Raw genomic sequence first — 57,495 nt, 5'->3', positions numbered from 1 at the left:
ACAGACCGCGGTCCATGATCGTCCCCTTGTTCGACGGGTCGGCCTTGAACGCCGTCATCTGCGCATCGCCGACCGCCTCGAAGAGCAGTCCCACCACCCAGATCACGACCCCGGCGCCCAGCACGATCCACCACACGCCGGTGGTCGCGCCCACCACGGCCGAGACCTGCAGCGGTAGCGAGACGAACCACTGAGCGGCACCCTGGGTGAGGAAGATCTTGCGGATCACCGTCCACGCGCTGGGGTCCTCGCCGAGCAGTTTCTGGTAGCGCGGGTCCTCGCCCTTGCCCTTCGACTTGCCGTACATGTGCCACGTGAGTCGCAGTCCCCAGATGGTGACCGCGAGCGCCAGGATCAGGCGGCGGGTGAGGTCGCCGCCGCCCACCGCGAACGCGATCCACCCCACTCCGACGAAGCCGAAGCCCCAGATGACGTCGACGACGTTGTAGCGGCCCAGGCGTCGGCCGATGATATAGGTGACGGACTGCAGTACCACCAGGAACAGCAGGGATGCCCCGGTGACCGCGCCGAATCCGGCCCATCCGGTCATGGTCGATCCTCCGTGGGGCGGGAGAAGACGAGTTGGTGGACGTCGAGATATCCGGCGCGGAACCCGGCCTCGGAGTAGGCGAGGTAGAACTGCCACATCCGCATGAAGGTGGGGTCGAATCCGAGTGCGGCCACCTCGGTGCGGTGGGCGGTGAAGCGCTCCCGCCACAGCCGCAGCGTCTCCGCGTAGTGGGCGCCCATCGCGCGGTTGTCGATGAGACGAAGCGAGGTGTGCTTGTCGGTGACCGCGCGCAGCGCATCCAGCGACGTCAGCTGACCGCCGGGGAAGATGTACTTGTGCACCCACGTGTAGGTGTTACGGGAGGCGCGCATCCGGTCGTGCGGCATGGTGATCGCCTGGATCGCCACCCGGCCGCCGGGCGCGAGCACCTTGTCGATCGTCGAAAAGTATGTGGGCCAGTACTTTTCGCCCACCGCCTCGATCATCTCGACGGACACCACGGCGTCGTAGGTGCCCTCGACCTTCCGGTAGTCGAGCAGATCGATCTCTACGCGATCGGCGAAACCGGCGTCGGCGACACGTTGCCGGGCCAGCTCACGCTGCTCGCTGGACAGGGTCACCGACCGGACGGTGGCGCCGCGGGCGGCCGCGCGCAGACACAGCTCACCCCAGCCGGTGCCGATCTCGAGTACCCGCGTTCCCGGGCCGACGCCGGCGGCGTCGAGCAGTCGGTCCACCTTGCGGCGCTGGGCGTCGGCGAATTCGCCCCAGGTGGCGCGGGCCGCGGGGTCGGTGTCGATGCCCGACGCGGAGTCGAAGAGCGCGCTCGAGTAGGTCATCGTCTCGTCGAGGAAGGTGGCGAACAGTTCGTTGGAGAGGTCGTAGTGCCGCGCGATGTTGCGCCGGGTGTTGGCGGTGGTGTTCTCCTCGTCGGCGGGCTGCTTGGGGAGAACGAGCGCACGCAACGTCTGCAGGGGTTTGGGAACCAATCGGGCGGCGCGCTCGGCGAAGGGGGTGAGCACACCGACGAGGTCGTCGGTGGTCCAGTCCCCGGCCATGAACGCCTCGCCGAATCCGATGAGGCCGTGCGACCCCACGCGGCGCGAAAATGCTTGGGGCCGACGCACGATCATGCGTGGGAGCACCTCGTCGGTCTCCCGGCCGCGGCGCGATCCGTCGGGGTATTCGATACGGACCGCGAGACCGGACGTGGCATGCCGGAACAGCCAGCTCGCCGCGCGGCCCCGCACGCGGGCCGATGTGCCGGTGGGGACGGCCGCGACGTCGGGCCAGCGGCGTGCGTCCTCGGGCGAGAGGTCGGTGGCGAACTTGTCGTCCTTGGCGGTGGACGACGGGTCTGCGCCTCGGGTGGGGGTGCTCATCGGTGTCCTTCCGGTACAGGGGATGGGGTCTTCTGGGCACGGTCGACGGGATTCTGGGCACGCTCGACGGTGGTTTCGACAGGCTCAACCAGCGGGGGCGGCTCAACCAGCGAATGGGGCTCTACCGGCGGGTGGGTGGTTTCGACAGGCTCAACCAGCGGGTGGGACTCAACCGGCGGGTGGGGCTCAACCGGCGGGTGGGTGGTTTCGACCGGCGAGGAAGGGGGGGTGGGGCGGGGGACGATGGGAAGTCGCTTGGCCCACAGGCGGATTCCGTGGAAGCGGATGCGTGCCGACACCACCAGCGGCGCTAGCGGTGCGCGCAGTTGGGTGGCCAGCATCGTGGCGGGGGTGGCGGGCCGGGCACGTCCGCTCAGCGACGCGACGAACGGATCCTGGCCCTCGCGTTCCAGGGTGATCGACACCGCCACCCGACCCTGCGGATCGGGTTCGGGCACCCGCAGCCGGTAGCGCCCCGACACGTCGTTGAACGGCGAGACGTAGAACTCCTTGTCGACCTCGGCGCGTCCGTGATCGTCGGGATGCACCACATAGCAGTGACGTCCGCCGTAGGTGTTGTGCACCTCGGCGACCACGCAGGCGAGCGAGCCGTCGGCGTGATGGCACCAGTACACGCTGAGCGGGTTGAACACATAACCCGCCACCCGCGGCGACAGCAGCGCCGTCACCGTGCCCTGCGGTGGGGTGACCCCCGCGCCGAGCAGGTGCGCGTCGAGCCGATCCCGCAGCGTCTGTCCGTCGACGACCGGCTCGGGAAAGTGGTCGGCGGCACGGAACTGCGCGAACGGGCGCAGCGGGGCAGGTGGCTCGGGCAGATCGTCGAGATCGATCAGCCACGACACACTGCGGTAGGTGAAGGCATGTCGGACCGGCGAGGTCCGGGTGTGGGTGATCCGGGTACGCACGATGGATGCGGTCGCGACGGTCATGACGACTCCGTTGCCGGCACGGTCGAGACGTGGTCGGCAGTGTTTGAAGCCGGCGGATTCGCACCGGCCGCCGAGTTCCAGTCGACACCGAGTCGCGCCGCGGCACGGGCACCCGACGCGGCACCGTCCTCATGGAAACCCCACCCGTGATAGGCGCCGGCGAACACCACGGAGTCGGAGTCGATCTGCGGCAGTTGCGCTTGGGCGGCAACCGATTCCGTGGTGTAGACGGGGTGCTCGTAGGTCATCTCCGCGATCACCGACGACTCGTCGACCAGGTCGGTGCGCCCCACCGTCACCAGCATCCGCGGGTGGCCCGGATCGAGCCGCATCAGCCGGGTGAGGTCGTAGGTGACGGCGATCGCCGAATCGTCGTCACCGATCTGGTAATTCCACGACGCCCACGCGCGGCGGGCTTGCGGCATCAGTGAGGTGTCGCTGTGCAGGACAACGGGTTTGGGAAGATAGGAGATCGCCGACAGTACCCGCTGCTGGTCGGCGGTCGGTTCGGCCAGCATGCGCAGCGCCTGATGGGGGTGGGTGGCGATCACCGCGGCGTCGAAGACCTCACTGCCGCCACCGTCGACGCCGACCTCCACCGAGCCGTCGGGCCGGGTGTGCACCCGGGTGACCGGTGCGCCGGTGCGCACCGTGCCGCCCTGGGCCCGCACCCGCTCGTCGACGGCCCGCACATAGGTGCCCGATCCGCCGACCACCGTGCGCCAGGTGGGCGACCCGAACACGGTGAGCATGCCGTGGTGGTCGAGGAAGGTGAACAGGTAGCGGGCGGGATAGCGTGCCGCCGTCTGCGCGTCGCAGGACCACACCGCGGCCACCAGCGGCAGCATGAAGTTCTGCTGGAAGTAGTCGGAGAATCCCTCGCGGACCACGAATTCGGCCAGCGGCTCGTCGGAGTCGGGATCATCGAGCAGTCTCCGCGCCGCGCGGTGGAACCGCACGATCTCACCCAGCATCAGCAGGTACCGGCCGCGGCGCAGGTTGCGCGCGGTGGGGAAGAGTCCGGAGATGCCCAGCGCGCCCGCGTACTCCAGGCCATTGAGCTCGGAATGCACCGACATGGACATGTCGGTGTCACGGGTGGCGACGCCGAGCTCGTCGAACAGTCGCAGCAATGTGGGGTAGGTGCGGGTGTTGTGAACGATGAATCCCGAGTCGACGCCGACGGTGCTGCCGTCGGGCATCGGCACCTGATGGGTGTGCGCGTGCCCGCCGAGCCGGTCGTCGGCCTCGAAAAGGGTGACCCGAGAACTCTTCGACAGGATGTGCGCGGCGGTCAGGCCGGCCACTCCGCTGCCGATGACGGCGGTGGTGGCGGGCGGAACCGCGCGCATAGGCGAACTCATGCCCGTTGTTCGGTGCCGCAATGTCCTCGGATGGGTCGCGCGGGCACGGCCGGGCAGCGAGTGTGCATGCCACCATTGTGGGCTGCGCAGGGCGATAGGGCACGCTCTTGCTCACCCGGCCGTCACGCACCGGGATGGATACCCTGACACCATGAGCGGCAGAACCCAAGACCACGCGCGGTCCGCGGTCTGGGCAGTGCTGACCACATTCGTGCTGATCGTGCGGCTGCTGGCGTCGATCGCGACGGTGATCCTGGTGATCGGATGGGTGATCGCGACGGTGCGCGACTCGATCGACAACCTGTTTCTGTGGCCGGCGGTGATCAGCGGTGCGGCACTGCTGCTGAGCACCTACGCCTACAGCTACCTGCGGGCCCGCTACCCCCGGCGCAACGGGTGGCAGCCCTAGCGGTACCCGGATCGGATCGACCCGCAGCGGGCACTCACCCGAGGGTCACACCCGGACGCCGGGCATGTACTCGTCGCTGTCCACGATCTGCGCACCCAGCGGGAAGAGCGAGATCGGCACCATCTTGAAGCTGGCGATGCCCAGCGGGATGCCGATGATGGTGATGCACATCAGAAGCCCGAAGGAGATGTGGCCGATGGCCAGTTCCCATCCGGCGAGCAGAATCCACAGGATGTTGCCGAGCAGCGACCCCACGCCGGCGGTGGGTTTGCGGACCACGGTGCGGCCGAACGGCCACAGGACATAATTCGCCATCCGGAACGAGGCGACACCGAACGGGATCGTGATGATCAGGATGCAGAAGATGATCCCGAAGAACACGTAGGCGATGGCCATCCAGATGCCACAGAGCAGAAGCCAGATGATGTTCAGAATGACGCGCATGACCTCATTGTCCTCGCTGCGGGCCTTCTGATTGCCTGCGGCGTGAAGATTCGAGGCAAATCGTCCGGGACGGGTGACCTCGGCGGGTTCAGGACGTGGGGGCGGTCCGGTTCATCAGCGCCACCCCGCCGGCGGTGGCGACGCCGACCGCGCCCAGCACCAGCGCGGCGTCGGTGATGCCCGACCATCCGTACGTCGGACGCACGCCGAGATAGACCAACAGTCCGATGGCCGCCGCGGTGCCCACCAACGCGAGCGCGGTGACACCACGCACACCGTGGTACTGGCCGCCGGCCACCAGCGCGGCCAGCGCCGTCCACGCGAGGGCAACCAGGATCGCGGCGATCACGTCGGAGGCCCGATGCCACCCGGCGACCATCGTCGCCGCGGCGATGAGGGTGACCGCGAAGGCACCCACCGGTACCACCACCAGACGCAGTCGTCGTGGGCTGACGAGGAGCAGCGCACCCAGGCCCGCGGCCGCGACGGTGGTGTGTCCGCTCGGGAAGCTGTTGTTGGACGCGGCGACGCCGTCGGCGAGGTCGGACCGCTCGATCAGGAAGTGTTTGAGGATCTGCGTGGTGAGGGCGGCGCCGCCCATCACGATCACCGCCGCCACCCCGAGACGCACCTTGCCGCGCGCCATCGCGATTCCCGCGCACACCAGCACCAGCGCCACCGCGGCACCCGATACGTAGCCGAGCAACTGCAGCACGGATCGTTGACCTTCCGCGGTGCCGTCGACCGCGAGCATCGCGCGTTGGTCGGCGCGCTGTCCGACACCGGTGTGCAGGGCGAACCACGCCAGTGCTGCCAGGGCCGCGCAGCTCGCCACCAGTGTTGCTGCGGCCACCGGCCGGATACTCGGGCGCGCGGCGACCTGCGAGTGGGAGAACTCGGGGTGGTGGTTGTCGAGCGCGGTCATGCTTCCACTGTGCCGGAACGTGTGGCCGTCGTGCCCGTATCCGGCACGCGCCGTTCAGAACTGGACACGTGGTGGCTGCTGCTGTCCTTCGGGGGCGCGGTAGAACTCGCGGGAGCGGACGCCGGCCATGGCGGAGAAGAACATCCATGGAATGGTCGTCACCAGCGCGTTGAGCCGCGACACTGCGTCGTTGTAGTACTGGCGGGCGAACGAGAGTTTGTTCTCGGTGTCGGAGAGTTCCTGTTGCAGCGCGATGAAGTTGGCCGACGCCTTGAGGTCCGGATAGTTCTCGGCGACGGCGAACAACCTGCCGAGGGCTTGGGACATGGTGTTGTCGGCGGCCGCGCGTTGCTCCACCGACCCGCCGTGGGCCGCTTGCTGCAGTCCGGCGCGGGCGGCGGTCACCTGTTCGAACACCCCGCGTTCGTGGGCGGCGTAGCCCTGCACGGTGTTCACCAGGTTGGGGATGAGGTCGGCGCGACGGGTGAGCTGAACGTCGATGCCGCCCAATGACTCCTGCGCGGTGATGTCGGCGCGGCGCAGACGGTTGAATGCGATGGCCGCGAAGGCCACGAGCGCGACGACGAGTACGACGACGATGACGAGAACGATGATGACGGCGGTCATGCCGGGCCTTTCCTACGGGTCCTGTGGTTCTTGCGGGTCGTGTGTGCTCTGCGGAGAGATCTTGGAAGAGTATGTGCGCGGCGTGCTGCGCGGGATGTTTCCGGCGGTCACCATGATGCGCCGGTCACCACGATCCGCCCCCGCCCCCGCCGCCCCCGCCGCCGGAGAAGCCGCCACCGAACCCGCCGCCGCTACCCGACGACGAGGACTGACTGGCCGAGTACGCCGATAGTGACGACGAGATGCTGGCGTCGAAGTTGTCGAGGTTCGCGCTGGACCATCCGGTCCCCGGCGACGAGCCGTACGCGCCGGCCAGCCACACCGGGGTTGGTGGTTCGGTACCCATGGCGGCACGGTATTTGGCCGCCCACGCGGCCGCGCAGCCGAACGCCATCGCGTACGGGATGTAGGAGGTGTAGAGGTCCTTGCGGGCGGAGAAGTCGAGCCGGTCGCGGTTGGACGGGGTGGAGAGCAGTCGCTCGAAACCGCCGGCCTGCGACCACACCCCCCGGCCCAGTGCGGTGCGTCGGGTGCCGACGCCGGAGACCCACAAACCCGCACCGCCGATGGCGAACGCGGCGATCGGCAGCACCGCGAGGGAGAACGGGTACCAGCCGAGGATGAACAGCGCCGCGGCCACCACGAACGCGAGGGCCACCAGCCATCGGCCGATCTTCTCGGCGCGACTGTCGACGACGGTGCCGGAATCGCGTGCCCAGTTGGTGGTCGCCGCTTGCAGTTCGGACTTCGCACTGCTCAGCGTGCGTCCGGCGTCCACCGACCCGTCGGCCTTGAACTTCAGTCCGCTCGCCCGGATGTTGAGGCTGCGGGCCAGCGACCCCGTCACCGGGTCGACGGTGCGCCAGACGTCGGGGGAGACCAGCGAGGTCACCGTCCATTCGTCGCCGTTACGTTTGAGCGCGACCAGGCCTCGTTCGGCCATGAACAGCAGCGTGGAGGTCAGTGCGGTCGACGGAACCGATTCGCGCGCAACGTAATAGGTCTGCACCGGACTGAGGGTCATCGTCGGGTTGGCCGGGTCGGTGGGCGGGCCGTACATGACCGGCAGCAGCGGTTGGCGTTCGATGCTGCGCACGACCAGGAACACACCGATTGCGAAGGTGACCAGCGAGAGCGCGAGCAGCACGAGGACGGTGATCAGCGACCGGCCCAGCACCCGGTCGAGTGGCTGAGGCCACGGGGTGGTGTCACGTGCGGGTGCGGCGATCGGCAGGTCGGCGCGGAAGGCGACGCCGCTCGACGGCGGCAGCGCGCCGGTGGTGACCACCCGCGTGTTCGGGCCGGCGTCGGTGACCGTGCACGGATCGCCGGTCTTGAGTGCGCAGGTGGCGGCGGTCGGCGGTACGGGCAGCGTGATGGTGCTCGTCGACTTCAGGATCGGCATCTGCCAGCCGTCGGCAACCACCCGCCACAGGAACTGGGAGGTGTCGCGTCCCGACCACCCGGCCGAGCCCGGGCTGTCGGAGGCCGAGCGCATGCCGGGTCCGATGACGCCGTCGACGGTGTAGTCGATGGTGTAGGTGTGCGAGCCGACGGCGAGGTAGGAGTCGGGGTCGCCGATCTTGGCGACGCGGAACCGGTCGTGCTTCTCCCAGCTCATCGCGACCGGAACCGATCCACCGTCGAGCCGGACGTGGATGTTCTCCGGGGTGAGGCGGACGCCGCTGTTCGAGGTGTCGACGACGTCCCAGAACCGGAAGATGCCGTGCCGGCCCTCGGGGAAATCGGCGGTGACCGTCTCCGACGCGCGCATCGTGCCGTCGCGCTCGACGTGGTAGGTGGCGCGGTAGTCGGTGATGGTGACGGGGTCGGTGCCCGAATCGGTGGAGGTGTCGAAATCGACGAGGGACCACGTCAGACCGATCAGCGTCAGCAACGCGACCGCACCGGACAGCAGAACCCTCTTCACGCAGGGGAGATTATTCGATGCGCGCGTCGGCGTCACCGGTCCGTCATCCGGTTCGCCTACGGGTGAGATCGGCCTGATGATCGGCGCGTTGTTGCCGTGGTCACAGCAATAGCGGCACAATCGTGGGAACCAGAGGTGGATTCGGAGGGCACATGACCGATGTTGCCGCGCTGTCCGCAACCGTCCGCCGCGCCTACGAGGACTTTCTTGCGGGAGTGAGCCCGTCCGCGGGGGCGGTGCGATCGGTGGTGGCCGAATCGTGGTCGCGCTCGTTGCGCAGGGGCATCGATCCCACCGAGAGCAGCGTCGACACCATCGAGATGACCGACGAGGAGTTCGCCCGGTATCGCGACAGCCATCCCATCACCGCGGTGCGGTCGGTGGTGCAGTCACTGATGCTCGACGACATCGCCGACTCCGGTGTGGTGGTGGCACTGACCGATCAGGTGGGCAGGCTGTTGTGGGTCGAGGGTGAGTCGTCGGCGCGCGACAAGGCCAGCAGCATCAACTTCGTCGAGGGGTCGATGTGGAGTGAGGACGTCGCCGGCACCAACGCCCCGGGCCTCGCGCTGGCACTCGACAAGGGGATTCAGGTGGTGGGTCCCGAACACTTCTCCAGTCAGGTACAGGAATGGAGTTGCGCCGCGGCCCCGGTGCACGATCCGGCGACCGGGCACGTGATCGGTGTGATCGACGTGACCGGTGGCCGTGCGGCCGCGGAACCCTTCGCGCTGGCCGCGGTGCGGTCGGTGGTGGCGGTGGTGGAACGCGAGTTGCAGTCACGGGCCGTCGACCTGGCCAACCCGGCGACATTCGCGGCGCAGGCGGGCGGGGCACGTCTGAGCGTGCTCGCCGACCACGCGTACCGGTGGCAGCGCGCCGGTGATCCCTCCGGGGCGCGCACCCTCTCACGCAGGCATGCCGAGATCCTGCTGCTGCTGCAGCACTTTCCGGAGGGGCTCAACACCGAACAGTTGGCGTTGCTGCTTGCCGACGACGGCATCGACCCGGTGACGGTGCGCGCCGAGATCTCCCGTTTGCGGCGCGATCTGGGCACCGACGTGCTGGGGTCGCGGCCCTACCGGCTGACCACCGAGTTGCACACGGATGTCGCCGACCTGCGTGAACGGGTGGCCGGCCGCGGGGATCTCACCGCGATCATCGACGACCTCGGGCGCGGTGGGCTGCTGGTGGAATCCAGTGCGCCGGGCATCGTCGAGATCTTCGAGGAACTCCGCGAGGACGTGCGGTCGCGGGTGATCGCCGAGGGTGAAGTGGGTGCGCTGCGCGCGTGGACGTCGTCGGCGCATGGGCGCGACGACCTGGTGGCGTGGCGGCGTCTGGAACACCGCCTGCCCGTCGGTCACCCGGACAGGGCCATGGTTGGGGGCCGGATTCGGCTCCTCGACCGGCGCTACGGGGTGTAGCGCAGCCTCGAACGCGCCCGCCGGGGACGGTGCAACCGGCGTCCCGCAACGTTGCAAACGCACCTGCAACGTGTCTGCAACCACATTGCTCCTACTGTGTGCAACACATCACATGCGATCCGGTCCATCGGGTCGCGGTGATACCGCAAACAGGCACTTGAGGAGTTACACATGACTGTCTACGCAAAGCCGGGAACCGATGGTTCGGTGATGTCGTTCGAGTCCCGCTATGACAACTGGATCGGTGGCCAGTGGACGCCGCCGGTGAAGGGGCAGTACTTCGAGAATCCGTCGCCGGTGGACGGCAAGACCTTCTGCGAGGTCGCCCGCTCGACCGCCGAGGACATCGACCTCGCGCTCGACGCCGCGCACAAGGCCGCCCCGCAGTGGGGCAAGATGCCCGTCGCCGAGCGTGCCCTGGCGCTGCTGCGCGTCGCCGACCGCATGGAAGAGAATCTCGAGAAGATCGCCGTCGCCGAGACCTGGGACAACGGCAAGGCCGTCCGGGAAACCCTGGCCGCCGACATCCCGCTGGCCATCGACCACTTCCGCTACTTCGCCGGCGCACTGCGCGCCCAGGAGGGCTCGATCTCCGAGGTCGACGAGGACACCGTCGCCTATCACTTCCACGAGCCGCTCGGCGTGGTCGGACAGATCATCCCGTGGAACTTCCCGATCCTGATGGCGGTGTGGAAGCTGGCTCCCGCGCTGGCCGCGGGCAACGCGGTGGTGCTCAAGCCGGCCGAGCAGACCCCGGCGTCGATCCTGTATCTGATGAGCCTGATCGCCGACCTGCTTCCGGCAGGCGTGGTGAACATCGTCAACGGGTTCGGTGTGGAGGCGGGCAAGCCGCTCGCATCCAGCAACCGCATCCGCAAGATCGCGTTCACCGGTGAGACCACCACCGGCCGGCTGATCATGCAGTACGCGTCGGAGAACCTGATCCCGGTGACCCTGGAACTCGGCGGCAAGAGCCCGAACATCTTCTTCGGCGACGTGATGTCGGCCGACGACGGCTTCCTCGATCGCGCCCTCGAGGGCTTCACCATGTTCGCGCTCAACCAGGGCGAGGTGTGCACCTGCCCGAGCCGCGCGCTCATCCAGGAAGACATCTACGACGACTTCATCGCGAAGGCCGTCGACCGGGTCAGCCGGATCAAGCAGGGCAACCCGCTCGACACCGAGACGATGATGGGCGCTCAGGCATCCAACGACCAGTTCGAGAAGATCAGCTCCTACCTGGCCATCGGCAAGGAGGAGGGCGCCAAGGTCCTCATCGGCGGCGAACCCGCCGACCTGGGCGGCGACCTCTCCGGCGGCTACTACATCAAGCCGACCGTGTTCGACGGCCACAACAAGATGCGCATCTTCCAGGAGGAGATCTTCGGCCCGGTGCTGGCGGTCACGACCTTCAAGGATTATGCCGACGCCATCCACATCGCCAACGACACCCTCTACGGACTCGGTGCCGGTGTGTGGAGCCGCGACGGTGCCACCGCCTACCGCGCGGGCCGCGAGATCCAGGCCGGACGCGTGTGGACCAACACCTACCACGACTACCCGGCACACGCGGCGTTCGGTGGCTACAAGCAGTCGGGCATCGGCCGCGAGACCCACCTGATGATGCTCGAGCACTACCAGCAGACCAAGAACCTGCTGGTGGGCTACGCGCAGAACGCGAAGGGCTTCTTCTGATCGCCTGAGCGCCCACGGAACCAGCGCCGCCGCGCAGCCCAGTCGGGTTGCGCGGCGGCGTCGTGGAATGGGCCTGTGATCAGGCCGCGTGGACTGTCGTGGCCGTCCCCGCTGTCGGTGCCGATGGTTGGGAGGGGGAGACGTTGTTGCCGGGCGTCGTTGGGGCAGCAGGGTTCACGGTCGGTGCCGACGGCTGCGCGGGTGAGACGTTGTTGCCGGGGGTCGACGGTACGGCGGGGTTGACGGTCGGTGCCGACGGCTGGGCCGGTGAGACGTTGTTGCCGGGGGTCGACGGTACGGCGGGGTTGACGGTGGGTGTCGACGGTTGGGCCGGTGAGACGTTGCCCGCGGGTGAGACATTGCCCCCGGTGGACGAACCCGACCCGTCGGTGTTCGATGTCACGCTGTAGGACGGTGTGGCGGCATGGGTGGCCTCGCCGTGGCCGACGAAGAGCAGCCCGACGGTGGCGGCGGCGAGCACCGCGAGACCGGCGATGCCGCCGATCAGCTTGGTGCGGTGCTGCTTGACGGTGCTCGGGGCCTCAGCGGCGGCGAGGTTGCTGCTGGTGTTGGTGTAGGTGGTGCTCATGGCGACTGCCTCGATTCTTCGGTCTGCCGGCCGAGGTTGTTTCTGTTGAACACCAATCACTTTCGTCGGCTCCGGGCCGACGCGGCATACCCCGGCCGGTGGATCGTCCGGTGGACGCTGCCCTCCACCGACTGGTGGACGCGCGGCTGCAACTCCTCTGCAACCAGCCCCGGCTAGTCTGTGTTGTAGATCACAGTGAGAGGTAGGCACATAATGCCCAGCGCACATTCCGACGCCACACATTCCGACACCGCACATTCCGATACGCCAGAGGACACCACGTCGATCCCGGCGCGCGTGATCGCCACCGACGCCTCCGTGGCGCTCCTGACGAAATTGTCGGAGTTGCACGGCGGGCTCATGATCCACCAGAGCGGTGGATGCTGCGACGGTTCGGCTCCGATGTGTTACCCGGTCGGCGAATATCGGGTGGGCCAGCGGGACGTGCTGGTGGGCGAGATCGAACTGCCCGAACCGATTCCGGTCGTACGGGTGTGGATCAACGGGGATCAGTTCGAACTGTGGAAGCACACCCAGCTGATCCTCGACGTGGTCAAGGGGCGCGGCGCCGGGTTCAGTCTGGAATCACCCGAAGGCGTCCGATTCCTTTCCCGCGCAAGAGCTTTCACCGAAGACGAGAATGCCGTGCTGGCGGAGAACCCGCCGCTGACCGGCGCGGCAGCAGGGGTGTGAGAAGGCAGCCGCGCTCAGCGGTCCGTCGGCGGATGGTCGAGCCACCAGGCGCGGATCATGCCGGGTGGACGACCGGGTTCGAGGTAATGCTCGGTGCCGAACGCGACAGGGAACACCTCGACGGGCATCGCCAGCAGTTGCCGCACGTCGCTCTGACTCGCATGACACGCCAACGCTTCACGCTTGGCCGCGACGTCGTCGCCGAGGTCGACGGCCCAATGTAGTTCGGCCTGCGGCGTTCCGATCGGGTTGCCGTCGTCGCCGGCCGTGTCCGGGTCGAATCCGTCCATCCCGGCCGCGGTGGCCAACACGAACAGCTGCCGCATGAGATCGCGATTCATGGTGACCTCGAGGTAACGCGGCCTCGTGGCGGCCACATCGACCGCGGCGCGGGTCGCCTTGTGCAGCATGACGTGGTCGGGGTGGCCGTATCCGCCGTGCCAGTCGTAGCCGACCACGACGTCGGCGTTCTCGTCGTCGAAGATGTCGGCCAGCCGTCGGGCGGCCTCACCGAGATCGGCGCGGGAGAACACCCCGTCGGCCTCGTTGCGGGCCCAACCCGTCATCCCCGAGTCACCGTATCCCAACCAGGCCACCCGACTCGTGCCGGTGATGGCCGCCGACGCCTCGGCCTCGCTGCGTCGGCGGCTTGCCACCGTCTCACCGGGAGCCAGATCGTCGGGCACGTCGCCGGGGTCCCCGTCGGTGCAGTAGACGACCACCACCCGGTGCCCCTCACGGGCCGCGCGGATCATGCTGCCCGCAGTGGCGGTGCCCTCGTCGTCGGGGTGGGCATGAACGAAGACGATGGTGCTCACCGATTGATCATGTCATCGAATCCGGACAATCGGAGCGCCGCCGATCGATTGATCTGTCATCCGGGCGGCCGGGGTGAACAGTAGGGTTTCCCCATGACGCGCTGGTTCGATCAGACCATCGTGGAGACCGGCCGCCTGCCGCTGTTCCTGTTCCTCATCGCCTTCGTGCTCACCTTCCTGTTCATCCGTGTCAGCGTCCGGATGATCCGGGCCGAGGTGAGTTGGTGGCCCGGCAACGTCACCCCCGGCGGTGTGCACATGCATCACGAGTTCTTCGGGGTGATGCTGCTGATCGGCTCGGGGTTCGGCCTGCTGGTGCTCTCCCGGTTCGACACCCCGATCGCCGACTGCGTGCTGGCGGCTCTCTTCGGCATCGGATGCGCACTTGTCCTCGACGAGTTCGCACTCATCCTGCATCTCCGCGACGTGTACTGGGCCGAGGAGGGACGCGCGTCGGTCGATGCGGTGTTCGTGGCGATCGCGATCGGCGTGCTGTTCCTGCTCGGCCTGCGGCCGCTGGGATTTCCCGACGCGATCACCGAATTCGCCGACGACCACGACGTCTGGGCGCGCGTCGCGGTGATCGCCGGAGTCGCACTGAACGTGGCGCTGGCGATCATCACCCTGCTCAAGGGCAAACTGTGGACCGGGCTCGTGGGCATGTTCGTCCCGATCCTGCTGGTCGTCGGAGCGATTCGCGTGGCCCGCCCCGCATCACCGTGGGCGCGCTGGCGATACACCACACGAGAGCAGAAGTACGACAAGGCGGTGCGCCGCGAGATCAGGTTCCGGGAGCCACTGATGCGGTGGAAGGTGGTGGCGCAGGAGGCCATCGCCGGACGCTTCGGAGTCCCGGACGACCCCCCGGATCTGGTGCCCGTCCCGGCAGCCGCACCGCGGGCGGCGGTGGTGCCGAATGCGCTCGCCACCGCCATCCGGTGGCGACGCACCCGTCGTCGGCTCCGCACGACACCCGCGTGGCGTCTGCCCGTTGTCTTGGTGGTGCTGGCCATGGTGGCCGCCCTCGTCTGCAGTGAACTCGACGACCAGTTCGGCACGCGGGTCGATTCGGGCACGCTGGCAACGATTCTGGGTGTGATCGCCGGTGCGATGGCCACGCTCACCGGTCTGGTGTTCACCGCGGTGACACTGGCGATGCAGTTCGGCGGCGCCCAGATCTCGGTGCGGGTGATCCCGATGCTGCAGCGCGAACCGGTGATGCGGTGGTCGATAGGATTCTTCCTGGCCACCTTCGTCTTCAGCGTCACGATCGCGATCGACCTCGTCACCGGAGACGATCAGCCCTCACCGCGACTGTCGACGGCCATCGCGGCGTTTCTCACAGTGGTCTCCGCGTTCTTGTTCATCGCGCTGGTGGCAAGGGTGGGCACGTTGCTCAACGCGTCGAAACTGTTGCAGTGGATCGCATCCGACGGGCGCGGTGCGGTGCTTCGGCAGTATCCGGCCACCGCGACGACCGGGGATAGGGTGGTGGAGGCAACCCTTCCGGCGACTACTGATCCGGCACTCACCGACGACGAGGCAGCTGCGCCCACCGTGATCCGGCTCGGTCGCGCCGCGACACGGGACCGGGTTCTGTTGGCGGTCAACGTCGCCCGGATGCAACGCCTTGCCGTCGCGTGGGATGTCCGGCTGCAGATGCTGGTGTCGGTGGGTGACTTCGTCGCCGAAGGCGTTGCGGTGGTGGCCGTTCACGGCACCCCGCCCGACGCGGCGTCGCGTCAGGTTTTGCGGTGCCTGCTCTTCGGTGACATGCAGCAGCCCTCGGTGAGTCCCACCGCGTCGCTGCAGGCGATCTCCGACATCGCGCTGAAGGCGATCTCGGGTGTCGGCAACGATCCCACCACCGCGGTGCAGTCACTCGACCACATCGAGGAGTTGCTGTTGCTCCTCGCGGCCCGGCTGCGGACCGACGCCGACGCGACACCGCTCGTGGTGGGATACCAGCGCGGCTGGGCCGACTTCGTCGCCATCGGAACCGACGAGATCCGTCGGCACAGCGGCGGTCACGCACCCGTGCAGCGTCGGCTGCGCGCCTTGTTCGACGCGCTGCTCGATCAATGCGCCGACGATCAGCGCCCTCCCGTGGAGGACCGTATCCGGGCGCTCGATCAGCAGGTCGAGGCGCAATGGTCCACTCCACTCGACCGTCGTCTCGCCCGGGCCGCCGACCGGCAGGGATACGGATCGCAGACCGGGCGGCCCATGAGTTGCTGACGCGCGACGCCCTGGTGGGAACCGCTACCTCTCGCCGACTACTTCTTGCCGACTACTTCTTGCCGCCGAGCACCGATCCCAGGATGCTGCCGATACCACCGCCGGACCCGCCGAGCACGTTGCCCAGGATGCTTCCCAACCCACCGCCGGCGCTGCCACCCAGGGCGCCGCCGAGGATGCTGCCCAGGTCACCGGCTCCGCCTGCACCCGAGGTGGCACCGCCGCGCATCCGCGCGACGATGTAGCTCATGACGATCGGGGCGAGGATCGGCAGCAGTTTGGACATCAGGCTCTGGTCCACCGCCGCGGCGGGCACCTGATTGCTCAGCGCCGAGGCCACCTCGCCGGACTTGTCGCCGAACATGTGCGAGACGATCTTGGAGCCGTCCGCGGTGTCCACCTCACTGATGTTGATCTCGCCGTGCGCGAGGTCGTTATCGTGCTGGGCCAGCGCGGCCGCGACCCGCTGCGCACCTTCGTCGGACTCGGTCTGGTGCTCGAGCCCGCCGACGAGCGCGGGCAGCGCCTGCGCGACCGCCGCTCGGGCCGTGGCTTCGTCGACGCCGAGTTGACCGGCGATGTCGCCGATCGGCAGGCGGGACATGAGTTCGTCGATGTCTGACACGACTACGACCTCCTGTGAGGATATGAAACGCCAACTGCCGGGCCTGCCGCCCAGAAACGGAATGACACGCTGACCGCCACGAACGCTGCGGAATCAGGGTGCGTGTGGTAGCCGGATTTCTGTACTGGGTACCGCCCGTGAGAAAATATCCCACAATGCTCAAGAAGCAGTGGTGCGTTTGCCGTCAAACCGGTCCTCGCACGCCGGCCAGCAACGGCGCTGGCAGCAGGTACCGCCGGGCGACGACGGATCAGCCCAGGTCAGCCCCGACGAGGGGGATGATCCGGCTCTCCCGGCGCCAGGTGCCATCACAGACGTATACGGGCGATATCCGTGCGCAGAGTCGCGCACCAAGTGAGGCGAACTTATGAAGCATGCTCCCGGCCCGGTGGGGCTCTACGACCCGATCAACGAGCACGACTCGTGCGGCGTCGCATTCGTCGTGGACATGCATGGTCGACGCAGTCGCGACATCGTCGACAAGGCGATCATGGCGCTGGTCAACCTCGAACACCGTGGCGCGGCGGGCGCCGAACCGAACACCGGCGACGGCGCGGGCATCATGATCCAGGTGCCCGACCGCTTCCTGCGGGAGGTGGTGGACTTCGAGTTGCCCGCCGAGGGGCATTACGCCACCGGCATCGCGTTCCTCCCGCAGGCCGCCCATGATGTGCGCGACGCGTGCGCCGGCGTGGAGAAGATCGTCGAGGCCGAAGGGCTGACCGTGCTGGGGTGGCGCGAGGTGCCCACCCACGAGAACGGACTCGGGGCGCTGGCCCGCGACGCGATGCCGACGTTCCGGCAGATCTTCATCGGCGGTGCGTCGGGCATGGATCTCGAGCGCCGCGCCTTCGTCGTCCGCAAGCGCGTGCAGCACGAACTCGGCACCAAGGGCGCCGGCGCCGACGGACCCGGCCGTGAGACCGTCTACTTCCCGAGCCTGTCGGGTACCACCATGGTCTACAAGGGCATGCTCACCACCCCGCAGCTGCGCGGGTTCTATCTCGACCTGCAGGATTCGCGGGTCGAGAGTGCGCTGGGATTGGTGCACTCGCGCTTTTCCACCAACACCTTCCCGTCGTGGCCGCTGGCGCACCCCTTCCGTCGCATCGCGCACAACGGCGAGATCAACACCGTCACCGGCAACAGCAACTGGATGCGCGCCCGCGAGGCACTCATCGACACCGAAATGTTCGGCAACGACTCGACCGACGCCGGGAGCGAAGCGAGCGGGTCGAGTATTGCCGACGCCGGGAGTGAAGCGAGCGGGTCGAGTATTGCCGACAAGGTCTTCCCGGTGTGTACCCCCGGGGCCTCGGACACCGCACAGTTCGACGAGGTACTCGAACTGCTGCACCTCGGTGGCCGCAGCCTGCCGCACGCGGTGCTGATGATGATCCCCGAGGCGTGGGAACGCCACGAATCGATGAAACCGGAGCATCGGGCGTTCTACGAGTATCACGCGTCGCTGATGGAACCGTGGGACGGCCCGGCGTCGGTGTGCTTCACCGACGGCACCGTGGTGGGTGCGGTGCTCGACCGAAATGGCTTGCGCCCCAGCCGCATCTGGGTCACCAAGGACGGTCTGGTGGTGATGGCGTCGGAGGTCGGCGTGCTCGACATCGACCATTCCGAGGTGGTGCAGAAGCTGCGGTTGCAGCCGGGCCGGATGTTCTTGGTGGACACCGCGGCAGGCCGCATCGTCGACGACGAGGAGATCAAGGACGAGCTTGCCGCCGAGCATCCGTACGCCGAATGGCTCGAGCGCGGTCTCGTCCACATCGACCATGTGCGGGCACTGCCCCACAAGCGCATGTCGCATCACCGGGTCACCTTGCGGCAGTTGGTGTTCGGATACACCACCGAGGAACTCGACCTGCTGGTGAAGCCGATGGCCCGGACCGGTGGCGAGGCGCTCGGTTCGATGGGCACCGACACCCCGATCGCCGTGCTGTCGGCGCGTCCGCGCATGCTCTTCGACTATTTCCAGCAACTCTTCGCGCAGGTGACCAATCCGCCGCTCGACGCCATCCGTGAAGAAGTGGTCACCAGCCTCGGCGGCACCATCGGCGCGGAGGCCGACCTGCTGCATCCCGGTCCCGAATCGTGCCGGCAGATCTTCATCCCGTCGCCGATCCTGGACAACGCGACCCTGGCCAAGCTCGTCCGCATCAACGACGACGAGAACCTGCCGGACTTCCGCAGCGCCCACATCCACGGCCTGTATCCGGTGGCACAGGGCGGTGCCGGGCTGCGCGCCGCGCTCGACGACGTGCGGGCACAGGTGAGCGCCGCCATCAACGACGGTGTGAACCTGATCGTGTTGAGCGACCGCGAATCCGACGAAACCATGGCGCCGATCCCGTCGCTGCTGCTGACCGCGGCGGTACATCACCACCTGGTCCGCGAACGCAAGCGCACCCAGGTGGGGCTGGTGGTGGAATCCGGCGACTGCCGCGAGGTGCACCATGCGGCCACGCTGATCGGTGTCGGTGCGGCAGCGGTCAATCCGTACATGGTCTTCGAGTCCCTCGGCGACATGGTGGAACGCGGTGTGCTCGGCGACATCGACTATCCCACCGCCCGTGCGAATTACATCAAGGCCGCCGGCAAGGGCGTGCTCAAGGTGATGAGCAAGATGGGCATCTCCACCCTCGCCTCTTACACCGGAGCGCAGCTGTTCCAGGTGATCGGGCTCTCGCAGGCGTGCGTCGACGAGTTCTTCAGCGGCATGCGCAGTCAGCTCGGCGGTATCGGGCTCGACGAGATCGCCGCCGACGTCGCGGCGCGACACGCGCTGGCCTTCAGTGAGCGCCCGGCCGAACGCGCGCATCGGGAACTGCCCGTGGGCGGTGAATACCAGTGGCGTCGTGAGGGCGAGTACCACCTGTTCAACCCCGACACCGTGTTCAAGCTGCAGCACTCCACGCGCACCGGCCAGTACAAGGTGTTCAAGGAGTACACCAAGCTCGTCGACGATCAGTCGCGCAACCTGGCCACGCTGCGTGGTCTCTTCGACTTCAACTTCGGTGATCGCGACCCGATCCCGATCGACAAGGTGGAGCCCGCCGCGGAGATCGTCAAACGGTTCTCCACCGGCGCCATGAGTTTCGGCTCCATCTCGGCCGAGGCGCACGAGACGCTCGCCATCGCGATGAACCGGCTCGGTGCCCGCTCGAACTCCGGTGAGGGCGGCGAGGATCCGCGTCGCTTCCACCACGACGAGAACGGCGACTGGCGCCGTAGCGCGATCAAGCAGGTGGCGTCTGGCCGTTTCGGCGTCACGTCGCACTACCTGACCAACTGCACCGACATCCAGATCAAGATGGCCCAGGGAGCGAAACCCGGTGAGGGCGGCCAGCTTCCGCCGCACAAGGTGTATCCGTGGGTGGCCGAGGTGCGCGGCTCCACACCCGGCGTCGGCCTGATCTCGCCGCCGCCGCACCACGACATCTACTCGATCGAGGATCTCGCCCAGCTGATCCACGATCTGAAGAATGCCAACCCGCAGGCCCGCATCCACGTGAAGCTCGTGTCCGAAGTGGGTGTGGGAACCGTGGCCGCCGGTGTGTCGAAGGCGCACGCCGACGTGGTGCTCATCTCCGGTCACGACGGCGGCACCGGCGCCTCCCCGCTGACCTCACTCAAGCACGCGGGCGCACCGTGGGAGATCGGTCTGGCCGAGACGCAGCAGACGTTGCTGCTCAACGGCCTTCGTGACCGGATCGTGGTGCAGGTCGACGGCCAGCTCAAGACCGGCCGCGATGTGCTGATCGCGGCGCTGCTGGGTGCCGAGGAGTTCGGCTTCGCCACCGCACCGCTGGTGGTGTCGGGATGCGTCATGATGCGTGTCTGCCACCTCGACACCTGCCCGGTGGGCGTGGCCACCCAGAACCCCTTGCTGCGTGAGCGGTTCGCGGGCAAACCGGAATTCGTCGAGAACTTCTTCATGTTCATCGCCGAAGAGGTGCGGGAACTGCTGGCGCGCCTGGGCTTCCGCACCCTGCAGGAGGCGGTCGGTCAGGTGGAGGCGCTCGACACCGCGAAGGCGCTGGCGCACTGGGGCTCGGCCAAGGCGGGCAAGCTGGATCTGTCGCCGGTGCTCTCGAGCCCCGAGTCGCCGTTCATGAACCAGGATCTGTACTGCTCGGGCGTGCAGGATCATGCGTTGGACAAGGCACTCGACCAGCAGCTGATCGCACAGAGCCGTGAGGCCATCGACCACGGGACGCCGGTGAGCTTCGGTTCGAAGATCACCAACGTCAACCGCACCGTGGGCACCATGCTCGGCCACGAGGTGACCAAGGCCTATGGCGCGCACGGGTTGCCGGACGACACGATCTGCATCGACTTCACCGGCTCGGCGGGCAACAGCTTCGGTGCGTTCGTGCCCAAGGGCATCACCCTGCGCCTCGACGGCGACGCGAACGACTTCGTCGGCAAGGGATTGTCGGGCGGGCGCATCGTGGTGCGTCCACCGGAGAACTCGCCGGAAGGCTTTGTGGCCGAGGACAACATCATCGCCGGAAACGTGATCGGGTTCGGTGCCACCGACGGCAAGATCTTCCTGCGCGGTGTGGTGGGTGAACGGTTCTGCGTGCGTAACTCCGGTGCCACCGCGGTGGTGGAGGGAGTGGGCGACCACGGATGTGAGTACATGACCGGCGGCCGCGTGGTGGTGCTCGGCGAGACCGGCCGCAACTTCGCGGCGGGTATGTCCGGAGGTATCGCCTACGTGTACGACCCCGACCGCGCGCTGGCCGGCAACCTGAACACCGAACTCGTCGAGATCGAACCGCTCGAGACCGACGACGTCGAGTTCCTGGCCGACACCGTTGCCGAGTACCGCGCGGAAACCGGGTCGCCGGTGGCCGCCGCGCTGCTCGACGGATGGGACACCGCGCAGCAGCAGTTCGCCAAGGTGATGCCTCGCGACTACAAGCGGGTGCTGGAGGCGATCGCGGTGGCCGAACGTGATGGACGAGATGTGAACGAAGCGATCATGGAGGCCGCACGTGGCTGACCCCAGAGGATTTCTCAAGCACACCGAGCGCGAGACGCCGGTGCGGCGTCCGGTGGAATTGCGTCTACTGGACTGGAAAGAGGTCTACACCGACTTCGAGCACGACCACCTGGAGACCCAGGCGTCTCGTTGCATGGACTGCGGTATCCCGTTCTGCCACAACGGTTGTCCCCTGGGGAACCTGATCCCCGAGTGGAACGACCTGGTGTATCACGGGCGTTGGGCCGACGGCATCGAGCGCCTGCACGCGACCAACAACTTTCCCGAGTTCACCGGACGGTTGTGTCCGGCCCCGTGCGAGGCGTCGTGCGTACTCGGCATCAACCAGCCCGCCGTCACCATCAAGCAGGTGGAGGTCGAGCTGATCGACAACGCCTGGGAGCAGGGCTGGATCGAGCCCGTCCTGCCCACCGTGCGCACCGGCAAGTCGGTTGCAGTGGTGGGTTCGGGCCCTGCGGGACTGGCTGCGGCGCAACAGCTCACCCGTGCCGGGCACACCGTCTACGTCTACGAGCGGGCCGACCGCATCGGCGGGCTACTGCGCTACGGCATTCCCGAATTCAAGATGGAGAAGCGGCACATCGACCGCCGCCTCGAACAGATGGAGGCCGAGGGCACGGTGTTCCGCACCGGCGTGAACGTCGGCGTCGACATCACGGTGGCCCAACTGCGCGACGATTTCGACGCCGTGGTGCTCGCGATGGGTTCGACGACCGGTCGCGATCTGCCGATCCCCGGCCGCGAACTCGACGGGATCCACCAGGCGATGGAGTTCCTGCCCGAGGCCAATCGGGTGCAGCTCGGCGACACCGTGCCCGGCCAGATCACCGCCAAGGGCAAGAAGGTGGTGATCATCGGCGGCGGCGACACCGGCGCCGACTGCCTGGGTACCTCGCTGCGCCAGGGCGCCGAGGTGGTGCACCAGTTCGAGATCATGCCCAAGCCGCCCACCGAGCGTGCCGCGTCGACCCCGTGGCCGACCTATCCGCTGATGTACCGCGTCTCCTCGGCCCACGAGGAGGGCGGCGAGCGCGTGTTCTCGGTGAACACCGAGAGGTTCGTCGGCGAGGACGGCAAGGTCACTGCGCTCAAGGCGCACGAGGTGACGATGCGTGACGGCCGCTTCGAGAAGGTCGAGGGTTCCGACTTCGAGCTGGAGTGCGACCTGGTGCTGCTGGCGATGGGCTTCGTCGGACCCGAGCGGGTGGATCTCCTCGACAAGCTCGGCGTCGAGTACGACCAGCGCGGCAACATCAAGCGCGACAACGATTTCGCAGCCGTCGGCCAGGACGGCGTATTCGTCGCAGGTGATGCCGGCCGCGGGCAGTCGCTGATCGTGTGGGCCATCGCCGAGGGCCGGTCGGCCGCGGCGGCCGCCGACCGTTACCTCGCCGGGGCGTCGGATCTGCCCGCACCCATCGTGCCGACGCAGGTGGCGCAGCGCTGAACCCCAGGACGTAACCGCAACGGCACCGGCTCAGAGCTTTTCGAGCACCGAGGTCATCTGCTGCGGGACGGAGTCGGCGAGCTTGCCGAAGATGAAGCCGAACAGCGGTTCGCCGATGAAGCCGAAGCGGTGGAAGTCGACCAGCGCGCGGTAGGTGACCTCGGTGCGTCCGTCGCCCAGATCGGTGAAGGACATGTCGTCCGACGTGGCGGCGGTCTTGTTGGAACCACGGAACACGACGTGATCGGGATCGTCGCGAACGAGTTCGTAGTCGAGTTCGGTGGAGATGCCGTAGAGCTTCGACTTGTTGTGCCAGCGGGTGCCCAGCGCGATCGGGCCGTCGTCGATCTGGGTGCACTCCACGGTGCCGGGATCCCAGTCGACGGCGTTCGCGAAGTCGCGCAGATAGGTCACCACCTTGTCGCGCGGTACGGAGACGGTGAAGGTGCGTGAGACGTCGACCACAGGGTTTCCTCGCATGTCGGGTGAAGTGTGATGTCGAACCGCGTTCAGTGACGATCGTTGAACTGCGTTCAGTGACGATCGTTGAACTGCGTTCAATGAGAGTTCGGTGAGACGACGCTGCCGGATGGGTCAGTGCGTGCCTACACTTCTGCTTGTCCGATCGGGGAAAGCTGGAGGCAGAATGACCATGCGCAGATCACTCTCCGGAGTGCTGGCGCTGCTGTTGGGGCTCGCGGGGATCGTCGTCGCGGCAGGCCCGGCGTCGGCCGCGCCCACCGGATGCCCGAAGGTGTATGTGCTGGCGATCCCGGGTACCTGGGCCAACGGCGCCGACCCCGGTCTCATGCGCGCCGTCACCTCGAATCTGGGACCGGAGACGCAGGTGTCCTACGTCGGATACGACGCCACCGCGTTCCCGTGGGAGAGCGCGATCTACGGCAAGTCGAAGGGGCAGGCGGTGGCCAATACGAAGGGCCTCGCGTTGCAGATGCTGAGCCGCTGCCCCGGCACCAAGATCGCGCTCACCGGCTACAGCCAGGGTGCCGACGCCGCGGGCGACGTGGCCTCCGAGATCGGTACCGGGCGTCAACAGATCAAACCGCAGCAGGTGGCCGGGGTGGTGCTGATCTCCGATCCGCGCCGTTCGTTCAAGGACAACCTCGTCGGCCCGCCGCTGTCGGGGCAGGGCAGCGGCGGACCTCGTCTCGACGGGATGGGCTACGTGCTGCCGCGCGCGTTCACGATCTGCGCGCCGAAGGATCTGTACTGCAACGTGCCGCGCGACTACTACGTGACCCGGATCGCGGGATATCTCGCCGAGACCAGCGACCCCACGCCGAGTCAGGTGGGCCAGTATCAGGCGGAGGCCGCGGCGATCGTCAACGAGATGCTCACCCAGGGCGGTCCGGGCAAGGTGGTCGAGGAATTGAGCAACGCGCGGGCCCGCGAACAGATCATCCAGTTCAACCGATTCCTGCAGTCCGGCTCGCATGGGGACTACGCGACTTTCGAGGTGAAGCCGGGTGTCACCGCCACCGAGTGGGCACACAGGTTCCTCGCCGGCCTTGCGTGACAAGGATCACGAACCACCGCGCGTCGCTGACCTGCAGGTAACGGTCGGCGTGTGATCATCGATATACCCGGGTGAGTTGCCACGCACGATGGCGTGCAGCACAATACTAAACACTGTGTCCGTTATCTCGAAGCAGGGTTCGGCATGAGATCAACTCCCGCACATCAGACAACCCGACGTCCCTCAATGCTGTACGCGATCAGCGGCGGCAGGTTCGGGCGCGGCCGCGCATCCAAGATGTTCCCGGCGGAGGCCGAGCGGCTGGCGACCCCGGCCGAACTCAAGCGCCTCGCCGTCTAGGCGCTAGTCGCCGGCCACCCTGGCCCGCGCTCCCTCGATCTCCACCACATCGCCGACCACGAGTTGGCGCCCCCGCCTTGTCTCGCGCTCACCGTTGACCGTGACGAGACCCTCGCCGATCACCTCTTTCGCCTCGGCACCGGACTCGATGAGGTTCGCCAACTTCAGGAACTGCCCGAGGCGGATCACGCCGTCACGGATCGGAACGTCGTAGGCCGACTCGCCGGACTCCAGTTCGCCGGGCTCCTGATCGCCGAAAACGCTGCCGTCGTCCATGTCGACGATCCTGCCCAATCGTCGGGGCGTGTGCTACCGGGACGTCGATCAATGTGTCGACCGGCTGTGTCGCGGGACGGCGGCGCGGTACTACGTTAGGACGATGGTGGTTGAGACTCCTCCGGCCGCTCCGGAGCCTCCCGTGCATGGTGTTCCCGAAGTTCCGGCCAAAGGGCAGCGGGCAGCCGCGGAACGCCGGTCCGCCGACCTTCTCGACCGCATTCGCAATCCGCGCGGATTCGGCAGCCACGCCCCCCGGATCGCGGGCACAGTGGTCGGCGTCATGGCGACCATTGCGTTGCTCTCGAGTATCTTCCCGTTCTTCCGGCACTGGATTCACGTGCCGCGCGATTACGTCGACAACTTCATCATCTCCATGCCCGACACCAGCTTCGCCTGGTCGTTCGTGCTGGCGCTGATCGCCGTCGCGCTGTCGGCCCGTAAACGCATCGCCTGGTGGATCAGCGTGGTCTACCTGCTGCTGTTCATGGCCGGCAACGCGCTGCTGCTGTGGCAGCCGGTGGCCGACGACCTCGACGTGCCCGACTCCGAACGCCTGCACATCGCGATCGGACTCGGCATCGACATCGTGGCCCTGATCTTTCTGCTCGCCACCTACCGGCAGTTCTACACACGGGTCCGACGCGGCGCGGTGCTGCGCGCGCTGGCCGTGCTGGTGGCCGGGCTCGCGGTGGCCACGATGGTCGGCTGGGTGGTGGTGTGGCTGTTTCCGGGATCGCTGACCCGCGGCGAGCGACTGCCGTACGCCTTCAACCGGGTGGTGGCGTTCGCCGCCATCGACCAGCGAACCTTCGACGGTCACCATTCCTATCCGCCGGTCAACGGATTACTGGGTTTGCTGGGGGCGCTCGCGCTGATCGCGGCGGCGTCGGTGCTGTTCCGTTCGCAGCGGCTGCGGTCGCTGATGACCGCCACGGATGAACGGCTGATCCGGGCACTCATCACACGGTTCAACGACGACGACTCGCTCGCCTACTTCTCGACCCGCCGCGACAAGGCAGTGGTGTTCTCGCGCGACGCCCGCGCGGCCATCACCTATCGGGTCGAACTCGGCGTCGGTGTTGCCGGCGGCGATCCGGTCGGCGACCCCGACTCGTGGCCGGACGCCATCGCCGAGTTCCTGGTGTTGTGTGAACGCTACGGGTGGCATCCGGCGGCGATGGGGTCGAGCGCACGCGGCGCCGAGGCCTACGAGGCCGCCGGATTCACCTCACTCGCGATCGGCGACGAAGCGATCCTGTATACCCGCGGCTTCAGTCTCAGTGGTCCGACGATGAAGGGCGTGCGCCAAGCCGTCACCCGCACCCGGCGCGCCGGGGTGACGGTCCGGATCCGGCGTCACCGCGATCTGTCCGACGAGGAGATGGCTGTGGTGATCGCGCGTGCCGACGCCTGGCGCGACACCGACGAGGAGCGCGGATTCGCGATGGCACTCGGGCGTATCGGTGATCCCGACGACGGCGACTGCCTGCTCGTGGAGGCCGTCGAGCACGAGGGCACCGCCGACGAGGTCGTCATCGGCATGCTGTCCTTCGTGCCGTGGGGGCGGCACGGGGTGTCGCTGGACGTGATGCGCCGCGACCGCAACGGCATCAATGGCGTGGTGGAGACGATGGTCACCGAACTGTGCCGGCAGTCGGAGAACTTCGGCATCACCGAGGTGTCGCTGAACTTCGCCACCTTCCGCGCGGTGTTCGAGAAGGGACAGGAGATCGGCGCGGGCCCGGTGATGCGGCTGAGCTATTCGGTGCTGATGTTCGGATCGCGGTTCTTCCAGATGGAATCGCTGTACCGGTCGAACGCAAAATACCTTCCCGACTGGGAACCGAGGTTCCTGTGCTTCGAGGATTCCCGGATGGTCGCCCGGGCGGGCTTGGCGGCGGTCGTCGCCGAAGGCTTCGTGCGGCTGCCCCGGCTGGGCCGGCGCGAGCAGTACGTCTCCGGTGAGTCGTCGATCCCGCCTGGCCTCGACGTGGACGCGTTCGTCGCACAGCTCGACGCGGAGGCGGCCGAGGCTGCCGAGGTGAGCGCCGCGCGCCCGGAGCAGGTGCGGGTGCGTCTGGCCAAACTCGATCGCCTCGTCGCCGAGGGTGTCGATCCCTATCCGCCCGCCGACGCGCCGAGCCACACCATCGCCGCGGCCGTGGCCGAACCCGCGGGCACACCGGTGTCGGTGGCCGGACGGGTCACCCGGATTCGTGATTTCGGCAAGGTGCTCTTCGCCGACGTGCACGACTGGTCGGGCACCGTTCAGTTGCTCATCGATGCCTCTCAATTGCAGCCGGGAACAAGGGATTTCGGTTGTGACGTCGATCTCGGCGACCTGGTGGAGGCGCGCGGGGTGATGGGCACCAGCCGCAGCGGCGAACTGTCGGTGCTGGTGGACCGCTGGCGCATGATCGGAAAGTGCTTGCGCCCCTTGCCCGACAAGTGGTCGGGACTCAGCGATCCCGAGGCGCGGGTCCGGCAGCGATACGTCGACCTCGCCGTCAACCAGAAGACCCGCGACCTGCTGGCCACCCGCAGCGTGGTGGTCAAGGCGCTGCGTGACTTCCTTTCCGCGCGTGGCTTTCTCGAGGTGGAGACACCGATTCTGCAGCAGATCCACGGCGGCGCGAACGCCACCCCGTTCCTTACGCACATCAACGCCTACAACCTCGACCTGTATCTGCGCATCGCACCGGAGCTCTACCTCAAGAGACTCTGCGTCGGCGGGGTGGAGAAGGTCTTCGAGATCGGCCGAAACTTCCGCAACGAGGGCGTGGACTTCAGCCACAACCCCGAGTTCACCAGCCTGGAAGCCTATGAGGCACACAGTGATTACCTCAAGATGCTGGATCTGACGCGGGAGATGATCCAGTTCGCGGCCACCGCCGCCTACGGCAAACCGGTGATCTGGCGGATGGACGACGACGGCAACCCGCAGTGCATCGACATCTCCGGTGACTGGCCGGTCAAGACCGTGCACGAGGTGATCTCCGAGGGTGCGGGCACGGTGGTGACGCCCGAGACGTCGGCCGACGACCTGCGGGCGATCTGCGAGCGACTCGGCGTCGCATACCGTCCCGACTGGGATGCCGGGCAGATCGTGCTGGAACTCTACGAACACCTCGGCGAGGATCGCACCACATTCCCGACGTTCTACAAGGACTTCCCGACATCGGTGTCGCCGCTCACCCGGGCGCATCGCAGCGTGTCGGGGGTCGCCGAACGGTGGGATCTGGTGGCGTGGGGAGTGGAGCTGGGCACCGCCTACACCGAGCTCACCGATCCGGTGGAACAGCGCAAACGACTGACCGCACAATCGATTCTGGCGGCCGACGGCGATCCCGAGGCGATGGAACTCGACGAGGACTTTCTGCAGGCCCTCGAATATGCGATGCCGCCCACCGGCGGTCTCGGCGTCGGGGTGGACCGGGTGGTGATGCTGATCACCGGCCAGTCGATCCGCGAATCGCTGGCGTTCCCGCTCGCCAAACCGCAGGAGAGCTGAGCGTGGCCGCCGCCGACGAGTGGCCGCCGCCGGGACAATTGGTGGGCGAGGCGGGCCGTCGCATCCACGTGCTCGACGAGGGCGCCGGACCGCCGGTGCTGCTCATGGCCGCACTGGGCAGCAACTGGTTCGACCTCGACCATCTCACCGCGCGGCTGGTGGGTCGTGGACGCAGGGTGATCCGCTACGACCGACCCGGGTACGGTCTCTCGGATCCGCCCGAGCGGCACCGCGTCCCGACCCTGGAGGACGAGGTCGCGCGGATGGACGCCGTCCTCGATCGGCTCGGGGTCACCGAGCCGGTGACCCTGGTGGGGCATTCGCTGGCATCGCTGTACGTCGAGGCCTTCGCGCGGCTGCGGCCGGCGCGCACCGCGGGTGTGGTGGTGCTCGACGGCTCGTACGTGCTGGCGCCCTGGCGGATCGTGCCACCGGGATTCCGGGTGGCCAACGCCCATCGGGTGGTGCGGGCCACCCGGCTCGCGACCGGTCACTATCCGCTGAACCGGCACGGCGGTTTTCACATGCGGCGAATGATGTTGCCGGTGCCGCCGGAAGGCTACGACAGCCGCCAGCAGTACTGGTCGAGCCGGCTGTTCGGCGGATCGTCGATGGTGTTGGCGACCTTCGTGGAGAACGCGGCGTTCCCGACGATGAACCGATCGCTTCGGTACCTGCGGCAACACGCACCGATGCCGTCGGTGCCGGTGGTCGTGGTGGCCGCGATGTCGGGTCCGCGCATGTGGCGAACGTTCTGGTTGTGGAAGCAGCGGAGGTACGCGCGTGTCCTCGGTGCCCGGCTGCTCACCGTGTCGGCCCGGCACTTCGTGGTCCTCGAGATCCCCGACGAGGTCGCCGACATCGTCGACGGAATGGGCGATGCCGGTCCCGGGGATGCGGCCCACTGACCACCGGGGCCGCGCAGTCGGTAGGCGTCGGAGATCTGTTCGGCCGCCGGTACCCATGACACACGGTCACACATATGCTGAACGGTATGGCACAACTCACCTTCACCCCGACCGCCGATCTGGTGGACGAGATCGGCGCCGATGTCCGCAGCTGTGACACCCAGTTCACCCAGTACGGCGGTGTCCGCGAGTTCGTAGGGCAGGTATCCACGGTCCGTTGCTTCCAGGACAACGCGCTGCTCAAGTCGGTGCTCGGTGAATCCAATCCCGGCGGGGTGCTGGTGATCGACGGTGACGCGTCGGTACACACCGCCCTGGTGGGAGATCTGATCGCCGAACTGGGCCGCTCCAACGGATGGGTCGGCATCATCGCCCACGGTGCCATCCGCGACGCCAAGACCATCGGCGGCATGCAGATCGGGGTGAAGGCGCTGGGCACCAACCCGCGCAAGTCCACCAAGACCGGTGCCGGTGAGCGGGACATCCCCCTGACCATCGGCGGGGTGACATTCACGCCTGGCGACACCGTCTACTCCGACGACGACGGCATCGTGCTGATCGCACCCTGACTGCCGCCCTTTCCCCTGATTCCGCACCTCGCTCAAGGAGGACCCGATGCCCAAGCCCACTCCCGACTACTTCGCCCGTCTCGGCAAACTGGTCGCCATCGACAACGCCGACGCCCGACCCACCCGGCCGGTGCTCGAGGCGTTCAGCGGTGTCGAGATGGCCACCATCCCGGTGGCCACCGCCGAAGATCTCGAGACCGCGGTCGCGCGCGCCCGCGTTGCGCAGGAGGGCTGGGCCAAGCAGTCGAGCGCCGAGCGTGCCGCCGTGCTGAACCGCTTCTCCGAACTCGTCTACCGCAACTCCGATTCGCTGATGGACATCGCGCAGGCCGAGACCGGCAAGGCCCGCGTCTACGCACAGGAGGAGACGCTCGACGTCGCGCTCACCGCGCGGTACTACGCGGCGAATGGTCCGAAGCTCCTGGCCGACCGCAAGGTCAAGGGCATGCTCCCGGGCGCCACGAGCGTGCGGGTGCGTTATCAGCCCAAGGGCGTCGTGGGCGTGATCAGCCCCTGGAATTACCCGCTGACCCTGGCGGTCTCCGATGCGGTGGCCGCGCTGATGGCCGGTAACGGCGTGGTGATCAAACCCGACAGCCAGACCCCGTACTGTGCGCTCGCGCTGGCCGAACTGCTCTATCAGGCCGGTCTGCCCGAAGAGTTGTACGCAGTGGTTCCCGGTCCGGGAAGTGTTGTGGGACAGGCCATCATGGCGACCACCGACTATGTGATGTTCACCGGCTCGTCGGCAACGGGGGCATCGCTGGCCGAGCAGGCCGGACGTCGCCTCATCGGGTTCTCCGCCGAACTCGGCGGCAAGAACCCGATGATCGTGACCGCCGGCGCCAAGATCGACCACGCCGTCGAGGGCGCCGCACGCGCGTGCTTCTCCAACTCGGGGCAGCTGTGCATCTCGATCGAGCGTCTCTACGTCGCCAAGGCGATCGCCGACGAATTCAGCGACAAGTTCGCCACCTTCGTCGCCAACATGCGGCTCGGCGCCAACTACGACTTCAGCGTCGACATGGGGTCGCTGGCGTCGGCGGCACAGGTGGACGCCGCCGAGGAGCACGTCCAAGATGCGGTGTCCAAGGGCGCCACCGTGCTCGCAGGCGGCAAGCGTCGCGCCGACCTCGGGCCGTTCTTCTTCGAGCCGACGGTGTTGACCGGCGTGACCGAGGAGATGACGTGTTTCCGCGAGGAGACCTTCGGCCCGGTGGTGTCGGTGTACCCCGTGGACTCCACCGACGAGGCCATCAAACTGGCCAACGACACCGACTACGGACTCAACGCCAGTGTGTGGGCGGGGAGCAGCGCCGAGGCGCAGGCCATCGCCGAGCAGCTGCGTGCCGGGACGGTCAACATCAATGAGGGCTATGCCGCTGCGTGGGCGTCGACCGCCGCACCGATGGGCGGGATGGGCATCTCCGGGGTCGGTCGCCGCCACGGAGAGGAAGGCCTGCTCAAGTACTGCGAGTCGCAGACCATCGCCGAACAGCGGTTCCTCGGCATCGACAAGGCGCCGCTGGTGCCCGACAGTCTCTACCGGGCGATCACCCCGGTGGCGGTGCGTGGCCTGAAGTACCTGCCCGGCCGCTGACGCCGGTGTTGACCGGCGAGTTCTCCCTTCGGGCTTGCCGCAAACAACACGGGTAGCTCCCACCTGCGAACAATGCTTGGCGTGTAGGTGGTGGTGACCCGTGTACCTGCGGTGCGCCGCGAGCGGTCACAGACTTCTCCCAGCCGGCGTCCAGGCTGACCCGAGACCCCGGCTGGATTCTGGGTGAAGTGAATGGCCATCCATCCGATGGCCGCCCCCAGAAATCCCGTAGGAGAAGACCATGACCGCAGTACTCGAGCGGCCGGATGCAGCGCCACCCGCCGACGATTCCGGATCGGCGCGCTCGGAAAGGCATCGCTCACGCCGCGCGGTTCGGTGGAGTCCCTACGCACTGACGGCGCTGCTCGCGGCGACCGGAGTGCTCTATTTGTGGAATCTCTCCGCGAGTGGCTACGGCAACAGCTTCTACGCGGCGGCCGCCTGGGCGGGTTCGCAGAGTTGGAAGGCGTGGTTCTTCGGGGCGCTCGATCCGTCGAACTTCATCACCGTCGACAAGCCGCCGGCGTCGCTGTGGGTGACCGGGCTCTCGGTGCGGATCTTCGGGATGAACAGTTGGGCAGTGCTCGCGCCGCAGGCCCTGATGGGTGTCGCGGCGGTGGCTCTGATGTACGCCACCATGCGGCGCGTGATCGCCGATCCGCGCCAGGGAACGGTGGCCGGACTCATCGCGGGTGCGGTACTCGCCTTCACCCCCGCTGCGGCGCTGATGTTCCGGTTCAACAACCCCGACGCCCTGCTGGTACTGCTGATGGTGGCGGCCGGCTATTGCACGGCCCGCGCGATCGCCACCAATTCCGGTTGCTGGCTGGCGCTGGTGGGTGTGGCGCTGGGCTTCGCGTTTCTCACCAAGATGTTGCAGGGACTGCTGGTTCTTCCGGCGTTCGCGCTGGCCTACCTGTTGTTTGCCAACAACGGCTGGTTCAGGCGGATCGGTCAGCTGGTGCTGGCCGCGGTGGCACTCGTCGCGTCCGCGGGCTGGTTCGTGCTCGCCACGATCCTCACCCCGGCGTCGTCGCGCCCCTACATCGGCGGTTCCACCGACAACAGCTTCATGGACCTCGTGTGGGGCTACAACGGTGTCGGCCGGATCAGCGGCGGCTCCGGCGGCGGACCCGGTGGCGGCGGTGGCGCCGGTGGGTCGTTCGGCGGCTCGACGGGCCTGAGTCGACTGTTCAGCTCGGAGATGGGCAACGAGATCTCGTGGCTGCTGCCGGTGGCGCTGTTTGCGATCGCCTTCGGCGTGTACCTGATGATCCGCAGCTTCCCGACATTCGGCTACCGAAACGGGGTCAACCGCACTGAGTCGGCGGCGATCGTCACCTGGGGCGGCTGGCTGCTGGTGACCGGCATGGTCTTCAGCTACATGAGCGGCGTCATCCACCCCTACTACACGGTGGCGCTGGCGCCGGCGGTGGCCGCGATGGTGGCGCTCGGCGGAGTGTTCGCCTGGCGTCGTCGCGCCCATTGGGACGGCCGTATCGCGGTGGTCGCGATGATCGGGCTGGCCGCGTGGTGGTCGATCGTGCTGCTCAACCGCAACGACTGGGGACCGGTGTGGTGCCGCTGGCTGATCGCGGTGCTCGCCGTGGGTGCGGTGATCGGCGTCATCGCCGGCAGCGTGATGGGGTTGCGGAAGCTGGTGGCGGCGTCGGTGATCGCCGGTGCGCTGGCCGGATTCGGCGGCACCGCGGCGTTCTCGATCGCGACGGCGGCCACCGCACACACCGGGTCCATCCCGACCGCGGTGCAGACCGCGGGTGTGCAAGGCGGCGGTATGGGCGGACCCGGTGGTCAGCGGCCCGGTGCCCAAGGCGGGTCCGGTGCCAAAGGCGGGTCCGGTGCCCAAGGCGGGTCCGGTGCCCAAGGCGGGTCCGGTCCGGTCGGTCAGGGCGCCCCGTCGGGTCAGGGTGCTCCCTCGGGTCAGAGTGCTCCCTCGGGTCAGGGTGCGCCGACGGGCGGCCAGCGCGGCGGCGGTATGGGTGGCCCCGGCGGGGGCGTGTCGGCAAACACCGAACTGGTGACGCTGCTGCAGAACACGAACACCAGGTGGGCTGCGGCCACCAACGGCTCGCAGTCGGCGGCAGGCATCGAGATCGCCACCGGCAAGGCGGTGATGGCGATCGGCGGATGGAGCGGCGACCCGGCGCCCTCCCTCGATGAGTTCAAGCAGTACGTGGCCGACGGCAAGATCGCCTACTACATCGGCGGTGGTCAGGGCGGTCCGGGCGGGAACTCCGAGATCTCCACGTGGGTCGCGCAGAACTTCACCGCCACCACGGTGGGTGGGACCACCGTGTACAAGCTGACCTGATCGGGGCATCCCCTTCCCCGTGAGGATCTGAGGTGATCTCGACAGGCTCGATCAGCGGGGGGAGGCTCGATCAGCGGGGGGTGGTTTCGACAGGCTCAACCAGCGGCTGGGGGCTCGATCGGCGGGGGGAGGCTCGATCGGCGGGGGGTGGTTTCGACAGGCTCGATCAGCGGGGGGCTCGATCAGCGGTGGGTGGTTTCGACAGGCTCGATCAGCGGTGGAGGCTCAACCAGCGGGGGTGGTTTCGACAGGCTCAACCAGCGGGGGGCTCGATCAGCGGGGGGAACCCAGGGTGTAGTGGAAGGTGATGGCGTACCCGTCGTCGCTGTGGCCGGACAGGTCGATCTCGGCGTACCCGCGCATTGTCTCGAGGCCGCCGGTGCCGAGTCCCGCGAGGATGTCGAGCCGTTCGCGGACACCCTGCGCGTCCTGTTCTCCGTCGTGGCGCAGCACCAGTGACCCGTCGTGCCCGTCGATCGAACCCTCGAAGGCCTCGAACCCGACGGTCGGCGCCGGTGCTCCCTCGATGTAGGCGATCAGGTAGGCGAGCCTGCCGGTGCCCGTGACATCCCCGGAATACGCGTAGGAGACGTCGGCACGTGAGAAGCCGCGCGCCGGATACTGTGCGCCGCCGATCTCCACGGTGCGGTCGTCGACCGTGTACACCTTGTCCTCCGCCCAGGAGGTGACCTGGAATGTTCCTGTTGCAGTGTGTGTTTCGGTGACCTCTGATGTGCTCATGCGTTCAAGCCTGCCGGATTCGCGCCGGACGTGTCTTGTACAAACGCGACAGTCTCGACACACTGGGCAGGATGGGATCCGACGACGCGTGCGACGAGCCGAGCGGCCGACCGCGCGCGGTGTTGCGCCCCGGCGGTGTTGCACCGTTCACGGTCACGCGGCGCCCGCCCGCCGCCGACCTGGCGTACTGGGTGGACTACCTGTGGATCGTGCGCTGGAACGCCACCGAACCCTATGTGCAGGAGGTCATTCCGCAGCCGGTGGTGCACGTCGTGGCCGAGGGCGGCCGGATGTCGGCGCACGGGGTGGGCGACAGTCACTTTTCCCGCACCCTCCGCGACCAGGGGCAGGTGGTGGGAATCGCCTTCCGCGCCGGAGGTTTTCGCGGCTTCTACCACGCTGCCATGAGTACGATCACCCGATCGGTGCGTACGCTCGACGGGCTCCTCGGCATCGACGACCGGGAGATCGCGCGACGGTTGCTCACGCCGTGCGGCGACGCGGAACTCACCGACGCCACCCATTCGTGGTTGCGTGACCTCGAGCCGGTGCGCGACCCGTTGATCGGGGAGATGTCGGAACTGGTGGCGTACGCCGAACACGACGCGTCGATGACCCGCGCGGAGGAGCTGGCACGGCACGCGGGGGTGAGTGTGCGGACCCTGCAACGGCAGTTCGGCGAATACGTGGGCATCGGCCCGAAGTGGGTCATCCAGCGGTTTCGGCTGCTCGACGCGGCCGCCGTCGCCCACCGGGGGGAGCCGGTCGACTGGGCCGATGTGGCGGCCGCACTCGGATTCAGCGACCAGGCGCACCTGACGCGTGCCTTCACCCGTATCGTCGGGACACCCCCGGCGACCTATGTCCGAACAGCAACCTGAGTCCGGCCCGGACACCACAGAGAGGTGCGACGATGACAAGCACGAGGATCAGCCAGTTCAGCCGAGACGGACTCGTCTTCGACGTGATCGACACCGGGCCGCTCGACTCCGGCGAACTGCCCGTCGTTCTACTGCACGGGTTTCCCGAGAGCGCGGCGTCGTGGGCGGGGGTGACCGCGATCCTCAACGAGAACGGGCTACGGACCGTCGCGCCGGATCAGCGCGGTTATTCGCCCGGCGCACGGCCACCACACGTTCGTGACTACCGGATGAGCGAACTCGTCGATGACGTGCTGGCACTCATCGACACACTCGGGGTGCCGAAGGTGCACCTCGTGTCGCACGACTGGGGTTCGGGCGTCGCGTGGGTGGTCGCCGCACAACACCCCGACCGGGTGGCCTCACTCACCGCACTGGCGGTGCCCCACCCCCGCGCGTTCATCTGGGCGATGCCGCGCGGACAGGCGCTGCGGTCGTGGTACATGGTGGCGATGCAGGTGCCGGTGATTCCCGAGTGGATGATGTCGAAGCTCGCCCCCCTCGCCGTGAAACAGGCCCGCAAGGCCGGACGGGAACCATCGCTGACCTCCCGGCTTGCCGCCGAGGCCGCCGAGGCCGGCATCCTGCACGGCGGCGCCAACTGGTACCGGGCGCTGCGTTTCGACAATGGGATGGGCACGCCGAAGGTGTCGGTGCCCACCACCTACATCTGGGGCGACCGCGACAGGTACCTGGGCCGGGCCGGGGCGCGTCGATGCTCCGACACGGTGACCGGACCGTACGAGTTCATCGTGCTTCGCGGCGCCGACCATTGGATGCCGCAGAAGCGCACGGCCGAGATCGCCGAAGCCGTGCTCGCACGCATCAAGTCGGTGCAGGTGTGAACCGAGTCCGTCCACCCGCGGAGCGGTCAGCGTCTGCGGCGTAGCAGGATCGCGGCGATGAGCGCCAGGAATGCCGCCGCCGTGGCGGCCGCGCCGATGGCCAGCGGCATCGCCGGGTTCGTGGTGGGCGGTTCGGTGGGCGTCACCGACCGCAATTGCGCGAAAGTTGCTCGGCGAGCATCGGATTCGGCCACCGGGTCGGGATGGACCTGGGCCGCCGGAGCTGTCGCGGGCGCCGGTGTGTCCGTGGATGCGGGCGCAGTGTCCGGTGCTGCGGGTGGGGGAGTTGCCGGTGTCTCCGGCACGTTTGGTGCGGGCGGTGCGGGCGATTCCGCCGGGGTGGTGGAGTCGGCGGCCATCTGTGGCGGAGTCGCCTTGGGCGGTGCCGTGCGTGCCCGGTCCCGGGTCGGCGGCGCCTTCTTACCTGCGGCCTTCTTGGTGGGCGTCTTCTTGGCTGTGGCCTTCTTGGGAGCGGGGACCTTCTTGGGAGCGGGCACCTTCTTGGCCGGCGCCTTCTTCGCGCCGGCATCCGTCGCGGCCGCATCCGTCCCGGGCTCTTGCCCGGGCGCCTTCTTCGTAGGTGTCTTCTTCGCAGGTGCCTTCTTTTCAGTCACCTTTTTGGCAGGTGCCTTCTTCGCGGTCACCTTTTTGGCGGGTGCCTTCTTCGCGGGTGGCGTTTGGGCCGAAGCGTCCTGAGCGGGAGTCTCGTGTGCGTCGCCGGACGGATTGCTGCCGGGCTCCGGTTCGGTCATGTGCAGACGCCCCCTTTGCGGTGGTCAGTTCGGGTGAGCACTCATGGTAGTCACGCCCGCACACCGAGACGAGCAAGAACGTCTGCATCGATCGCCGACAGTTCGTCCTCGACCGCACGGTGAGCGGTGCGACGTTGCGAACTCGGCATCGACTCGGAGGTCTCCACCGCGATGGCCAGGTTGTCCAGGCGTGCGGTCATCGTGTCGACGAATTCTTTGGCGTCGGACGAGGTGTCTTGCACGGCAACCTTCTGCAGCGACGTACGAATCGACGAGATCCGAGCGAGGAGCGGTGCACCGTGTCCGGAGTACTGGTCGAGCAGTCCGGGCGCCACACCGACGCGGCGCGCCTGCACCTCGGTGATCCGACCCCGGGCCCCGACGGCGGCGCGGTAGGCGATGGGCACCACGATCGGTGCCACCAATCGTGCGACGGTCAGGTAACGCCGCACGCTGGCCGGGGAGAGCCGCTTCGCGTCGGCCGCGGCCTTCGCCTCTGCCACCACGGTCTTGGTTTGCGCCTTGGCGACCTTCTCCTGCGCTTTCGCCTCGGCCTTGATGTTCTTGCGCTCAGCCTTCAGTTCCTTCTTGCGGAACTTGTGCTCTTCCTTGCGGCGTTGCTTCGCCGCCTCGCGGCGATCCTTGGATTCGAGCTTCGCCTCGAGCTTGGCCTTGGCCTTGAGTGCCTTGGCCTCGGCGCGCCGCTGCGAACGACTCTTGCCGTCGGACGAGAACAATCCCATGCGGGGACACCTTTCGCTGCGCGGGGTTTGGTACAAGCATTGCATAGGCTCGCAGAAGACCGTCGGGCCATTGGTGCAGGCCCGATGTCGGCCGACGACGAGCGAGAATCGAGGTGACGGTGGCCGCGGCGCTGTTGCATCCACGTGATCTCGCCGGGTGTGAGCATCGAGTAGCCCTCGACTTCGCACATCCGCATCTCGGCGCCGACCGGCCCGACACCCCGGAGGCGGCGCGCCGCAAGGAAGCGGCGCAGACTCAGCGCGAACGGGTGCGTGACCTGCTGCGCGGTATCCACAGCGATCAACCCGCGGGCACCTTCGTCGTGGTGGACGGACCGTACGCCGAGCGGGTGGCGGCGACTCGGCGTGCCTGCGCGGACGGGGTGTGGTGGATCTGGAACGCCACGTTGCCGGCCGATCCGGAGCGGGGCCGACGTGGACACGCCGAACTGTTGGTGCGTGTCGAGTACCCAGGCGGGTCCGGGTATGTGCCGGTGATCGTGGTGAACCACCGCGTGACCAATCCCGCCCGACCACCTCGCCTCGGTGACGCGGGTCCGCCGCGAATCGTCACCTCTCCGCTGTGGGGATGGGCGCCGGCCCCCGATCCGTTCCGGACCGCGCGCCCCAACCGACGTGATCAACTGCGGCTGGCCCAGCTGACGCAGATGCTGCTCGACCTCGGCCTCGCCCCACCGGTGCCCGAGGAGCAGTTGGTTGCCGGTGCGGTCGGACTCGATGCCGACTGCATTCTCGTGCACCCGATCGGCACCGCGCTGCCCGACTACCGGCAGGTGTTTGCCCGGCGCCGGCAACTCGCCGCCGGAGAGGTCGCGACCACACCGCGCAAGGTGTCCGAGTGCCGGGGCTGCCCGTGGTGGGGTCGATGCGGACCCGAACTGACCGAGCGTCGCGATGTGAGCCTGGTGGCCAATGGCAACCGAGGCGACGCCTTGCGCAGCGCGGGCATCCACACCGTCGACCAACTCGCCCGCTACACCGGCGAACCACCGCCGGAGTGGCCGTCGACGATGCGCTTCGACGACGTGGTGATCGGGGCCATCGCATGGCTCGCCGACATCCCGTTGGTGCGCCGGGTGCCGCGTCCCGCGGTGGTGCGGGCCGACGTTGAGGTCGACGTCGACATGGAGAGTTTCGGTGAGGACGGCGCCTACCTGTGGGGCACGTTGCTGACCGACCGAACTGATCTCGCTCGGGCCGTGCGGTATCGCGCGTTCGTCACGTGGCAGGCGCTGCCCACCACCGACGAGGCCCGCTCGTTCGCGGAGTTCTGGGCGTGGCTGACCGGCGAACGTGAGCGGGCGCGGGCAGCGGGCAAAACCTTTGCCGCCTACTGCTATTCGCAGCAGGCCGAGAACAGGTGGCTGCTCGGGTCGGCGACCCGTTTCGCCGGATACCCGGGCATACCCACACTCACCGAGGTGCAGCAATTCATCGACTCGCCCGAGTGGGTCGACATCTTCGAGGCCGTCGGCGTCAACTTCGTCTGCCCCAACGGCAAGGGACTCAAGCGGGTGGCGCCGGTGGCCGGATTCGCCTGGCGTGACGCAGACGCCGGTGGCGAGGCATCGATGGACTGGTACCGGCACGCCGTGGGTCTCGGTGATCATCGGGTGGATCCCACTCAGCGCGAGCGCCTGCTGGAATACAACGAGGACGATGTGCGGGCCACCAAGGTGCTGCGCGAGTGGATCGATTCCGACGAGGTGCTCGAGGTACCGCTCGAGGACGATCTGCTCGGTTTCCGACGATCAGACCCTGGCCGAACGCAGCGCTTCGAGGAAGGACCCGCTGCCGAGCAGGGCGACGGCACCGAGTAGCAGCAACCCGGCGGGACCGAGGTCGGCGATGAAGCGGCCGACCCCGGCGAGCGTGACACCCGGCGACGCCGCCGGCGGGGCGGTGGCCGGCGGCACGGGCGGTGCCTGCTGGTTCGGCGCGTTCGCTGCCGGCGGTGGTGGCGCGATCACGGCGGCGGCGGGAGCTCCCGCTCCCAGGCCTGATGCCCCGGACCCTGCGCCCGCCGGCGGACCCGGCACGGCCGGTGGTGCGACCATCGGTACCGCGGGTGGGGTGGCGCCGGGGGCGAGACCGCCCCCCTCCGAGGAACCCGGTCCGGCCTGGGAGCCGACACCGCCACCCGATGTCGCGCCCAACGGGACCGTGCCCCCCGGCGGCGTGTTGCCCGGAGTGTGACCCGGACCGGACCCGCCGGGAATGCCCGCGCCACCGGTCGAGGAGGTGGGGACATCCGTCGTGGTGGTGCCGGTGGTCGTGGTGCCCCCGGTCGTGGTCTCGCCGGTTGTCGTTTCCCCGGTTGTGGTTGTGGTGGTGCCACTCGAGGTCGTCGTGCCACCAGGGGTCGTCGTGCCACCAGGGGTCGTCGTGCCACTGGTGGGAGCAGTTGTGTGGGTCGGACGAGTGGGGGAGGTGGGATGCCCCGTGTGGGTGGGGTGCCCTGTGTGGGTGGGGTGCCCCGTGTGAGTGGAGCCGCTGCCGCCGGGGCCGTGTCCGCCGTTGCCCCAGTGACCGTTCCCGGTGCCGCCGGTCCCCTGTTCGGAACCTCCGCCCGACGTTGTCTCGCCGTCACCGGGTGAATCGGCCCAGCCGAGCCCCGCTCCGAGAGCGAGGAGTCCGGCGGCGAGCAGCGTCAGTACGATCAGTAGAGGTCGGGGAGGGTGCCGACGTGTGCGCGATGGATTGACCCGATGCGTCATCAGCTCCCTTTCCGCTAGTATTTGACAGACAGTGCAATATTGTAAATGTGGGTGTTGTTCATGAACTTTTCACCAGGATTTCACCGCCGACACTGTCAAGTAGGTGAAAGTGTGAACAACACCACACCTAGTTGCGTAACGCTCGTCTGCGCAGCTTGTACCCACGGTGTCCCATTTGGGGTAGCGTCGCAACCTAGCGACCGTTGCATGGGGGATGCACACCGGGCTTAAATGTCTGCAAATGCAAGTGTCGGCTTTCGGAGAATTTCTTATGACTTCACGTGGCGTGGACAGGCCAGCGGGCGGCGTCGGAGGGGAATCGAGCATGAGGACCGAGGCTGTGGACCCGGGGCTGTTCGCGCGTCGGCTCGAAGAACTGTTCCGTACGGTTCCGGGCCCCAACGGACGCGCCTACAGTGCCAAGGCAATCGCTGCGCGCAGCACCGAACGCGGATTCCGACTCGGTGAGTCGTATCTGAGCCAACTACGTTCGGGTAAGGCCAAGAGCCCGTCGTTCCGCACCGTCGAGGGCATCGCAGCCGCGTTCGGCGTGGACGTCCACTACTTCCTCGAGGATCGCGCCGCACAGCGCACCCGCGACGAGATCGACCTGATGCGCCTGCAGGCCGACACCAACGTTCAGCTGGCCGCGTTCCGGCTCGCGGGCCTGTCGAGCGATTCGGTGACCGTGGTCAACGAACTCATCAAGGTGTTGCGGGAGCAGCAGGGACTGCCGAAGGATCCGCCCGACATCGCCGCCGCCGGATTGAGTGACGACAACGGCGATCTCGACGCGCCGTTGCGCGTCGTCGGCGGTCCGGCCAACGACTGAGCCGTACGACCCCACCCGGCGACGACTCCACAGCGACGACTCCACACAGGCCCGGTCGTGATCTCCAAACGCCACACCAAGCGAGGGTCGCGACGTAGCGAACGCGAACTGCGTGCGTTGTGCCACCGGTCACTCGAAGGTCTCGACCTCGACCTCCCGCTCGACGTCGAACAGCTGTGTCAGCGCTTCGGGGAACGCCGCGGCCGCCCGATCATCCCGATGCCCTACCCGCTGCCTGCCGGCATGCCGAACGGGATCTGGCTCGCGGCCGAGGATGCGGATTACTTCTTCTATCAGGCGAACACCTCACCGCTGCACCGCGACCAGATCATCATCCACGAGTTCGGCCATCTCATCGCCGGTCATCAGATGCTCGGTGCGACGTCGGCGGCGGCACTCACCGCCCCGCCCGAGGACGACTCCGAGGCCGCATTACGTCGAACGTGCTATTCCGACGACCGTGAGTGGGAAGCGGAGAAGCTGGCTTCTATTATTTTGACGTGGGCGGCCCACGCCGGTGACGCCGTCAGTGGGACCGCCGACCACTCGGACCTGCGGGACCTGCAACGTCTATTGGGAGGCCACAAAGGCTGGCTGTGAGGTGAGCGATCGTCGTCGGGATCATCAACCTGACCGCCCTCGTGGTGTTCGCGGCAGCTCTGTGCTGGCGCCTCGACCAGATTCGCCGCAAGGGGGGCGGACTGCAAGCGATCGCGATGACCGTCGCGATCGCTGCCCTCACCTTGGCGTTCGTCGTGTCCGGACGCACGGCGTCGCACTACATCGACGACGCCCTCTTTGCCGGTTCGGCGCGGCTGACGCTGTACGGGATGCTCGCCGTCGGAGTGGCCGCGTTGATCATCGTGTTCTTCTTCCCCGCGCCGGAGGTCACACGGGAACGGCGGGCGGGCATCGAAGCGATACCGCTGGTGGTCGCGCTCATCGGCCTGCAGATCTCCCTTGTGGTGATTCCGCCCGAACTACGCAGCGAACAGCTGGGCGACTGGACGTTCCAGACCTGGGGATTCGCCCTGTTCTACCTGATCGCCAGCGGCTACCTGATGTACGGCTTCTCCGCGTGCGTGCGCAGCGTCCGCAAGTTCTTCGCGGTTGCCGACGGTTATCTGCGGGTGTCCCTCGGCCTGCTCAGCGTCGGACTGACACTGCTGGCCGTCGGTTCGCTGGTGCAGATCGTCGCTGTTCTCGGCAGTGCGACCGGGCTGGTGGGTGCCACCTGGACGTTGCTGGGGAGCAGGACTCTCGACATCGTCGGAGTGGTCGCCTTTCTGCTGGGGATCAGCTTTCCGATGCTGCATTCGAGGTGGCGCGAACTGGTCGTCGGGCGTCGGCGGCGTCGGGACGTTGACGATCTCGCGCCGCTCTGGGAGTTGGTCACCGAGGCGATTCCAGAGGTGGTGCTGCCGGCCGGGCGGATGGGTTCGACCGAACGGCTACACCGGATGGTGGTCGAGATCCGCGACGCACTCACCCAGCTGAGTCCGCTGCTGCCGGCGGATTTCGATGCGCGGTCGCCGTCGGAACAGGTGGCCTCGCTGCGCGAGGCAGCATCTGCGTATCGCGACACCGGTGCCGTGTCGGGCGCTGTTCGTCCGATCCTGCCCGCCGAGGGCGACGGACTCGACGCCGAGGCTGCGCCGTTGCTGGAGGTCTCGCGCGCCGTCAGCACGCCGATGCTCGCAGCATAACCGCGCGAACGCTCCGGAAAGCGATCTCGGCGGGTCAGGAGCGGGGCGAGGACTCGCTGACCGGCGGTCGCGTGTCGGCGTCGAGCGCGTCGCGATAGGAACGGTGAACACGGTGGATATAGATCGACCCGACCCCGACGAGCACCACCACCGCCGAGAGCGTCGCGGCGATCGTCACCGGCGCAGCGTCGTGCAGGCCCTCGTAGAGGAGCCACGCGGCAAAGGCGAAGAACAGGAGTGACGCGCCGATTGCGATGGTGCGTTCGGGCAGGTGCCTGCCGAGCACGGCGCCCACTGCGATCGCCAGCGCGTCTGCGGCCACCATCCCCAGGGTCGAGCCGATCCACACGCCCAGCCAGTCGCTGTGCGCGGCCAGGGTGATGGTGGCCAGCATCGTCTTGTCGCCGAGCTCGGCGAGGAAGAACGACGACATCACGGCGAAGAACACCGAGACACCCACCCGGTCGGCCCTGGTCTGTTCGTCGTCGTCGAGGTGATCCCCCCGCAGGGTCCACAGGCCGAAGATCAGCATCGCCAGTCCGGCGAGGATCGACATCAGATTGGCCGGTATCGAGAGGCCCAGGAAGTGTCCGAAGAACACGGACACGGCGTGGACGGCGGTGGTGGCGACGGTGATGGCCGCCAGGACGACCCACCACTTGTAGCGCAGGGCGTAGGTCATGGCCATCAGCTGCGACTTGTCGCCGAGTTCGGCGACGAAGATCACGCCGAAGCTCAGGAGAAGGGCAGCAACCATGTAGGCCAGGTTAGTGCGCACTTACTTAGCTGTGCAACACCTTGCCTGGCCGTATCTGTGCAGGTAGGGGGCACAAAATTCGAAGTTTGGGTACCCTCAAAAAAGTGTGGCGAGGCCCTATGCGGCGAGGAGCATGGCGAGCACGGCGGTGTCGGGGTCGGCGTTGGGGTCGATGCCCACCTGGTTGCGCAGCGTGACCACGGTGCCGTCGGCCTCGGCCTCTGCCCAACCGGCGCGGTGTTCGAGGCCGAGTTCGGGCAGGCCGGGCAGCAGCACGCAGCCGGAGGCGACATCGGCGCACTCCGGCAGTGATGGTCGGGTACGCGAGGGTGGATGCAGCATCATCAGGGCCGGAGGATTGGTGAGGAACCGCCCGGCCTCGAGGAAACTGTCGTCGACGACGTTGCCGACGGCCACCATCATCCCGACCGCCTCGTCCTCGGCCTCGTCGGGCCGGTCTTCCACCACCCCGAAGATCGTGGTGGTCGGCAGGAAGCCGGGCCGGCACGCGATACGCACGGACGCGACCAGCGTCTGTGTCCACTCCAGGGTCGATTCGGGCCAGCGACCCGAGATCAGGATTCCATTGAGCCGGCCGTCCTGGTGAAACGGGGTGAGACCGATCGGAATCGACGACTGCATCGTGAGAACCTCCGTCGCATCGAACAACCTGCCACATCGGTGGACCGGGCCGGGATCGTCGGCTCCGGTCCACTGAGAATCCACCCCGGACGAGATGTTCGACAACTGGAAACACCGTGTTGTGACGGTTCGTTTACACGCCGTAACCGAGCCGTGTGCGAGGTGGGCGGGCGGTGACGTCGGCGGCGCCAGGCACACTGGTTCTGTGCACCACCCATCCGACGACGTTCACGCGCCCGCCGAATCGAGTTCGACGAACCCGACACGGCGGGGTCCGCTGCACCCGTTGGAGTATGCGTGGATCGCGATCTTCGGTGGTCTGGCGGTGGCCGCCGTGGTGATCGGCTCGGTGATTCCGCTGGCCGGCGCGGTGCGGGTGCTGGCCCCGGTGCCGCTGGCGCTGGTGGCCGCGCGTACCCGGCCACGGGCGATGGTGGCCGCCACCGTGACCACCGTCTTTGTGAGTTTCGCGATGGCCGGCACCGGCGCGGCGATGTCGGTGTTCAGCGCCGCGCTCGTCGGTGGACTGGTCGGCGAGATCAAGCGCCGCGGCCGTGGTCGCGGGACGATGCTGCTCGCCGCGCTGGTGGCCGCCCCGCTGCTCGGCGGTGTGTCGGTGCTGGTGCTGCTGATCCTGGGGCCGCTGCGCCGGTTGGCGCTGGAGGCCACCGGAAACACCCTCGGTGGCCTGGCCAAGTGGCTCGACAAGATCCCCGCGCTGTCCGGATTGGCCGACGCGATCGAGTCGCTACGCGGCAGCGTGCTCGACTACTGGTGGATCTGGATCTGGGCGATGGGTGCGGTGGGCACCATCCTGACCATCGTCATCGCCTGGTGGATTCTGGGTGCGGTGGTCGACCGGCTGGCCGCCATCCCCAGCGAGGACACCCTCGACGCCGAGACCACGCTGGCCGTCGACGGTCAGGTGGCACCGCTGCCGCTGACGATGACCGGGGTCGGGTTCTCGTATCGGCCCGGCGGCCCGCAGGTGCTCGACGGTGTGAACCTGCACATCGAGCCCGGCGAGTTCGTCGCGATCGTCGGTGCCAACGGTTCCGGCAAATCGACCCTGGCCAAGATCCTGGCCGGTCGTAACCCCACGTCGGGGACGGTGGCGCGGCCCGGTTCGGCGGGGCTGGGCCGCCGCGGCGGCACCGCGATGGTGCTGCAGCGGCCCGAGACGCAGATGCTCGGTGCGCGTGTCGCCGACGACGTGGTGTGGGGGTTACCGCCCGACGCCGAGGTCGACGTCGACGAACTGCTGGGCGAGGTGGGGCTGGCCGGACTCGGCGGACGCGAAACCTCCGACCTGTCCGGTGGTCAGCAGCAGCGGCTGTCCATCGCCGCGGCGCTGGCTCGCGATCCGGCGCTGCTGATCGCCGACGAGGTGACCTCGATGGTCGACCCGTCCGGGCGCGAGGAACTCCTCGCGGTGCTCGCCGACCTACCGCGCCGTCGAGGTGTGGCCGTCGTGCTGATCACCCATCGCGCCGTGGAGGCCGCCGCCGCCGACCGCGTCATTCACCTGGTGCGCGGCGCGGTGGTGCAGGAGCCGCCGGGGTGGCTCGCGGCGCACACTCCGGGTGCCGGGCTGCTTCCCGCCGCCACCGGCCATCGGGAAACGTCGTGGCGGGAACTGCATTCGGGGATCGAACCGGTGGGCTCGCCGGTGCTGGCGCTCAACGGAATCGGTCACACGTATCTGCGGGGCTCGCCCTGGGAGGTGCGTGCGCTGCACGACGTGACCCTCACCGTGCACCGCGGCGAGGGGCTGCTGATCGTCGGCGGCAACGGATCGGGCAAGACCACCCTCGCCTGGATCATGGCGGGACTGATCGCACCCACCGAGGGCACCTGCCTTCTCTATGGGGTCGGCAAGACCGGCGAGGGCTCGCCGGTCACCGAACACGTCGGGGAGGTGGGCCTGGCATTCCAGCACTCACGGCTGCAATTGCAGCAGCCCATCGTCGGCGACGACATCATGGCGGTCGGCGGCGAGAAGGTCGGCACCGGTGAGGTGGCACACGCGCTCGAGGCCGTCGGACTTCCGCGCGAGATCGCGGCCCGGCGTATCGACGCGCTGAGCGGCGGGCAGATGCGCCGTGTGGTGCTGGCCGGGCTGATCGCCCGCAAACCGAAGGTGCTCGTCCTCGACGAACCCCTGGCCGGCCTCGACCCGGACGCCCGCGACGAGGTGATCGCGCTGCTCGCACAGTTGCGTGCCGACGGGATGACCATCGTGATCATCTCCCACGACTTCACCTCACTCGGCCGGCTGTGCACCCGCCGCGTCCTGCTGGCCGACGGCACCCTGGTGCCCGACGGCATCCCGGAGGCACCCCCGCACCCGACCGTCCCGCACCCGACCGTGCAGTACCCGTTCCCGGTGCCCGGTGAGAGGAGATCGCGATGACGATGCGTGCCATCCCGCTGCGGCAGGTGCCCGGCGATTCGATCGTCCACCGGCTCTGGGCGGGCACAAAACTGATCGTGGTGCTGGTGCTCGGCATCATGACCTGGGTGTTGCCCACCTGGCCGTCGCTGGGCTTCGTCGCCGCGGTGATGCTGCTGACCGCGGTGCTCGCGGGCATCCCCTTCGGCGCGTTGCCGCGTCCACCCTGGTGGTTCTGGGCGCTGATCGGTGTCGGCGTCGCGGTGAACGCCGCGTTCGGACTCGCGTCCGTCATCACGTTTCTGCGGGCCATCACCCTGGGTCTGGTGCTGGTGGCCAGTTCGATCCTGGTGATCTGGACCACCCCGATGGCCGAGATCGCGCCGGCCATCTCACGGCTGATGTGGCCGCTGCGCAAGCTGCGGATGCCTGTCGACGAGTGGGCCGTCTCGATCGCCCTGTGCCTGCGTGGACTGCCGCTGCTGATCGAAGAACTGCGGCTGCTGATCGCGGTGCACCGGCTGCGCCCCACCGCGCCGGCACGGTCGGGTCATCCCGCGGCGGAGATGGGGATCATGGACATGGTGACCGCCGCGATGTCGTCGGCGTTGCGTCGCAGCGCCGAGATGGGTGAGGCCATCACCGCGCGCGGCGGCACCGGCCGGCTCACCGCGGAGAAGGCGGGGCCGCATCGTCGGGATGTGGTGACACTCATCGTGATCGGGATCGCCTGCGCGGTGGCCATCACGCTCACCGCGCTGCTCTGAGCCCCGTACCGAACACTTCCCACCCACACACAAAGGTTGCCGTTTGCTGCGTCGTGCGCAGCAAACGGCAACCTTTGGTGTGATCCCAGTGCGGGTGGGGTCAGGCCGGAACGACCAGGCCGGTGCCCTGCTTGCTCGCGGTGGCGAAACGCTCGGCGGCGTCGGCCCAATTCACCACGTTCCACCAGGCCTTCACGTAGTCGGGCTTGACGTTCTGGTAGTCGAGGTAGAACGCGTGCTCCCACATGTCGAGCATCACGATGGGGATGATCGCGGCGGGGATGTTGCCGCTCTGATCGGTCAGCTGCAGGATCACCAGATTGCCGGCGATGGTGTCGTATCCCAGGATGGCCCAGCCGCTGCCCTGCAGGGTGGTGGCGGCGGAGGTGAAGTGCGCCTGGAACTTGTCGAAACCACCGAACTGCGCATCGATGGCGGCCGCGAGGTCACCCTCGGGCTTGTCGCCGCCGTCCGGCGACAGGTTCTTCCAGAAGATGGAGTGGTTGGTGTGGCCGCCGAGATGGAAGGCCAGGGTCGCCGACAGCCCGTACACCTTGTCGGCGATGGTGCCGTCCTCGCGGGCGGCCGCGAGCTTTTCCAGCGTGGTGTTGGCGCCCTTGACGTACGTCGCGTGGTGCTTGTCGTGATGGAGTTCCATGATCTTGCCGGAGATGTGCGGCTCCAGTGCCGCATAGTCGTACGGAAGATCGGGCAAGGTGTATTCAGCCACGGTAAACCTCTCTGCCACAGACTTTCTCTGGGCCACTGCCTCGGATACTGCTCTGACTTTCGCACGCGGCGAGTCGTCGCCAGAGGTGGACGAACGTGCCGCGCCGATGTCTCCACACTTCCGCAGAGCATGGGTGAATGCAACAAACCCCGGCGAACTCAGTTCAACCAGGGTTGAGGTTTGCGACTTGCCGCGATGTGCGCGGCAGGGAGTGCCGGCGAGCGCTCAGATGAGGACGAGTAGGACGAGGAGCGCGATGAGTCCGACGATGCTGAGCGCGATTCCGGTACATGCCGACCGCACGTTGTACGCCGCGCGACTGGCCCCGGGAGAGGTCGCGAGAATCCGGGTGTCGCGCGTCGAACGTGTCGTCATCGACACTCCTTCGGGTCTGCTTTCGGGTTCCGGACTGGGGCTGCATCCGGGAAGATGTCCGTCGTTCGACGGGTGAGTGAGGATTGTCACATCCGTCGGTTGTGGACATCATAAACAGACTTCGGCGCACGGCTCAAACCCGACGCCACATCCCGCGTAGGATCGTGCCATGTCTTGGCTTGACCAGCTTCTTTCCGGCCGCGCGGCGAAGACCACGCTCATTGATCCGGCGGCTGCCCTGCCCGGCCGCGAGGTGGGGGTGCGCGTCGCCGACGAGAACATCGTCCTGCATCACCCGATGCGTTTCGCGCACACCGACCGCAACGGCGGCATCGGAGACCTACCCGAGGGACTCTCCGCGGTGATCGTGGCGGGCGGGTGTTTCTGGGGCATCGAGGAGATCTTCTGGCAGGTGCCCGGCGTGTACACCACCGCAGTCGGTTACGCCGGTGGCTACACCCCCAACCCGACCTATGAGGAGACCTGCACGGCCCGTACCGGGCACACCGAATCGACGCTCGTGGTGTACGACCCGGCGGTCGTCACCCTCGAAGGCATCCTGAAGGTGTTCTGGGAGAGTCACGATCCCACTCAGCAGATGCGGCAGGGCAACGACATCGGCACCCAGTACCGGTCGGCGATCTTCACCCTCGGCGAGGCGGACGCGGACGTGGCGAGCCGCTCGGCGGAGACATTCGGGCAGGTTCTGCGGTCGGCGGGGCTCGGACCTGTGGCGACCGAGATCGCACCGCTGGCCGACGCAGGCGACGGCCGCTTCTACTACGCCGAGGATTACCACCAGCAGTACCTCGCGAAGAATCCACACGGATATCGCTGCCACGCGGCGACCGGGCTGACGTACCCGGCCGGCTGAGAGCGTCGATGACCGCTGACGCCTGCGCAGCGCGGATCTCCGCGGCGCAGTGGAACCGCACACTGTTGGATCGCCAGCACCTGCTCGCCCGCGTCGACGAGGATGCGATCGAGGTGATCGACCGGATCGTCGGGATGCAGTCACAAGATCCGGTGAGCGCCTTCTACGCGCTGTGGTCACGGATCGAGGGGTTCGATCCCACGGAACTCGACGATCTCCTGATCAATCGGGACGTGGTGCGGATGGTGTTGCTGCGCGGCACGGTCTTCCTCGTCGACGGTCTCGACGCGCGCTGGATTCGCCCACTGGCCCAACCCCGCATCGACGCCGGGTTTCGCACCAATCACCGCCTGGTGCGCGCCGATCCGGACGCGGTGATCGCCGACGCGGCCGAACTGCTCGCCAAGGAGGCTCGGCGCGGTACCGACCTCGGCAGGGAACTGGCGCTACGGCATCCGGAGGAGAACCCGACGACGCTGACGGTGCTGGCCCGATGTGCGCTCCCGTTGGTCCAGATTCCGCCACGCGGGCTGTGGGGAGGCGCCGGCGCCCCCACCTACCGTCTGCTCGACGACTGGATCGGTCCGGGTGAACCCGCGCTCGTGGGCGAGGAGGCGCACCGTGAACTCATCCGCCTCTATCTCCGCGGTTTCGGGCCGGCCACCGCGAAGGCGGTCCAGACCTGGTCGGGCATCACCGGGTTGCGTCCCCTGCTGGACGCGATGGAACGCGACTGGGAGCTGGTTCGGCTGGCCGGTCCCGACGGCGAGGTGCTCTTCGACCTCGACGGTCTCGGCCTCGCCGACCCCGACGTGCCCGCGCCGGTACGGCTCATCGCACCGTTCGACCACGTGCTCGTCGCCCAGGGCGACCGAGCGCGTATCGCCGACGACGATCACTTCCGCCGGACCGTCACCGCCAACGGCCGTTCGCCCGGCTTCGTCCTCGTCGACGGGCGGCTAGCGGGCACGTGGCGCATCGCGGAGGGTGAGATCGACACCGAACTCTTCGTGTCGCTCGACCGAGCGCAACGCGCCGAATTCGACGACGAGGTGGAACGGCTGCGAACGTTCGCGGCGGGCACACGCACCTAGTCGCCGGTGCGGGGATTGCGGCCGGTAATGCAGTACGGCCGTCCCACTGGGTCGCGCATCACCGTCCAGGCGGGGTGACGCTCGACGACGCGCGCACCCCAGTCCTCATGCCGCGTGACCTCCTGCTCGACCGAGTTGGCCGCCATGTCGAGATGGCCCGCGGCCGTAGTCGCCGGGCCGAAGCGCAACCGTTGCAACAGGATTCCCAATGCGAGCCGCCGGTCGCGGCGTAGCCGCACCAGATCGGCGCTGCTCGTCTGCTCGGTCGGCCATCCGGTGAGTTGCGTCCAGAACACGAGTTCGCGGTCAAACGTCGCGTCGGGCACGTCGATACACACCTGGTCGATGATGCTGATGGTGTCGTCGGGCCATCGAACCGGCCGCGAGCGTGCGGCCCGTCCGTTCCACGGCACCATGCAGAAGTTGAACCCGGCCGGCGACGACAACACCAGATAGTCCGCGTGATCGGCGTGCACCGACGCCCCGAGGTCCGCGGCCTCCGCGGCCGCCGCGCGCGGGTCGTCGACGTGGAGATCGAGATGCAACGAACCGGGCCCGTCGGCGATGCGTTGGACCCGGAGGTGGGGATCGCCGCTGAAGGGCTCGAGCGTGGCGAACTCGCGGTATGCACCCCGCGGCGGCGACACGGTGCTGCCCGCGATGGCGCGCCAGAAGGTGACCTCGTCGCCGAATTGGGCGGCGGGAAAATCGAGGAACGCGGTCAGCCACCGGATGTCCACGTCGCCGAGTGTAGAGAACGCGCGCACTACACTCGATCAGATGAGTGGACCCTGGGGGCAGATCGCGAAGAAGCTGAGCCGCAAGCACACCGACAAGGTCGCAGTGGTGCGTTTCGAAGGTCCGATCGGGCACATCGGGATCGGGCGGTCGGGGCTGACCACCGATTCGGTGGAGCCGGTCCTCAAACGTGCCTTCGACACCGAATCCCTGAAGGCCGTCGTCATCATGATCAACTCGCCCGGCGGATCACCCACGCAGTCGGAGTACATCGCCGAACGCATCCGGCAGCTCGCCTCCGAGAAGGGTGTGCCGGTCCTCGCCTTCTGCGAGGACGTGGCGGCCTCGGGTGGTTACTGGATCGCGTGTGCGGCCGACGAGATCTACGCAGCGCACACCTCACTCGTCGGGTCCATCGGGGTGGTGTCGTCGGGGTTCGGGTTCGCCGACGTGCTGTCGCGGTTCGGGGTGGAGCGCAGGCTCTACACCGCGGGCGACAACAAAGCCCGACTCGACGTGTTCTCGCCGGAGCAGGAAGCCGACGTGGAGTGGCTCAAGGCGCTGCAGGAGCAATTGCACTCCGCGTTCATCGGGTGGGTCAGGCAACGGCGCGGAAAGAAGCTCAACGAGGACGAGGACCTGTTCAACGGCGACATCTGGATCGGCGAGCATGCCACCCGGGTCGGGCTCGTCGACGGCGTGGGTGTGATGCGGTCGGTGGTGGCCGAGCGCTTCCCCGATGCCGACATCGTTCCGGTCACCGCGCCCAAACCGCTGCTCGCCCGACTGATGAGCGGGCCGTCGAGCGTCGCGGACCTCAGCGAGGGCATCGTCAGCGGAACCCTCGCCGCGATGGACCGGGCGCAACGCATAACGTTCCGATAGCCGGCCGGTCCGCAGATATTCTCCACAGCTTCTGCCGAGTTATCCACAGGATGATGTGGATTTCCGCGAATCCGCAACCAATTGCGCAATTGTCCACGATGGCGAACACTTTCGCGGATTGAATGACCGGATCGGTGAGCCCGGTCACATTCGAATGGTCGACGTTGCACCGTTGTCCACAAATCCACAGTCTCATCCACAGGTCGACATCGACGGTCGGACCACTTTCGCGCCGGTTGTCAAACCGGCATGTGGATAGCATTATGCAGTCCTACATAGTCGCCGGTGGAATCCGGCTGAACTGTCAAGTCCACAAACCGCCCACCCGTGTGTGGAGTTGCGTACACGCCCGCTGCATCCGTCACGCATGTGCCACCATTGAGCGTGTGAGCATGGGCGACATTGCACAGGTGCCGGTCACTGAACTCCCCGATGATTTCACCGGCGACGACACCCGGATTCTGCTCGATGTCCGTGAGGACGACGAATGGGCGGCGGGCCACGTCAAAGGGGCCGTGCACATCCCCCTCGGCGACGTTCCCGCCCGCCTCGAAGAGATCGACCTCGACGCGGACCTGCTCGTGATCTGCCACTCCAGCGGACGTTCGATGCGCGTGCTCAACTATCTGGCCCAGATGGGATTCGACGGTTCCTGCGTGCGCGGCGGCATGCTCGCCTGGCTGGAGAACGGCAAACCGGTGGAGGTCGGGGAGTCTGCGGGGTGAGCAGCTACGATCTCTGTCCCCGTTGCCGCATCCAGGCACCGCACCGACCCGGACGGGAACGGTGTCCGCGCTGTGGCGGACCGCTGAGCGTGGTCGAATCGACCCGGGCTCCCTCTCCGTATGCCCCGGCCGCGCCGGCCCGCCGCCCGGGCCCCGCCGTCCGTCCGCCGGTGCCGGCGGCAGCGCGGCGTGACGCCCCGCGGACGTATCGGAGTCGGCATGTGCGCTGGGTTGCCCGCCGCCCACCGGAGTCCATCCCGCCGCGACGACCCGTGCCCGACCGGGGCCCACGCCGCATCCCGCGCTACGTCTACATCCCGCGCTGGGGACTGCGCGACGTTCCGCTCGTCCACGACGAGAGGCCCGACCCGGTCACCGCGGCGGCAGCGCGGCTGCGCTCCGCGCTGATGATCGCGTCCGCGACCCTCGCGGCCTCTGCACTGATGCACCTGTTCCGCTACGTCCTGCTGGTGATCAACCGGGGCACCCCGCTACCGGCCTGGCTGATCGCGGTGAGCGCCGTCCTGGTGTTCCTCGCCGGGATCGCCGCGCTGGGCGGCGTCGTGCTCGGGTTCTGGACGTTCACCACCTGGGTCGCTGCGGTGCGCGCCGACCGGTACCGCAGCGTCGACCGGACCGATCCGCGGCCCGCCTGGCAGCGCATCCTGCTGTCGGCGGTGCCGCTGATGAACGTCGTCGGCGGCGGGCTCCTATTGCACGAGGCGGCCGCCGCGGGTGCGGGGCCCTGGCGCGACACCGGCGTCGACGGTCTGCTGCGGGAGCGCCTCAACCGGCTGTGGCTGGCGTGGGCGCTGGTCAACGCCGTGGCGCTCTGGGCGGCGATCACCTGGGCGGTGTCGCTGCGTTCGGACTCCATCCAGACCGGCGCCGACGCGCTCGCCCTGGTGACCTTGTCCGCCGCGGTCTCGGCCGGCTTCGCATTCTGGGCGTCGCGACGACTGCCCGCGTTGTTCGACGCGGAGTCCGCCGCCGTCCCCGACACCCGGTGGGTGGTGGTGGGGTGACCACCGGCGAGCAGGTGTCCCGGTCGGGTAAACCCGCGGTGGTGGCCCACCGCGGGGCATCCGGGGAGGCCGCCGAGCACACCGTCGCCGCCTACGAACTCGCGCTCGCGCAAGGCGCCGACGGACTCGAATGCGACGTACGGCTGACCTCCGACCAGGAGCTGGTGTGCATTCACGACCGCACCGTCGAGCGAACCTCGAACGGCACCGGAGTGGTGAGCGAGATGAGCCTCGCGCAACTGCGCGAGCTCGATTTCGGTGGGTGGCACGCCGCCGGCGACAAGGCGTCGGTGCTCACGCTCCGGGAGCTGCTCACCCTCACCCTCGACTGGCGGCGACCGGTGCGGCTGTTCATCGAGACCAAGCATCCGGTCCGGTTCGGCAGCCTGGTGGAACAACGGCTGCTGGAAGTGCTGAACGAATTCGGCGTCGGCACCCCTCCGTCCGCCGACCACAGCCGCGCGGTGGTGATCTCGTTCTCCTCCGCCGGGGTGTGGCGGGTGCGCCGCAACGCGCCGATCCTGCCGACGATCCTGCTCGGTGACACCGCACGGGTGCTGGGCGGTTCGGCAGCCACCGCGGTGGGCGCGACCGGCATCGGACCGTCGATCGAAACGCTGCGGCTGCATCCCGAGATCGTCGACAAGGCCGCTGCCGCCGGCCGGGTCACCTACTGTTGGACCGTCAACGAACTCGCCGACGTCCAACTGTGTGCCGACCTGGGCGTGCGGTGGCTCGCGACGGATCACCCGGCAAAGGTGCGTGACTGGCTGGTGACCGTCGACTGATGTCGCCGGCTGCGATCTCGGCGCGCAGGGCGGCCGCGCGTCCGCTGGTCGACGACATGAGAGGGTGGACCGATGGCCAAGAAGAGCAAACGGGGATCGGGCCCGCGTCCCGGCAGTAATCGCGCCGAGCGGGTCGCGGCGCGCAAGGCACGCCAACTCGCGTCGATGGCGCCTCCGCCGCGTCCGTTCGCGGGGCTGGCCGCCGAATGCGACCTGGTGGCGCTGCGCTCGTTCGTTCCCTCGGCGACGGCGCGTCTGGACCTGATCGAGCCGGGACCGCCGGAGCCCGAGGTGACTTCCGTGATGCCCGACGACAACGCACAGCGTGTTCCACCCCCACCCGGTACCCGCAACGAGGTCACCCTGGCCACGATTCTGCCGGGCGCGGTGGCCGGGATGGTTCGCGAATCACGCGGCGCACCAGAGGGTTTGGCCGCCCTGCAGACCGATCCGGAACCCGCCGACCTCAATCACGCCCTGGCGGCAGCTATTTCGTGGGCGGCGCATGCGACGCCCGGGTCGGAACTACGCAGCGCCGACACGGCCGACGACGCCGGATCGTTGAGTGATGTTCTCGCCGTGGATGCCCCGCTGGACATCATCGTCCACGGCGACTTCTCCTGGTGGTTCGCACCGGGCGTGGAGGCACCGCCGGAAGTGGCCGCGATGCTCGAACGCGCCAACGAGACCGTCCTGCCCAGCGCGCGGTTGCATCCCAAGAGCGAGGTCGGGGCACCGTGGTGGGTCGACGCCGGCGAGCGTGCGCACCTGCGCTGGGTGCGCCCCGAACCGGAGGACGACCTGATGAACGCGTTGGCTCGGCTGCATGCGGCCGGTCGACTCACGTTGGGGGAGGGTTCCCGGTTCGCCGGGTCGTTCCGCACCCTGGGCCTGCTCGTACCGGTCTTCGACCTGGACAACGAGATGCACCACGAGGAGTGGTACCCCGGGCTGGATCAGCTCGACACCTGGCTCGGCGAGGCCCTGGCGCAGACCGGGGACCTCACCATCGACGAGCGCAGCTCGCGAGACGGAATCCGCGGGCGTCAGGTGACGCTGCGCTGACGCCTGCCCCCAGGATCGCGCGCTGCCTTCGGCCCGTCGCCGGAGTGTGTTATCGTAGAACATACGTTCGATACGGCGGGTTGGGGGTGAGGTTCATGTCGGCGACACCGGCGGTCATTGCCCGGTTGCATGCGGTGCTTGATGAGATCGCGGCCACCGATGTGTCGTCGTGGAGTGATGACGAACTCGTCGCCGCGGCCACCGAACTCGAACGTGCCCATCATCGGGTGCCGGCCGTGGGCAACCGGGCGTTGGTGGAGATCTCTGATCGCGATATCCCCCGCCGACGCGGATTCCGCAGTGTGATCGCGTTCTTCTCGCACGCGCTGCGCATCACCGAACCGGTTCGCCGCAAACGGCTCCTCGAACACACCGCCCGATTTCATTCGGCCACCGGGCAACTGTTGGCACCGTCGTGTCCCACGTTGGCCGACAAGTGCGCCGACGGCAGCGCCGGGATGTCGCATGCACTGGTGGTCCTCGACGTCCTCGACAAGATCCCCGCCGCCACACCCCACGATGTGCGGGTGGCCGCCGAGCAGACGATGAGCCACTACGCGGGCACTCTGAGCCCACCCGAACTCGGACAGGTCGGGGCACGATTGTTGGCCCATCTCGATCCCGACGGTCACCTCACCGACGACACCGACCGCGCCCGCCGCCGCAACCTGTGGCTCAACCGTCAAGACACCCAGTTGATGTCGAAACTCAACGGGCACCTCGACCCGCAGACCCGAGCCATGTTCGACGTGGTCCTCGACGCGTGGGGCAAACCCGGCCTGAACAATCCCGACGACGATGCGTCGCCCTCAGGATCAGTGGATGATGCCGACCCCCGCCAACTCGCCGACGCCGCAGGCCGCGACACCCGGTCGCAGGCACAACGCAACCACGACGCGTTACGCGCCCTGCTCACCGCGGTACTCGCCGAGGGGACGCTCGGCAAGAGCCACCGCGGACTACCCGCGCACGTGATCATCAAAATCGACGAGAAAGACCTCCGCCGCCACGCCGGACTGGGCACCACCGCCTCGGGAACACTGCTACCGATCTCCGACGTCATCGCGCTGGCCGCCCACTCACAGCAGTACCTGGCCGTGTTCGCCGACCACACCGCGGTGCCACTGTATTTCGGACGGTCACGTCGACTCGCCTCCCTGGGACAACGATTGGCGTCATTCGCCTCCGACGGCGGTGAAATGTGCTCGGCACCCGACTGCACCCAACC

At 67.8% G+C, this 57,495-nt stretch carries 51 protein-coding genes and 1 pseudogene (1 of these 52 only partly in view); 30 read left to right on the top strand and 22 right to left on the bottom strand.

Features of this window, described 5'->3' with window-relative positions:
* From ACWDSI_RS17790 to ACWDSI_RS17775, 4 genes and pseudogenes are all read right to left on the bottom strand, one after another.
* Positions 1–550, bottom strand: partial view of a DUF1295 domain-containing protein gene (locus ACWDSI_RS17790; RefSeq protein WP_449757322.1) — the 5' portion only. Its footprint begins 263 nt before the window's first position; only the first 550 of its 813 coding nucleotides appear in the window; it begins with the start codon at positions 548–550; its stop codon lies off the left edge, out of view.
* Complete coding sequence (locus ACWDSI_RS17785; protein WP_449757321.1) at positions 547–1,893, bottom strand: class I SAM-dependent methyltransferase; 1,347 nt, start codon at positions 1,891–1,893, stop codon at positions 547–549. The genes ACWDSI_RS17790 and ACWDSI_RS17785 overlap by 4 nt, the downstream gene beginning before the upstream one ends.
* Positions 1,894–2,114: 221 nt before the next feature.
* Positions 2,115–2,843: pseudogene (locus ACWDSI_RS17780) on the bottom strand (DUF1365 domain-containing protein); the annotation flags it as partial.
* On the bottom strand, positions 2,840–4,195 hold the full coding sequence (locus ACWDSI_RS17775) for an NAD(P)/FAD-dependent oxidoreductase (RefSeq protein ID WP_449757320.1): 1,356 nt from the start codon (positions 4,193–4,195) through the stop codon (positions 2,840–2,842). The pseudogene ACWDSI_RS17780 and the gene ACWDSI_RS17775, both read right to left, overlap by 4 nt.
* 163 nt (positions 4,196–4,358) lie before the next feature.
* Between ACWDSI_RS17775 and ACWDSI_RS17770 the strand changes: the two genes are divergently transcribed.
* Complete coding sequence (locus ACWDSI_RS17770) at positions 4,359–4,616, top strand: hypothetical protein (RefSeq protein WP_449748403.1); 258 nt, start codon at positions 4,359–4,361, stop codon at positions 4,614–4,616.
* A 45-nt stretch (positions 4,617–4,661) separates the two neighbouring features.
* Here ACWDSI_RS17770 and ACWDSI_RS17765 read toward each other — a convergent pair whose 3' ends face one another.
* The 4 genes from ACWDSI_RS17765 to ACWDSI_RS17750 all read right to left on the bottom strand — a co-directional run bounded on the left by ACWDSI_RS17765 (position 4,662) and on the right by ACWDSI_RS17750 (position 8,542).
* Positions 4,662–5,060 carry a YccF domain-containing protein gene (locus ACWDSI_RS17765; RefSeq protein ID WP_449748402.1) on the bottom strand — a complete coding sequence of 133 codons (399 nt, stop codon included), beginning with the start codon at positions 5,058–5,060 and terminating at the stop codon, positions 4,662–4,664.
* Positions 5,061–5,148: 88 nt separating this feature from the next.
* Positions 5,149–5,985 carry a phosphatase PAP2 family protein gene (locus ACWDSI_RS17760; RefSeq protein WP_449748401.1) on the bottom strand — a complete coding sequence of 279 codons (837 nt, stop codon included), beginning with the start codon at positions 5,983–5,985 and terminating at the stop codon, positions 5,149–5,151.
* A gap of 54 nt (positions 5,986–6,039) precedes the next feature.
* Positions 6,040–6,612 carry a LemA family protein gene (locus ACWDSI_RS17755; protein WP_449748400.1) on the bottom strand — a complete coding sequence of 191 codons (573 nt, stop codon included), beginning with the start codon at positions 6,610–6,612 and terminating at the stop codon, positions 6,040–6,042.
* Positions 6,613–6,736: 124 nt separating this feature from the next.
* Positions 6,737–8,542: a DUF2207 domain-containing protein gene (locus ACWDSI_RS17750; RefSeq protein ID WP_449757319.1), complete on the bottom strand. Its 1,806-nt coding sequence runs from the start codon at positions 8,540–8,542 to the stop codon at positions 6,737–6,739.
* A gap of 152 nt (positions 8,543–8,694) precedes the next feature.
* On the opposite strand from ACWDSI_RS17750, the gene ACWDSI_RS17745 reads away from it, so the two are divergent.
* Both ACWDSI_RS17745 and exaC read left to right on the top strand, forming a co-directional pair.
* Entirely contained in the window at positions 8,695–9,969 is a 1,275-nt protein-coding gene (locus ACWDSI_RS17745; protein WP_449748398.1) for a GAF domain-containing protein, read from the top strand.
* A 171-nt stretch (positions 9,970–10,140) separates the two neighbouring features.
* Positions 10,141–11,664, top strand: coding sequence for an acetaldehyde dehydrogenase ExaC (exaC, locus tag ACWDSI_RS17740; protein ID WP_449748397.1), 1,524 nt, complete (start codon positions 10,141–10,143; stop codon positions 11,662–11,664).
* 79 nt (positions 11,665–11,743) lie between these two features.
* Here exaC and ACWDSI_RS17735 read toward each other — a convergent pair whose 3' ends face one another.
* A complete protein-coding gene (locus ACWDSI_RS17735; RefSeq protein ID WP_449757318.1) occupies positions 11,744–12,253 on the bottom strand; it encodes a hypothetical protein in 510 nt (169 codons plus the stop codon).
* A 213-nt stretch (positions 12,254–12,466) separates the two neighbouring features.
* On the opposite strand from ACWDSI_RS17735, the gene ACWDSI_RS17730 reads away from it, so the two are divergent.
* Positions 12,467–12,946, top strand: coding sequence for a DUF779 domain-containing protein (locus ACWDSI_RS17730; protein WP_449757317.1), 480 nt, complete (start codon positions 12,467–12,469; stop codon positions 12,944–12,946).
* A 14-nt stretch (positions 12,947–12,960) separates the two neighbouring features.
* Here the strand turns inward: ACWDSI_RS17730 and ACWDSI_RS17725 are convergent, their stop codons facing one another.
* The gene (locus ACWDSI_RS17725; protein ID WP_449757316.1) at positions 12,961–13,764 is read right to left on the bottom strand and encodes a PIG-L deacetylase family protein; all 804 of its coding nucleotides are present in this window, start codon (positions 13,762–13,764) and stop codon (positions 12,961–12,963) included.
* A 93-nt stretch (positions 13,765–13,857) separates the two neighbouring features.
* Between ACWDSI_RS17725 and ACWDSI_RS17720 the strand changes: the two genes are divergently transcribed.
* Positions 13,858–16,002: a DUF2254 family protein gene (locus ACWDSI_RS17720; protein WP_449757315.1), complete on the top strand. Its 2,145-nt coding sequence runs from the start codon at positions 13,858–13,860 to the stop codon at positions 16,000–16,002.
* A 52-nt stretch (positions 16,003–16,054) separates the two neighbouring features.
* Here ACWDSI_RS17720 and ACWDSI_RS17715 read toward each other — a convergent pair whose 3' ends face one another.
* Positions 16,055–16,627 (bottom strand): DUF937 domain-containing protein, encoded by a 573-nt coding sequence (locus ACWDSI_RS17715; protein ID WP_449748393.1) that lies wholly within the window; start codon positions 16,625–16,627, stop codon positions 16,055–16,057.
* 367 nt (positions 16,628–16,994) lie between these two features.
* Here ACWDSI_RS17715 and gltB point away from each other — a divergent pair, with 367 nt between their 5' ends.
* Both gltB and ACWDSI_RS17705 read left to right on the top strand, forming a co-directional pair.
* Entirely contained in the window at positions 16,995–21,650 is a 4,656-nt protein-coding gene (gltB, locus tag ACWDSI_RS17710) for a glutamate synthase large subunit (protein WP_449757314.1), read from the top strand.
* Positions 21,643–23,097 carry a glutamate synthase subunit beta gene (locus ACWDSI_RS17705; protein ID WP_449748391.1) on the top strand — a complete coding sequence of 485 codons (1,455 nt, stop codon included), beginning with the start codon at positions 21,643–21,645 and terminating at the stop codon, positions 23,095–23,097. Before gltB ends, ACWDSI_RS17705 begins: the two co-directional genes overlap by 8 nt.
* A 30-nt stretch (positions 23,098–23,127) precedes the next feature.
* On the opposite strand, the gene ACWDSI_RS17700 is transcribed toward ACWDSI_RS17705, so the two are convergent.
* Positions 23,128–23,562, bottom strand: a complete 435-nt coding sequence (locus ACWDSI_RS17700) for an SRPBCC family protein (protein WP_449748442.1) — start codon at positions 23,560–23,562, stop codon at positions 23,128–23,130.
* Positions 23,563–23,749: 187 nt separating this feature from the next.
* Between ACWDSI_RS17700 and ACWDSI_RS17695 the strand changes: the two genes are divergently transcribed.
* Together ACWDSI_RS17695 and ACWDSI_RS17690 are read left to right on the top strand one after the other, a co-directional pair.
* A complete protein-coding gene (locus tag ACWDSI_RS17695; RefSeq protein ID WP_449748441.1) occupies positions 23,750–24,634 on the top strand; it encodes a cutinase family protein in 885 nt (294 codons plus the stop codon).
* Between the two features lie 144 nt (positions 24,635–24,778).
* On the top strand, positions 24,779–24,934 hold the full coding sequence (locus tag ACWDSI_RS17690; RefSeq protein ID WP_449748390.1) for a hypothetical protein: 156 nt from the start codon (positions 24,779–24,781) through the stop codon (positions 24,932–24,934).
* 3 nt (positions 24,935–24,937) lie between these two features.
* On the opposite strand, the gene ACWDSI_RS17685 is transcribed toward ACWDSI_RS17690, so the two are convergent.
* A complete protein-coding gene (locus ACWDSI_RS17685) occupies positions 24,938–25,210 on the bottom strand; it encodes an RNA-binding S4 domain-containing protein (RefSeq protein WP_449757313.1) in 273 nt (90 codons plus the stop codon).
* A 103-nt stretch (positions 25,211–25,313) separates the two neighbouring features.
* Here ACWDSI_RS17685 and lysX point away from each other — a divergent pair, with 103 nt between their 5' ends.
* The 5 genes from lysX to ACWDSI_RS17660 all read left to right on the top strand — a co-directional run bounded on the left by lysX (position 25,314) and on the right by ACWDSI_RS17660 (position 34,133).
* Positions 25,314–28,724, top strand: coding sequence for a bifunctional lysylphosphatidylglycerol synthetase/lysine--tRNA ligase LysX (gene lysX / locus ACWDSI_RS17680; protein ID WP_449757312.1), 3,411 nt, complete (start codon positions 25,314–25,316; stop codon positions 28,722–28,724).
* Positions 28,721–29,632 carry an alpha/beta fold hydrolase gene (locus ACWDSI_RS17675; RefSeq protein WP_449757331.1) on the top strand — a complete coding sequence of 304 codons (912 nt, stop codon included), beginning with the start codon at positions 28,721–28,723 and terminating at the stop codon, positions 29,630–29,632. The genes lysX and ACWDSI_RS17675 overlap by 4 nt, the downstream gene beginning before the upstream one ends.
* 74 nt (positions 29,633–29,706) lie before the next feature.
* Complete coding sequence (gene rraA, locus ACWDSI_RS17670) at positions 29,707–30,201, top strand: ribonuclease E activity regulator RraA (protein WP_449757311.1); 495 nt, start codon at positions 29,707–29,709, stop codon at positions 30,199–30,201.
* Positions 30,202–30,247: 46 nt separating this feature from the next.
* The gene (locus ACWDSI_RS17665; protein ID WP_449757310.1) at positions 30,248–31,801 is read left to right on the top strand and encodes a succinic semialdehyde dehydrogenase; all 1,554 of its coding nucleotides are present in this window, start codon (positions 30,248–30,250) and stop codon (positions 31,799–31,801) included.
* A 241-nt stretch (positions 31,802–32,042) separates the two neighbouring features.
* Entirely contained in the window at positions 32,043–34,133 is a 2,091-nt protein-coding gene (locus tag ACWDSI_RS17660; protein ID WP_449757309.1) for a glycosyltransferase family 39 protein, read from the top strand.
* A gap of 273 nt (positions 34,134–34,406) precedes the next feature.
* Here ACWDSI_RS17660 and ACWDSI_RS17655 read toward each other — a convergent pair whose 3' ends face one another.
* Positions 34,407–34,874, bottom strand: coding sequence for a DUF3224 domain-containing protein (locus ACWDSI_RS17655; RefSeq protein ID WP_449757308.1), 468 nt, complete (start codon positions 34,872–34,874; stop codon positions 34,407–34,409).
* A gap of 71 nt (positions 34,875–34,945) precedes the next feature.
* Between ACWDSI_RS17655 and ACWDSI_RS17650 the strand changes: the two genes are divergently transcribed.
* Together ACWDSI_RS17650 and ACWDSI_RS17645 are read left to right on the top strand one after the other, a co-directional pair.
* Positions 34,946–35,755, top strand: coding sequence for a helix-turn-helix domain-containing protein (locus ACWDSI_RS17650; RefSeq protein ID WP_449757307.1), 810 nt, complete (start codon positions 34,946–34,948; stop codon positions 35,753–35,755).
* Between the two features lie 32 nt (positions 35,756–35,787).
* Positions 35,788–36,639 (top strand): alpha/beta fold hydrolase, encoded by an 852-nt coding sequence (locus ACWDSI_RS17645; RefSeq protein ID WP_449757306.1) that lies wholly within the window; start codon positions 35,788–35,790, stop codon positions 36,637–36,639.
* A 26-nt stretch (positions 36,640–36,665) separates the two neighbouring features.
* On the opposite strand, the gene ACWDSI_RS17640 is transcribed toward ACWDSI_RS17645, so the two are convergent.
* A complete protein-coding gene (locus ACWDSI_RS17640) occupies positions 36,666–37,391 on the bottom strand; it encodes a hypothetical protein (protein WP_449757305.1) in 726 nt (241 codons plus the stop codon).
* A 50-nt stretch (positions 37,392–37,441) separates the two neighbouring features.
* Positions 37,442–38,134 (bottom strand): DUF6474 family protein, encoded by a 693-nt coding sequence (locus ACWDSI_RS17635; protein WP_449748380.1) that lies wholly within the window; start codon positions 38,132–38,134, stop codon positions 37,442–37,444.
* Positions 38,135–38,253: 119 nt separating this feature from the next.
* On the opposite strand from ACWDSI_RS17635, the gene ACWDSI_RS17630 reads away from it, so the two are divergent.
* The gene (locus ACWDSI_RS17630; protein ID WP_449757304.1) at positions 38,254–39,975 is read left to right on the top strand and encodes a TM0106 family RecB-like putative nuclease; all 1,722 of its coding nucleotides are present in this window, start codon (positions 38,254–38,256) and stop codon (positions 39,973–39,975) included.
* Here ACWDSI_RS17630 and ACWDSI_RS17625 read toward each other — a convergent pair.
* Positions 39,907–40,212 (bottom strand): hypothetical protein, encoded by a 306-nt coding sequence (locus ACWDSI_RS17625; RefSeq protein WP_449757303.1) that lies wholly within the window; start codon positions 40,210–40,212, stop codon positions 39,907–39,909. The two genes, ACWDSI_RS17630 and ACWDSI_RS17625, sit on opposite strands and share 69 nt — an antisense overlap.
* A 931-nt stretch (positions 40,213–41,143) precedes the next feature.
* Here ACWDSI_RS17625 and ACWDSI_RS17620 point away from each other — a divergent pair.
* The 3 genes from ACWDSI_RS17620 to ACWDSI_RS17610 are packed head-to-tail and all read left to right on the top strand — an operon-like array spanning position 41,144 to position 43,410.
* A complete protein-coding gene (locus tag ACWDSI_RS17620) occupies positions 41,144–41,704 on the top strand; it encodes an XRE family transcriptional regulator (protein WP_449757302.1) in 561 nt (186 codons plus the stop codon).
* Between the two features lie 57 nt (positions 41,705–41,761).
* Entirely contained in the window at positions 41,762–42,304 is a 543-nt protein-coding gene (locus tag ACWDSI_RS17615; RefSeq protein ID WP_449757301.1) for a hypothetical protein, read from the top strand.
* Between the two features lie 44 nt (positions 42,305–42,348).
* Positions 42,349–43,410, top strand: coding sequence for an MAB_1171c family putative transporter (locus ACWDSI_RS17610; RefSeq protein WP_449757300.1), 1,062 nt, complete (start codon positions 42,349–42,351; stop codon positions 43,408–43,410).
* A gap of 34 nt (positions 43,411–43,444) precedes the next feature.
* On the opposite strand, the gene ACWDSI_RS17605 is transcribed toward ACWDSI_RS17610, so the two are convergent.
* Together ACWDSI_RS17605 and ACWDSI_RS17600 are read right to left on the bottom strand one after the other, a co-directional pair.
* Positions 43,445–44,167, bottom strand: coding sequence for a TMEM165/GDT1 family protein (locus ACWDSI_RS17605; RefSeq protein ID WP_449748375.1), 723 nt, complete (start codon positions 44,165–44,167; stop codon positions 43,445–43,447).
* Positions 44,168–44,284: 117 nt separating this feature from the next.
* Complete coding sequence (locus tag ACWDSI_RS17600) at positions 44,285–44,809, bottom strand: peptidase (RefSeq protein WP_449748374.1); 525 nt, start codon at positions 44,807–44,809, stop codon at positions 44,285–44,287.
* A gap of 277 nt (positions 44,810–45,086) precedes the next feature.
* Between ACWDSI_RS17600 and ACWDSI_RS17595 the strand changes: the two genes are divergently transcribed.
* Both ACWDSI_RS17595 and ACWDSI_RS17590 read left to right on the top strand, forming a co-directional pair.
* Positions 45,087–47,222, top strand: coding sequence for an ABC transporter ATP-binding protein (locus ACWDSI_RS17595; protein WP_449757330.1), 2,136 nt, complete (start codon positions 45,087–45,089; stop codon positions 47,220–47,222).
* On the top strand, positions 47,219–47,968 hold the full coding sequence (locus tag ACWDSI_RS17590) for an energy-coupling factor transporter transmembrane component T family protein (RefSeq protein ID WP_449757299.1): 750 nt from the start codon (positions 47,219–47,221) through the stop codon (positions 47,966–47,968). The genes ACWDSI_RS17595 and ACWDSI_RS17590 overlap by 4 nt, the downstream gene beginning before the upstream one ends.
* Before the next feature lie 100 nt (positions 47,969–48,068).
* Here ACWDSI_RS17590 and ACWDSI_RS17585 read toward each other — a convergent pair whose 3' ends face one another.
* Positions 48,069–48,698: a superoxide dismutase gene (locus ACWDSI_RS17585; RefSeq protein ID WP_449757298.1), complete on the bottom strand. Its 630-nt coding sequence runs from the start codon at positions 48,696–48,698 to the stop codon at positions 48,069–48,071.
* A gap of 225 nt (positions 48,699–48,923) precedes the next feature.
* Positions 48,924–49,073 (bottom strand): hypothetical protein, encoded by a 150-nt coding sequence (locus ACWDSI_RS17580; RefSeq protein ID WP_449748370.1) that lies wholly within the window; start codon positions 49,071–49,073, stop codon positions 48,924–48,926.
* Between the two features lie 169 nt (positions 49,074–49,242).
* Here ACWDSI_RS17580 and msrA point away from each other — a divergent pair, with 169 nt between their 5' ends.
* Positions 49,243–49,947 carry a peptide-methionine (S)-S-oxide reductase MsrA gene (gene msrA, locus ACWDSI_RS17575; protein WP_449757297.1) on the top strand — a complete coding sequence of 235 codons (705 nt, stop codon included), beginning with the start codon at positions 49,243–49,245 and terminating at the stop codon, positions 49,945–49,947.
* A gap of 8 nt (positions 49,948–49,955) precedes the next feature.
* Positions 49,956–51,041, top strand: a complete 1,086-nt coding sequence (locus ACWDSI_RS17570) for a winged helix DNA-binding domain-containing protein (protein ID WP_449757296.1) — start codon at positions 49,956–49,958, stop codon at positions 51,039–51,041.
* Here ACWDSI_RS17570 and ACWDSI_RS17565 read toward each other — a convergent pair.
* Complete coding sequence (locus ACWDSI_RS17565; RefSeq protein ID WP_449757295.1) at positions 51,038–51,781, bottom strand: VOC family protein; 744 nt, start codon at positions 51,779–51,781, stop codon at positions 51,038–51,040. The genes ACWDSI_RS17570 and ACWDSI_RS17565 overlap by 4 nt on opposite strands.
* Before the next feature lie 40 nt (positions 51,782–51,821).
* On the opposite strand from ACWDSI_RS17565, the gene ACWDSI_RS17560 reads away from it, so the two are divergent.
* From ACWDSI_RS17560 to ACWDSI_RS17535, 6 genes are all read left to right on the top strand, one after another.
* Entirely contained in the window at positions 51,822–52,664 is an 843-nt protein-coding gene (locus ACWDSI_RS17560) for a S49 family peptidase (protein ID WP_449748366.1), read from the top strand.
* A gap of 392 nt (positions 52,665–53,056) precedes the next feature.
* Complete coding sequence (locus ACWDSI_RS17555) at positions 53,057–53,389, top strand: rhodanese-like domain-containing protein (RefSeq protein ID WP_449757294.1); 333 nt, start codon at positions 53,057–53,059, stop codon at positions 53,387–53,389.
* A gap of 272 nt (positions 53,390–53,661) precedes the next feature.
* Entirely contained in the window at positions 53,662–54,414 is a 753-nt protein-coding gene (locus tag ACWDSI_RS17550; protein WP_449757293.1) for a DUF4328 domain-containing protein, read from the top strand.
* Positions 54,411–55,202 carry a glycerophosphodiester phosphodiesterase family protein gene (locus ACWDSI_RS17545; RefSeq protein WP_449748363.1) on the top strand — a complete coding sequence of 264 codons (792 nt, stop codon included), beginning with the start codon at positions 54,411–54,413 and terminating at the stop codon, positions 55,200–55,202. Before ACWDSI_RS17550 ends, ACWDSI_RS17545 begins: the two co-directional genes overlap by 4 nt.
* 72 nt (positions 55,203–55,274) lie before the next feature.
* The gene (locus tag ACWDSI_RS17540; RefSeq protein WP_449748362.1) at positions 55,275–56,267 is read left to right on the top strand and encodes a DUF5926 family protein; all 993 of its coding nucleotides are present in this window, start codon (positions 55,275–55,277) and stop codon (positions 56,265–56,267) included.
* 95 nt (positions 56,268–56,362) lie between these two features.
* On the top strand, positions 56,363–57,495 hold a 1,133-nt coding region (locus tag ACWDSI_RS17535; protein ID WP_449757292.1), incomplete at its 3' end, for a DUF222 domain-containing protein.

This window comes from Gordonia sp. NPDC003429 (assembly GCF_053588575.1).
Note: the sequence above shows the minus strand (reverse complement) of the source record. Positions and strands in the feature narration are given on the sequence as shown.

Excerpts from the sequence above, each read along its gene's own strand:
- msrA (WP_449757297.1), top strand. The coding sequence starts at position 49,243 with ATGTCTTGGCTTGACCAGCTTCTTTCCGGCCGCGCGGCGAAGACCACG.
- ACWDSI_RS17660 (WP_449757309.1), top strand. The coding sequence starts at position 32,043 with ATGACCGCAGTACTCGAGCGGCCGGATGCAGCGCCACCCGCCGACGAT.
- ACWDSI_RS17775 (WP_449757320.1), bottom strand. The coding sequence starts at position 4,195 with ATGCGCGCGGTTCCGCCCGCCACCACCGCCGTCATCGGCAGCGGAGTG.
- ACWDSI_RS17560 (WP_449748366.1), top strand. The coding sequence starts at position 51,822 with ATGAGTGGACCCTGGGGGCAGATCGCGAAGAAGCTGAGCCGCAAGCAC.
- ACWDSI_RS17760 (WP_449748401.1), bottom strand. The coding sequence starts at position 5,985 with ATGACCGCGCTCGACAACCACCACCCCGAGTTCTCCCACTCGCAGGTC.
- ACWDSI_RS17635 (WP_449748380.1), bottom strand. The coding sequence starts at position 38,134 with ATGGGATTGTTCTCGTCCGACGGCAAGAGTCGTTCGCAGCGGCGCGCC.
- rraA (WP_449757311.1), top strand. The coding sequence starts at position 29,707 with ATGCTGAACGGTATGGCACAACTCACCTTCACCCCGACCGCCGATCTG.
- ACWDSI_RS17625 (WP_449757303.1), bottom strand. The coding sequence starts at position 40,212 with ATGGTCGCACCACCGGCCGTGCCGGGTCCGCCGGCGGGCGCAGGGTCC.
- ACWDSI_RS17735 (WP_449757318.1), bottom strand. The coding sequence starts at position 12,253 with ATGAGCACCACCTACACCAACACCAGCAGCAACCTCGCCGCCGCTGAG.
- ACWDSI_RS17605 (WP_449748375.1), bottom strand. The coding sequence starts at position 44,167 with ATGGTTGCTGCCCTTCTCCTGAGCTTCGGCGTGATCTTCGTCGCCGAA.
- ACWDSI_RS17590 (WP_449757299.1), top strand. The coding sequence starts at position 47,219 with ATGACGATGCGTGCCATCCCGCTGCGGCAGGTGCCCGGCGATTCGATC.
- ACWDSI_RS17745 (WP_449748398.1), top strand. The coding sequence starts at position 8,695 with ATGACCGATGTTGCCGCGCTGTCCGCAACCGTCCGCCGCGCCTACGAG.
- ACWDSI_RS17720 (WP_449757315.1), top strand. The coding sequence starts at position 13,858 with ATGACGCGCTGGTTCGATCAGACCATCGTGGAGACCGGCCGCCTGCCG.
- ACWDSI_RS17770 (WP_449748403.1), top strand. The coding sequence starts at position 4,359 with ATGAGCGGCAGAACCCAAGACCACGCGCGGTCCGCGGTCTGGGCAGTG.
- ACWDSI_RS17730 (WP_449757317.1), top strand. The coding sequence starts at position 12,467 with ATGCCCAGCGCACATTCCGACGCCACACATTCCGACACCGCACATTCC.
- ACWDSI_RS17655 (WP_449757308.1), bottom strand. The coding sequence starts at position 34,874 with ATGAGCACATCAGAGGTCACCGAAACACACACTGCAACAGGAACATTC.
- ACWDSI_RS17665 (WP_449757310.1), top strand. The coding sequence starts at position 30,248 with ATGCCCAAGCCCACTCCCGACTACTTCGCCCGTCTCGGCAAACTGGTC.
- ACWDSI_RS17540 (WP_449748362.1), top strand. The coding sequence starts at position 55,275 with ATGGCCAAGAAGAGCAAACGGGGATCGGGCCCGCGTCCCGGCAGTAAT.
- gltB (WP_449757314.1), top strand. The coding sequence starts at position 16,995 with ATGAAGCATGCTCCCGGCCCGGTGGGGCTCTACGACCCGATCAACGAG.
- ACWDSI_RS17650 (WP_449757307.1), top strand. The coding sequence starts at position 34,946 with ATGGGATCCGACGACGCGTGCGACGAGCCGAGCGGCCGACCGCGCGCG.
- exaC (WP_449748397.1), top strand. The coding sequence starts at position 10,141 with ATGACTGTCTACGCAAAGCCGGGAACCGATGGTTCGGTGATGTCGTTC.
- ACWDSI_RS17600 (WP_449748374.1), bottom strand. The coding sequence starts at position 44,809 with ATGCAGTCGTCGATTCCGATCGGTCTCACCCCGTTTCACCAGGACGGC.
- lysX (WP_449757312.1), top strand. The coding sequence starts at position 25,314 with ATGGTGGTTGAGACTCCTCCGGCCGCTCCGGAGCCTCCCGTGCATGGT.
- ACWDSI_RS17685 (WP_449757313.1), bottom strand. The coding sequence starts at position 25,210 with ATGGACGACGGCAGCGTTTTCGGCGATCAGGAGCCCGGCGAACTGGAG.
- ACWDSI_RS17580 (WP_449748370.1), bottom strand. The coding sequence starts at position 49,073 with ATGACGACACGTTCGACGCGCGACACCCGGATTCTCGCGACCTCTCCC.
- ACWDSI_RS17640 (WP_449757305.1), bottom strand. The coding sequence starts at position 37,391 with ATGACCGAACCGGAGCCCGGCAGCAATCCGTCCGGCGACGCACACGAG.
- ACWDSI_RS17620 (WP_449757302.1), top strand. The coding sequence starts at position 41,144 with ATGACTTCACGTGGCGTGGACAGGCCAGCGGGCGGCGTCGGAGGGGAA.
- ACWDSI_RS17690 (WP_449748390.1), top strand. The coding sequence starts at position 24,779 with ATGAGATCAACTCCCGCACATCAGACAACCCGACGTCCCTCAATGCTG.
- ACWDSI_RS17570 (WP_449757296.1), top strand. The coding sequence starts at position 49,956 with ATGACCGCTGACGCCTGCGCAGCGCGGATCTCCGCGGCGCAGTGGAAC.
- ACWDSI_RS17645 (WP_449757306.1), top strand. The coding sequence starts at position 35,788 with ATGACAAGCACGAGGATCAGCCAGTTCAGCCGAGACGGACTCGTCTTC.
- ACWDSI_RS17785 (WP_449757321.1), bottom strand. The coding sequence starts at position 1,893 with ATGAGCACCCCCACCCGAGGCGCAGACCCGTCGTCCACCGCCAAGGAC.
- ACWDSI_RS17695 (WP_449748441.1), top strand. The coding sequence starts at position 23,750 with ATGCGCAGATCACTCTCCGGAGTGCTGGCGCTGCTGTTGGGGCTCGCG.
- ACWDSI_RS17765 (WP_449748402.1), bottom strand. The coding sequence starts at position 5,060 with ATGCGCGTCATTCTGAACATCATCTGGCTTCTGCTCTGTGGCATCTGG.
- ACWDSI_RS17555 (WP_449757294.1), top strand. The coding sequence starts at position 53,057 with ATGGGCGACATTGCACAGGTGCCGGTCACTGAACTCCCCGATGATTTC.
- ACWDSI_RS17755 (WP_449748400.1), bottom strand. The coding sequence starts at position 6,612 with ATGACCGCCGTCATCATCGTTCTCGTCATCGTCGTCGTACTCGTCGTC.